The organism is Thermogemmatispora aurantia (assembly GCF_008974285.1).
GTDB lineage: Bacteria > Chloroflexota > Ktedonobacteria > Ktedonobacterales > Ktedonobacteraceae > Thermogemmatispora > Thermogemmatispora aurantia.
In genome coordinates this window covers 599410-657080 of the sequence record NZ_BKZV01000002.1, presented here as the reverse complement: position 1 = coordinate 657080, position 57671 = coordinate 599410, and the positions used below count along the sequence as shown (strand labels likewise).

At 60.7% G+C, this 57671-nt stretch carries 43 protein-coding genes and 1 other annotated feature; of the genes, 24 read left to right on the top strand and 19 right to left on the bottom strand.

The annotated features are described in order from the left end of the window. Window positions 1-51 precede the first annotated feature (51 nt). The 5 genes from KTAU_RS09380 to KTAU_RS09360 form a co-directional block, all read right to left on the bottom strand. On the bottom strand, window positions 52-1173 hold the full coding sequence (locus KTAU_RS09380; RefSeq protein WP_151728134.1) for a serine/threonine protein kinase: 1122 nt from the start codon (window positions 1171-1173) through the stop codon (window positions 52-54). A gap of 331 nt (window positions 1174-1504) precedes the next feature. After that, the gene (locus KTAU_RS09375; RefSeq protein WP_151728133.1) at window positions 1505-2968 is read right to left on the bottom strand and encodes an MFS transporter; all 1464 of its coding nucleotides are present in this window, start codon (window positions 2966-2968) and stop codon (window positions 1505-1507) included. A gap of 378 nt (window positions 2969-3346) precedes the next feature. Then, the gene (locus KTAU_RS09370; RefSeq protein ID WP_112432748.1) at window positions 3347-3595 is read right to left on the bottom strand and encodes a hypothetical protein; all 249 of its coding nucleotides are present in this window, start codon (window positions 3593-3595) and stop codon (window positions 3347-3349) included. Window positions 3596-3779: 184 nt separating this feature from the next. Beyond that, a complete protein-coding gene (locus KTAU_RS09365) occupies window positions 3780-4946 on the bottom strand; it encodes an acyl-CoA dehydrogenase family protein (protein ID WP_151728132.1) in 1167 nt (388 codons plus the stop codon). A 398-nt stretch (window positions 4947-5344) separates the two neighbouring features. After that, a complete protein-coding gene (locus KTAU_RS09360) occupies window positions 5345-7486 on the bottom strand; it encodes a PucR family transcriptional regulator (protein ID WP_151728131.1) in 2142 nt (713 codons plus the stop codon). Window positions 7487-7849: 363 nt separating this feature from the next. Between KTAU_RS09360 and KTAU_RS09355 the strand changes: the two genes are divergently transcribed. The 6 genes from KTAU_RS09355 to KTAU_RS09330 all read left to right on the top strand — a co-directional run bounded on the left by KTAU_RS09355 (window position 7850) and on the right by KTAU_RS09330 (window position 14210). Beyond that, the gene (locus KTAU_RS09355) at window positions 7850-8650 is read left to right on the top strand and encodes an ABC transporter ATP-binding protein (protein ID WP_151728130.1); all 801 of its coding nucleotides are present in this window, start codon (window positions 7850-7852) and stop codon (window positions 8648-8650) included. Beyond that, window positions 8647-9519, top strand: coding sequence for an ABC transporter ATP-binding protein (locus KTAU_RS09350; RefSeq protein WP_151728129.1), 873 nt, complete (start codon window positions 8647-8649; stop codon window positions 9517-9519). The genes KTAU_RS09355 and KTAU_RS09350 overlap by 4 nt, the downstream gene beginning before the upstream one ends. Before the next feature lie 193 nt (window positions 9520-9712). Beyond that, window positions 9713-10612, top strand: coding sequence for a branched-chain amino acid ABC transporter permease (locus tag KTAU_RS09345; RefSeq protein ID WP_170293174.1), 900 nt, complete (start codon window positions 9713-9715; stop codon window positions 10610-10612). Then, on the top strand, window positions 10609-11859 hold the full coding sequence (locus KTAU_RS09340) for a branched-chain amino acid ABC transporter permease (RefSeq protein ID WP_151728127.1): 1251 nt from the start codon (window positions 10609-10611) through the stop codon (window positions 11857-11859). Before KTAU_RS09345 ends, KTAU_RS09340 begins: the two co-directional genes overlap by 4 nt. A gap of 195 nt (window positions 11860-12054) precedes the next feature. Next, window positions 12055-13317, top strand: coding sequence for an ABC transporter substrate-binding protein (locus KTAU_RS09335; protein WP_151728126.1), 1263 nt, complete (start codon window positions 12055-12057; stop codon window positions 13315-13317). 689 nt (window positions 13318-14006) lie between these two features. Beyond that, window positions 14007-14210, top strand: coding sequence for a hypothetical protein (locus KTAU_RS09330; protein ID WP_151728125.1), 204 nt, complete (start codon window positions 14007-14009; stop codon window positions 14208-14210). Between the two features lie 132 nt (window positions 14211-14342). Here the strand turns inward: KTAU_RS09330 and KTAU_RS09325 are convergent, their stop codons facing one another. Next, a complete protein-coding gene (locus KTAU_RS09325; protein WP_151728124.1) occupies window positions 14343-15053 on the bottom strand; it encodes a metallophosphoesterase family protein in 711 nt (236 codons plus the stop codon). Between the two features lie 168 nt (window positions 15054-15221). On the opposite strand from KTAU_RS09325, the gene KTAU_RS09320 reads away from it, so the two are divergent. Further along, window positions 15222-15743: a metallophosphoesterase family protein gene (locus tag KTAU_RS09320; RefSeq protein WP_151728123.1), complete on the top strand. Its 522-nt coding sequence runs from the start codon at window positions 15222-15224 to the stop codon at window positions 15741-15743. An 82-nt stretch (window positions 15744-15825) separates the two neighbouring features. Here the strand turns inward: KTAU_RS09320 and serS are convergent, their stop codons facing one another. From serS to KTAU_RS09285, 7 genes are all read right to left on the bottom strand, one after another. Beyond that, window positions 15826-17106, bottom strand: a complete 1281-nt coding sequence (gene serS, locus KTAU_RS09315) for a serine--tRNA ligase (RefSeq protein WP_151728122.1) — start codon at window positions 17104-17106, stop codon at window positions 15826-15828. A gap of 131 nt (window positions 17107-17237) precedes the next feature. Further along, window positions 17238-17502, bottom strand: a binding site (T-box leader). A gap of 474 nt (window positions 17503-17976) precedes the next feature. Next, complete coding sequence (locus tag KTAU_RS09310) at window positions 17977-19056, bottom strand: hypothetical protein (RefSeq protein ID WP_151728121.1); 1080 nt, start codon at window positions 19054-19056, stop codon at window positions 17977-17979. Between the two features lie 310 nt (window positions 19057-19366). Continuing rightward, a complete protein-coding gene (locus KTAU_RS09305; protein WP_151728120.1) occupies window positions 19367-21085 on the bottom strand; it encodes a hypothetical protein in 1719 nt (572 codons plus the stop codon). 248 nt (window positions 21086-21333) lie between these two features. Beyond that, the gene (locus KTAU_RS09300) at window positions 21334-22470 is read right to left on the bottom strand and encodes a LamG-like jellyroll fold domain-containing protein (protein ID WP_151728119.1); all 1137 of its coding nucleotides are present in this window, start codon (window positions 22468-22470) and stop codon (window positions 21334-21336) included. A 707-nt stretch (window positions 22471-23177) separates the two neighbouring features. Continuing rightward, entirely contained in the window at window positions 23178-23489 is a 312-nt protein-coding gene (locus tag KTAU_RS09295) for an iron-sulfur cluster assembly protein (protein WP_112432780.1), read from the bottom strand. Window positions 23490-23633: 144 nt separating this feature from the next. After that, a complete protein-coding gene (locus KTAU_RS09290) occupies window positions 23634-24653 on the bottom strand; it encodes a ribokinase (protein ID WP_151728118.1) in 1020 nt (339 codons plus the stop codon). A gap of 14 nt (window positions 24654-24667) precedes the next feature. Then, entirely contained in the window at window positions 24668-27802 is a 3135-nt protein-coding gene (locus tag KTAU_RS09285; RefSeq protein ID WP_151728117.1) for an AAA domain-containing protein, read from the bottom strand. A gap of 195 nt (window positions 27803-27997) precedes the next feature. Between KTAU_RS09285 and KTAU_RS09280 the strand changes: the two genes are divergently transcribed. After that, window positions 27998-29173 (top strand): DUF711 family protein, encoded by a 1176-nt coding sequence (locus KTAU_RS09280; RefSeq protein ID WP_151728116.1) that lies wholly within the window; start codon window positions 27998-28000, stop codon window positions 29171-29173. Window positions 29174-29293: 120 nt separating this feature from the next. Here KTAU_RS09280 and KTAU_RS09275 read toward each other — a convergent pair whose 3' ends face one another. The 5 genes from KTAU_RS09275 to KTAU_RS09255 form a co-directional block, all read right to left on the bottom strand. Continuing rightward, window positions 29294-29899 carry a GAF domain-containing protein gene (locus tag KTAU_RS09275; protein ID WP_112432789.1) on the bottom strand — a complete coding sequence of 202 codons (606 nt, stop codon included), beginning with the start codon at window positions 29897-29899 and terminating at the stop codon, window positions 29294-29296. Window positions 29900-30330: 431 nt separating this feature from the next. After that, window positions 30331-30882, bottom strand: coding sequence for a universal stress protein (locus KTAU_RS09270; RefSeq protein WP_151728115.1), 552 nt, complete (start codon window positions 30880-30882; stop codon window positions 30331-30333). 352 nt (window positions 30883-31234) lie between these two features. Then, window positions 31235-31543, bottom strand: coding sequence for an ATP-dependent Clp protease adaptor ClpS (locus tag KTAU_RS09265; protein ID WP_112432793.1), 309 nt, complete (start codon window positions 31541-31543; stop codon window positions 31235-31237). A 263-nt stretch (window positions 31544-31806) separates the two neighbouring features. Beyond that, window positions 31807-32394, bottom strand: coding sequence for a hypothetical protein (locus KTAU_RS09260; protein ID WP_151728114.1), 588 nt, complete (start codon window positions 32392-32394; stop codon window positions 31807-31809). 321 nt (window positions 32395-32715) lie between these two features. After that, window positions 32716-35040 carry a hypothetical protein gene (locus KTAU_RS09255; protein WP_151728113.1) on the bottom strand — a complete coding sequence of 775 codons (2325 nt, stop codon included), beginning with the start codon at window positions 35038-35040 and terminating at the stop codon, window positions 32716-32718. A gap of 421 nt (window positions 35041-35461) precedes the next feature. Here KTAU_RS09255 and KTAU_RS09250 point away from each other — a divergent pair, with 421 nt between their 5' ends. The 6 genes from KTAU_RS09250 (at window position 35462) to KTAU_RS09225 (ending at window position 44838) form a co-directional block, all read left to right on the top strand. Continuing rightward, complete coding sequence (locus KTAU_RS09250; RefSeq protein WP_151728112.1) at window positions 35462-36334, top strand: SAM hydrolase/SAM-dependent halogenase family protein; 873 nt, start codon at window positions 35462-35464, stop codon at window positions 36332-36334. A 263-nt stretch (window positions 36335-36597) separates the two neighbouring features. After that, window positions 36598-38016 (top strand): sensor histidine kinase, encoded by a 1419-nt coding sequence (locus tag KTAU_RS09245; RefSeq protein ID WP_151728111.1) that lies wholly within the window; start codon window positions 36598-36600, stop codon window positions 38014-38016. A gap of 935 nt (window positions 38017-38951) precedes the next feature. Next, on the top strand, window positions 38952-40847 hold the full coding sequence (locus tag KTAU_RS09240; protein WP_112432803.1) for a PrkA family serine protein kinase: 1896 nt from the start codon (window positions 38952-38954) through the stop codon (window positions 40845-40847). Between the two features lie 320 nt (window positions 40848-41167). Beyond that, window positions 41168-42316: a sporulation protein YhbH gene (gene yhbH / locus KTAU_RS09235; protein WP_151728110.1), complete on the top strand. Its 1149-nt coding sequence runs from the start codon at window positions 41168-41170 to the stop codon at window positions 42314-42316. Between the two features lie 25 nt (window positions 42317-42341). Continuing rightward, window positions 42342-43805 carry a SpoVR family protein gene (locus KTAU_RS09230; RefSeq protein WP_151728109.1) on the top strand — a complete coding sequence of 488 codons (1464 nt, stop codon included), beginning with the start codon at window positions 42342-42344 and terminating at the stop codon, window positions 43803-43805. A gap of 223 nt (window positions 43806-44028) precedes the next feature. After that, window positions 44029-44838, top strand: a complete 810-nt coding sequence (locus KTAU_RS09225) for a hypothetical protein (protein WP_151728108.1) — start codon at window positions 44029-44031, stop codon at window positions 44836-44838. A 136-nt stretch (window positions 44839-44974) separates the two neighbouring features. Here the strand turns inward: KTAU_RS09225 and KTAU_RS09220 are convergent, their stop codons facing one another. Further along, complete coding sequence (locus tag KTAU_RS09220) at window positions 44975-45592, bottom strand: sulfite oxidase-like oxidoreductase (RefSeq protein WP_151728107.1); 618 nt, start codon at window positions 45590-45592, stop codon at window positions 44975-44977. Between the two features lie 462 nt (window positions 45593-46054). Here KTAU_RS09220 and KTAU_RS09215 point away from each other — a divergent pair, with 462 nt between their 5' ends. From KTAU_RS09215 to KTAU_RS09170, 10 genes are all read left to right on the top strand, one after another. Beyond that, a complete protein-coding gene (locus KTAU_RS09215) occupies window positions 46055-47998 on the top strand; it encodes a hypothetical protein (RefSeq protein WP_151728106.1) in 1944 nt (647 codons plus the stop codon). 74 nt (window positions 47999-48072) lie between these two features. Next, the gene (locus KTAU_RS09210; protein ID WP_151728105.1) at window positions 48073-48492 is read left to right on the top strand and encodes a DUF2203 domain-containing protein; all 420 of its coding nucleotides are present in this window, start codon (window positions 48073-48075) and stop codon (window positions 48490-48492) included. Between the two features lie 50 nt (window positions 48493-48542). Then, window positions 48543-49412, top strand: coding sequence for a peptide chain release factor N(5)-glutamine methyltransferase (gene prmC, locus KTAU_RS09205; RefSeq protein ID WP_151728104.1), 870 nt, complete (start codon window positions 48543-48545; stop codon window positions 49410-49412). A 305-nt stretch (window positions 49413-49717) separates the two neighbouring features. Then, window positions 49718-51133 carry a glycosyltransferase family 4 protein gene (locus KTAU_RS09200; RefSeq protein WP_170293173.1) on the top strand — a complete coding sequence of 472 codons (1416 nt, stop codon included), beginning with the start codon at window positions 49718-49720 and terminating at the stop codon, window positions 51131-51133. Between the two features lie 410 nt (window positions 51134-51543). Continuing rightward, window positions 51544-52350 carry a hypothetical protein gene (locus KTAU_RS09195; RefSeq protein ID WP_151728102.1) on the top strand — a complete coding sequence of 269 codons (807 nt, stop codon included), beginning with the start codon at window positions 51544-51546 and terminating at the stop codon, window positions 52348-52350. Window positions 52351-52470: 120 nt separating this feature from the next. After that, window positions 52471-53067, top strand: coding sequence for a MauE/DoxX family redox-associated membrane protein (locus tag KTAU_RS22355; protein ID WP_151728101.1), 597 nt, complete (start codon window positions 52471-52473; stop codon window positions 53065-53067). Further along, window positions 53060-53398, top strand: a complete 339-nt coding sequence (locus KTAU_RS09185) for a hypothetical protein (RefSeq protein WP_151728100.1) — start codon at window positions 53060-53062, stop codon at window positions 53396-53398. The genes KTAU_RS22355 and KTAU_RS09185 overlap by 8 nt, the downstream gene beginning before the upstream one ends. A 19-nt stretch (window positions 53399-53417) precedes the next feature. Next, window positions 53418-54191 carry an ABC transporter ATP-binding protein gene (locus tag KTAU_RS09180; RefSeq protein WP_151728099.1) on the top strand — a complete coding sequence of 258 codons (774 nt, stop codon included), beginning with the start codon at window positions 53418-53420 and terminating at the stop codon, window positions 54189-54191. 339 nt (window positions 54192-54530) lie between these two features. After that, a complete protein-coding gene (locus KTAU_RS09175) occupies window positions 54531-56219 on the top strand; it encodes a hypothetical protein (RefSeq protein ID WP_151728098.1) in 1689 nt (562 codons plus the stop codon). A 31-nt stretch (window positions 56220-56250) separates the two neighbouring features. Continuing rightward, the gene (locus tag KTAU_RS09170; protein WP_151728097.1) at window positions 56251-56817 is read left to right on the top strand and encodes a peroxiredoxin family protein; all 567 of its coding nucleotides are present in this window, start codon (window positions 56251-56253) and stop codon (window positions 56815-56817) included. The last annotated feature ends 854 nt before the right edge of the window (window positions 56818-57671 follow it).

Here is a 57671-nt window from a genome sequence, read left to right as displayed (position 1 = left end):
AAACAACAAAGGTTGCTCCCTCGCCGGTGGGGCGGGCAGCCTCGCTACAACTTACGGACGTAGAAGGACCAGCAGCACGCCCAGGAGCAACAGTACCCCGATGGCGGCAAAGACGCCAGCGTTGAGCAGCATGTTGCTGCGCGCCTGCTCGCGGAACTGCTCCGACGGTAGCTGCAGCGGGTTGGCTAATGTGCTGCCCGCCATCTCGTCATCTTGTCGCTCAAGGTAGCGCTCCAGCAGGGCTTCTAGATCCCGTTGCATAGCGCTGGGATGTGGATAGCGCTGGGCACGCGACAGACTGAGCTGGCGCACAAGAATCATCTCCATCTGTGGACTGACGGCAGGATTGAGACGGCGCGCCGGTGGGTGAAAGAAAACCAGACGCTCGTTGGGGTCGTAGCCGGTGACGGCGTGATGTAGCGTGGCCGCTAGACTGTAAAGGTCGGCGGAAGGATCCAGCTCGCCACGTACCTCCTCTGGGGCGTAGTAGCCTGCCGCTACCGCATCTCCTTTCTCAAGGGGGGGATCAGGTGGAAAAAGGGGAATATGGATCAGCCAGACTGTCTGCTGGGCCGCGTTGATCACAATGGTCTCCGGGTTGATTGAGCCATGCACGATCGGTGGCTGTTGCTCGGCCAGAACCGTCAGCAGGCCGCACAGTTGATAACCATAGTGCACCACTTGAGATTCGGGCAGGGCGCCCCCCTGGCGCTTGAGGAGCGTGCCCAGCGTCTCCCCTTCCGGGTGAGTCAGAACCAGGAAATAGCTGCCGCGCTCGCTAAAACCCTCCACTACCTGCGGAAAACCCTGATGCTGACCCAGGCGCTGCTGGCGCTCCATCACCTCCGCGATCACCTGATTGGCGCTGGTACGCTGGAGCAGCTCCGGCGGCATAAGCACCTCACGAATCAGGACCTGACGACGCCCCATCTCCTGGTCAATAGCCGACCAGGCCCGGCCCTGACGACGTTGGGTCTCCGGCAGCGGTACAGGACCCAGGATGCGGTATCGGCCCTTGGCCAGGCTGTCACCGCGCATTAGCAAATATTGCTGAGGTTGAGGTAATCCCAGCAGCGCTCCCGTGCTGGGCGGCGCCATTGCCACCTGGTAGCCACAGCGCGGGCAACGACCATCAAAGAACATTCCCTCGTATGCGCAACGTGGACACCGCATACGCTACCTCTCCTTTTCTGGCCTCCGAGCCAGATGAACAGCTAACAACTTCGTTTTCCTTCTCGTCTCATATACCCTGGTTCACTGAGTAAGAAACGATGGTGCGTGGTGTCTTGCAAGCAAGATAAGCTGCGCAATGAGTAAGTATGGCGCCGAACAGGCGCGTCTCAGCGTCGATATCGTCAGTCAGGCAGAGAACACAAGCGGCTCATCTTTGAGCAATCGGACCGCGTGCGACAGGCAGCTATGAGTAAAGCCCCGCTAAGCAGAGCGGGAGCCGACGGTGGTAGAGAAATGGCTCTTTCAGCGCATCCGAAAGAGAATTCCCTCCCTAGGGAGAGACCTCATCCAGGCGCTTCTGCCGGGTGGACGGACCAAACTGTGCCAGCAGGGCTGCCAGCAAGAGAAAGCTACCGATGAGCACAAAGGTACCGCCGGGTCCCAGGCGCGTCACCAGCGAAGTGACGTAGCTGACGCCGATCCCGCCACCCACATGGCCGATCCCGTCAACCAGGGCAAAGCCGCTGGCGCGGGCCCGCGTCGGGTAACTCTCCGTTGACCAGGCGTAGACCATCGGCAGCCAGATATAGCAGCCCATTCCCAGCACGATGGTGCCGAGAGCCGCCAGCCCAAAACTATTGCCGCTCAAAGCGACGGTTACCTCTCCTAGCATCGTCAGCAGGGCTGCGATCAGCAGCCAGACCTTGCGCTCCACATATTCGCCAAGCAGGTAGGCCGAGAGGGCGCAGATCGTGCTGCCAATGATGCCAAACGAGGTGATCAGGCCGGCCTCGGCAACTGGATAGTGCAGGGCCACTAGCAGGGTAGTCATGCCTGAAATATTTGAATAGACCGTGATATAGGCCAGCAGCCAGATGACCAGCAGCAGAATAGTGCGTTTGAAATAGAGCGTGTTGCTGAAGATCTCCTTGTAGCCGGTGCGCCGATCGTAGATCGGCACCTGTAACTCCGGCTCTGGCGGCGGCAGCTCACCAGCCAGGCGCTGGCGGGCGTGATCTTCCATGCGCTCGACCACGCGCTCGGCCTCGTAGATGCGGCCCTTGGTAATGAGCCAGCGTGGTGATTCTGGCAGCTGGAAGCGCAGGAGCAGGCCGATAAAGGCCAGAGAGGCACCGATGGCGTAGACGACACGCCAGCCGAAGGTAAACTGAGGACCAGCCAGGGCCATGGGCAGTCCATAGGGGAAAGGTTCCGGCGGCGTCGTCAGATAGAAGCCGAGCCAGACCCCCAGCGAACCGCCGATCGAGGACAAGATAAAGGTGAGGGCGGTGTAGCGAGCGCGTGCCCCACGGGGCGCCAACTCATTAACATAGGTATTCACCAGCGCCAGATCGGCCCCAATCCCGATGCCGGTCATGGTCCGCGCCAGCACAAAATGCGTGTAGTCGGTCACAAAGGCTGTGTAGAGGGAGCCGAGGCCGGTGATGGCCATAGTCACCACCATCATGTCGCGGCGCCCGTAGCGGTCCGCCAAAGGGCTAAAGACCAATGCCCCCAGGACATAGCCCAGGAGATTCATCAGGACAGGGAAGCCCAGATACTGGCTGGCCGTCAGCGGAAGGCAGCCAACCACAATTTGCGTGCAGGTTTGAATGAAGGAGACGTTGATGTCGCCAATATCGTAGAACGTGAAGAGCAGCCCCAGACCAATCACCAACAGCACTGTTCGAGGTAAGGCCCAGACCGGAATGCGGTCCTGCCGGGCAATGATCGCCGCCGCGATGCGCGATTTCTTCTGGCCAGGTAAGACGACCCTGCTCGTGTGAGCTGACATGCTGCACTCCTATTGCTTCTACGTCTGGGAAATCAGCTATTTTCCATTAGAAAGAGAAAAATCCTTTCTCTGATGCCCTGGCAGCCTCCCTTGTAAGGAAAAAAGAGAAAACATTGGGATGCTCGTCTCTGTGCCTATGTTATCCACTCAGGCCGCATGGCGAGAGGGCGACATATGCAGAGCCATTGTAGAGAAAAAGTGGCTGGCAGGCAATGTTTAGAAGGACAAATTGGCAGAGAGAAATTGTACTCAGCAACAATAAACAGGCGAGGCCAGCTGGCCCCGCCGTCTCTGAGCTCCCGACAGGGGGCTGCAGGTGGAGCGGGGCCAACTGCTGGCTCGTGCGGGCTGAGCATGTGGATGGAGAGGGAAATGAGCTTATCTCTGCTGAGGGCCATCGAGGTGGCGGGCGATCAAGATCATGGCCTGTTCGCCGACCAGGGCCCGCAACTGGGCGTGAATCTCTCCCATGCGCTCCATGCGTCGCGTGATAAAGCAATGGCGACTTACTCCCAGGGCCAGCCCTTGCAAACCCCGCTCTGCTGCCTCATACTCGGCCTGGATTTGGGCAAGCAGGCGGGCCACTTCGGACCCGTCTCGACTGGGCTGCTCTTCGGATGCGGACATAGCCAGCTCCTTCTCTCTTCCTACTACACTTCGCAGCAACTGACACCTCTCTGCTCTCCCACCCATCCCTAGGCGAGATCTGGCTGTCCTTGCCTGCCAGCGAAAGCCCGTCTTTCTCTCCCTTGTTTGCTCATCCCAGGAGGGAGAGCGGATGGACGATGACCGGCCTGGGAGTCGGGGCGGCTTAGAATGTCTCGCCCACCTTGACGTGGCCGCGGAGCAGGTTGCGGGCAATGATAAAGCGCTGGATCTCATCGGTGCCCTCGAAGATGCGCCAGACGCGCATCTCGCGATACCAGCGTTCGATTGGTAGCTCCTTGGTGTAGCCCATGCCGCCATGAATCTGCAGGACGCGGTCCACGACGCGATTAGCCATATTGGCGCCGTAGAGCTTGGCCACCGAGGCGGACTGGCGATTATCCATCTGCTGCTCTGCCTGCCAGGCGGCGAAGAGCGTCAGCCAGCGGGCGGCCTCGATCTCTACGTAGGAGTCGGCAATCATCCACTGGATGGCCTGACGTTCGGCGATGGGTTTACCAAAGGTCACTCGTGTTCGGGCGTACTCGATGGCCATCTCTAGCAGGCGCTCGGCGGCGCCGACAGCGCGGGCAGCGATGTGCCAGCGACCGGCCCCGATCCACTTCATCGCGAGCTGATAGCCCTTGTTTAACTCGCCCAGGATATTCTCCTCGGGGACGCGCACGTTCTCGAAATAGAGGGCTGCCGGCCCCCAGGAACCCATCGTCGGAATATAGCTAGAGCGCCAGCCCATCTCGCGGTCTACCAGGAAGCAGGTCAGGCCCTCGTGGACGCCCTTCTCGGGGTCGGTGAGGGCGAAAACCATGGCAAAATCGGCCTCGTTGCCATTGGTAATGAAGATCTTTTCGCCGTTGAGAACCCACTCGTGGCCATCCTTGACGGCCCGCATCTTGAGGTTGGAGACGTCGGAACCAGCCCCCGGCTCGGTCAGGGCGAAGCAAGAGCGTCGTTCGCCGTTAATGGTTGGAAGCAGATAGCGCTGCTTCTGCTCGTCGTTGCAGCTATAGAGAATGTTATCGGCGGAGCCGCCGAAGGTGAAGGGCACGAAGGTGCGGTAGAGTTCAATGGTGATGACCGCCGTCATGATCGGGCCAAGGTTGGCCCCGCCATACTCCTCGGGCGTGTTGATGCCCCAGAAGCCTAGTTCTCGGGCCTTCAGCTGAAGCTCGCGGAGCCTGGCGCGGTCTAAGCCGGGGCGTCCCTCTCGCTCGTTGCGCAAGACCTCGCCTTCCAGTGGCATCAGCTCCCTCTTGACGAAGGCGCGCACCGTCTCCTGGATCATCTTCTGTTCTTCTGTCAGGCGGAAATCCAAAGTTCTCCTCCTCGTTGGTTGCAGGCAGCAGCTTCTTTGCCTGCCTGCTGGGCGATGCCTGACCGACACGTGCCCGCTCTGCCTGTGAGCAACGGCAGGCTTGCCGGTAGAGGGTGGGCCTGGGCACCTCCAGGCGGAGGAACAGCCGGTCAGCGAGCCGGTCAGCGAGCCGGTCAGCGAGCGGCAGGCAGGACTGATCAGGACGCCTGGTCCGGGTACAGAGCTATTGTATGAGGAGAGCAACGGGGGAAGGCAATGTTTTGACCGACAAATTCGAGGCCGCTTCTTTGTGGCAAGAGACAGGAGGCTACGCCGTCCGGGGCGGCTCTCAGTGAGCGGAGAGCTGGCCGGGACGGCGTCAGGGCGGCGGGAGAGGGGCCTCCCTCTGCAGGTGAGGGTTAGGGGTCTGCGGAGCTGAGGCCCTCGCCCGCATGGCTGCGCTGCCAGATGAAGGCCGCCAGGGCCATCGCCGTTTGTTCCTTGGGGGTATGCTCATCGCTGCCCAGCAGATCCTGGGCGCGGTGGAGGCGATAACGGATTGTATTGACATGGACGCCGAGGCGTTCAGCCACGGCCTGAGCTGAGCCAAGCGTCTGAGCCAGGACGAAGGTCTCGGTCAAGTGGGAGCCGGTGGCGTGATCGTAGTCGAGCAAGGGCTTGAGCAGCTTGGTGGCGAAAGCTTCCAGGTCCTTGATCAGGCGCGGGTTCTCTAGCAGGCTATCCAGACCGAAGGTGTAGACATCCAGCAGATACTCGCCATAGCCCTCACGGCGAGCCTTCTGGGCCAGGGCGATGGTGTGGGTCAGGCCCATCTTCAGGTCTTCCAACGAGTGATAACGTCCGCCGTAGACAATCCATAGTGGCTGCACGCCGCAGTGTTGCAGCAAGGCATCGCGCACCTTCGATGGCGGCTGAGGAGCCTGGCCTTCCAGCAAGACGATGGCTGTATCGTCGTCGACAAAGATCAGGGGACTCTTCAGGCACTCCAGCACCACACTCTCGACGATCATGCGCTTGCGGGCCGATTTCATTGCCTGCAGGCTGTCCTGGGGCCAGGCCAGCACCCAGAACTGGCCGCGCTCCACGGGCAGGCCGAGCCGGTAGCCATCTTGCTCTACGTATTGCAGCGAATGGCCCTTGAGCAGCGAGCGAAGCCACTGCTCGCGGCGGCGGTCAAGCTGGTCTTGCACCTGCTCCAGGCGAGTGATGACCAGGTTGCAGGCCACCACCAGATCGTAGAGGAAGTCCGGCCAGTGCGGAGGCGGTAACGGCACGGCAGGGCAGAGGTAGACCGCGCCGGCCCGATCGGGGCCGGCGAGCGCCAGCGGGATCACCTGTACCTTCTCTGGCTGGCGGGCGCGCTCGGCACGCAACTGCTCCAGCTCCTCGCTGCGCGCCAGAACATAGGGCTTGCCGCTGCCATCGGTCACGATCACCGGCCCCTTGATCAATTGGCTGGCCCAGTTCTCGACGGCCTCTACGCGATTGGCGTGCAGCAGTAGCTCATACCAGGCCGTTTTGGCGTCAGGAGTACGCGCCAGGCCGGGCCAGTGAATCACAGTGGGGCGCTCGGCGGGGGGCAGCGGTTCCAGCAAGCGGGTGAGACGCTGGCCAAGGAGAAATTCCGCCAACGAGAAGGGGGCGACAGTGCGTCTCGTCGTGTAGAGGACAGCGGCCACGTGAGCGTTTCCATCGGGCACGGTCTGCGAACGCACTGGGAGGGCCATCCCTGAGCGCACCTGTTCGCGGTCGACAATATCGGAGACGCTTGGGTCGCGGTAAGGAGAGTTGCGGTAATCGCCGCGTCCCATCGGCGTTCCGTAGGCAGCGACGCGCCCGCCGATCCCACGACCCAGGCCCAGGGCGAAGCCGAAATTGCTGTGGCGGGCGCCCAGGTGGCCGGCGATCTCCACCACGTCGTTATAGGCCCGGCCCCAGAAGGTAAAATCGGCACGAGTCACGATGCGCGCCAGGCTCAAAATAGCGGCCAGGGCCTGGGCGTCGCCGTGGGCCAGGGCCTCGATGAGGGAACGATCGTGCACGGGCGAGCTAGGCGCAAAATACTGTTCCTCCTTCTCCTCCACCTCTAGCAGAGCCTCCAGGGTCTGGCGGACGCGCAGCAGCCCCTCGTTCGGTGGCAGAGTGAAAGCGCCGCCCTCGCCAGGAGTGGGCCAGAGAATCCAGAAGGCGCGTCGACCGCTCTCGGGGGAAGCGAGCTTCAAAAGGAGGGCTGGCGGCATATCGTTGAGGCCAGTGCGCAGATCGCGTTCGAGTACGCTGGCCACCATTTCGGGGGAGGGATCGAGGCGTGCTGAGAGCCAGCGGTGCATGGCGTTGCGCCGGATGCCGGCATAGTGGACCTTCCACGACCCCTTGCGCTGCGGGCAGGGCCAGATTAAGGCCGTGGCCACAGCGGGCACGCGTGTCAACAGCTCCTGGAGAGCGCGCGCAATCGCGTCCTCGCGCTGCTCTGGGCAGAGGGCTGCGCTCTTTAAGGCATGTGTCACGGGGGTCCAGGGATCTGGGCAATGCTCTTGCATAGTGGCGCCCTCGCCATTGTGGAAGCCAACAAATAGCCATCTGCCAATTTGTAGATAGAGACATTGTATACCATCGCGCTGCCTGTTTACAATAGGCTTGCATGAAACGCCAGTGGCCGCCAGGGTCGGTGCCAGCGGCAAGGAGAGGAACCTGCGGCGGTGCAGGCAGGTGAGGAGGGCAGACGAGGGGCTAACCAGAATAGGCTAGTCAGGGTAGGCTGCCCGTGCTGGCCGGGCAGGCGGGTAGAGACAAGCCTGGCTGAAGCGGGCCGTAGCGCCGACCGAGTGTCCGCGAGCGGGCCTGAGCAGGGAAGCGAGAAGGGCTAGAGAGAGTCAGCATCGCTGCCGACGGAGGAAGCGCCTATGCTAGAGCTGCAGGACGTTGCCGTCACCTATCAGAACGTCATCCCCGCATTGCGGGGTGCCTCGCTTGAGATCCCTGAAAAGGTGGTCGTCGCCCTGCTGGGCACCAACGGAGCCGGCAAGACCACCCTCCTGCGGGCCATCTCTGGCCTGCTCCCATTACATCGTGGCGCCCTGGTTGGTGGTCGCATCCTCTGGGCAGGTGAGCGCATCGATCGTCTTTCCCCCACGCGCATCGTGCAGCTGGGCATCACCCAGGTCCTGGAAGGGCGCCGCATCTTTGACGACCTGACCGTTGATGAAAACCTCCACGCTGGTGCTATCACCGTGCGCAATCCCGCCGCTATCCGTCGCGCCTATGATCGCGTCATGAGCCTCTTCCCGGTCCTTGCCGAGCGGCGCAGCAGTCGGGCGGGCTATCTCTCAGGTGGCGAACAGCAGATGCTGGCCATCGGGCGTGCCCTGATGGCTTCGCCGCGCCTGCTGCTCCTCGACGAGCCATCTCTTGGCCTGGCCCCCTTCATGGTGCAGCGCATTCGCAACATCATTGCCGAGATCAACGCCGAAGGCACCGCTGTTCTGCTTGTCGAGCAGAATGCGCAGATGGCCCTCTCGGTGGCCCACTATGGCTACGTGCTGGAAACGGGGCGCGTCGTTCTGGCCGCGCCAGCAGCGCGCCTCTTGCAAGAGGAGAACATCCGTCAGTTCTACCTGGGCCTGCGCGAAGGAGAGCGCCAGCTCGCGCTTGGGCGCCTGCGCCAGCGGCGGGAAAGGGCGGCAGAGAGGAGGTGGCTGTCATGAGTGGTCGGCCTGACCATAGCAACCTGGCCAGCGACAACCACCAGATCAACCCCAGGGAGCCGCTGCTGCGTGTTGAACAGCTCTCGGTTCGCTTTGCGGGGGTGCGCGCGCTTAGCGAGGTCTCTTTTGCCGTCTGGCCGGGCGAACTCTTTGCCGTCATCGGCCCCAACGGCGCTGGCAAAACCTCCCTGTTTAATGTGCTCTCGCGTGTCTACCAGCCCGAGGCGGGACGGGTCACCTTTGCCGGTCAGGACTTGCTGCGCCTGAAGCCCTACCAGGTGGCCAGGGCTGGGATCGCACGCACCTTCCAGAACATGGGCCAGTTCCCCACGATGACCGTCCTGGAGTACCTGCTGCTGGGCCGCCATACGCGCATGCACAGTGGCATCCTGCGCGCCGGACTGTTTATCGGCCCGACCCGCCGGGAAGAGTGGGAGAACCGCGCTTACTGTCTCCATATTCTCGACTTGCTAAACTTGAAAGAGGTGCGCGATCGGCCTCTGGGTAGCCTGCCCTATGGCCTGCAAAAGCGAGCTGATCTGGCGCGCGCGCTGGCAATGGAGCCGCAGCTGCTGCTGCTTGATGAGCCGGTGGCTGGCATGAGCCTGGAAGAGACTGAGGAGATCGCTGCCATCATTCTGGAGATCAAGGAGCAGCTCGGCCTCACCCAGATCCTCGTTGAGCACGATATGGCGCTGGTCATGGGCCTGGCTGATCGTGTGCTGGTGCTGGACTTTGGCCGCGTCATTGCCGAGGGCAGGCCGGAGGAGGTCCAGGCCAATCCAGCGGTCATCAAAGCCTACCTGGGCGAAGAATCGGAGCAGCTGCCGGCGCCCGCCGATGACTTGCCCGCCGTCTCCGAGAACTAAACTCCGCCTCGGACTGGCAGGCATGTCGGCTTACAGCTCTGCTTGCTTGCTTGTGCGTTTGCTCGTTTGCTCGTTTGCTCGTGCCGAGATGCCAGAAGTGTTCTCTGGCCCTGAGCCTACCAGGCGCCGATGGTGTTACCCATCGCTCAATCGCACTATTTGCGGCTTGCTTGTGCAGGAGGAGCTATGTGCTATGGCCTACTTCCTTCAGCTAGTCTTTGCGGGCGCAGCCCAGGGGTGTATCTACGCCCTGATCGGGCTGGGCTTTAGCATCATCTTCAAGGCGAGCCAGGTCATCAATTTTGCCCAGGGCGAGCTGCTGCTGGTCGGCACCTATGTCGTGGCCAGCGCTGTCCTAAACTGGCATCTGCCCTTTTTGCTAGCGCTGCCGCTGGGACTACTGGTCACGATTGTCATCGGCCTCCTCTTTGAGCGCCTTGTGCTGCGCAGGATGATTGGTCGTCCGCCTTTCACTATCCTCATGATTACCATTGGTCTGGACATCATTCTGCGCACGCTGGTCATTGTAGGCTGGGGTTCGCGCACCATTCCGGCGGCCACGCCTTTCGCCGTTACCAGCGGCTTCAATGTGGCCGGCGTGCATCTGGGCAGTAGCGATCTCTGGACCATTGGCGTGACGATTGTGCTCTGCGCCGCCCTCTACTATTTCTTTCGCCACACGCGCTACGGGCTGGCCATGCGGGCCACAGCGCTGGATCAAGAGGCGGCCCTGGCTATGGGGATCGATGTGCGCAATGTCTATGCCCTGGCCTGGGGACTGGCGGCGGCCATCACGACGCTTGGCGGCGTCCTGCTGGCGATCGATAGTCTGGCCATTGATCCCAACTTTGGCAATGCGGCCCTGGTGGCTTTTCCGGCCATCATTCTGGGCGGCCTCGACTCGGTCAGCGGCGCAGTTATCGGCGGAGTCATTATCGGTCTGACCAGCGTCCTGACGGCTGGCTACGAGAGCCGCCTGCCGGCGGTGGTTGGTACCGGTCTGCACGAGGTAACGCCCTATCTGATCATGATTCTCATCCTCATGATCCGTCCCTATGGTCTCTTTGGCTCAAGAAAGGTAGAGCGCATATGATCGCCACAAGGGAGCCTGGCCCTAGCCGTCTTCGTCAGGAGTTGCCGCGAGAGGCCGAGCCGCCTCGCTTGCTGGGAAGCCTGGCGCGCTGGCTCTGGCTGGGGGTTGGAGTGCTGGCCTTGCTGCTCTTCTTCTCGCTGGCCAGCGACGACTGGTTTACCATTGTCAACTACTGCCTGATTGCGGCCATTGCCACCTTGGCGCTCAACCTCCTCTCGGGCTATACTGGTCAGATCTCGCTGGGCCTGGCCTTCTTCATGGGCCTGGGAGGCTATACGGCGGCGCTCCTGGGGGGCAATCCGCCCGCGGGACCGCTTGATCCCTGGGGCCTGGGCCTGCCCGTTTTCATCTGGCTGCCGGCGGCGGGCCTGGTTGCGGCTCTAGTTGGGGCGCTGATCGGGCCGAGCGCCCTACGCCTGCGTGGCTTCTATCTGGGCATTGTGACCCTGGCTCTGGTCTTCATCGGCAATTATCTGTTCCGCAACCTGACTTTCATCACCGGGGGGCCACAGGGGCGCAATTTCCCGGTGCCGGCCTTTGGGGGCTTCTCGCTCGACCAGCAGAACAGTATCCTGGGCATCGCCCTGACCTCGGGTCAGCAATATTTCCTGCTCATCCTGGTGGTCCTCCTGCTCTCGGCACTCTTCGTCTACAATCTCAGTCGTTCACGCGTCGGTCGGGCTATGCGGGCCGTGCGGGATCACGAAGTGGGCGCTGCCATCATGGGGGTGAACCTTTTCGAGGTCAAGATGGGGGCCTTCGTGCTCTCCTCGTTCCTGGCGGGCGTGGCCGGTGCGCTCTATGTTTCCTATGCGCGCTATGTGATCCCCGACTACTGGAGCCTAAGCCTGTCGATCCAGTTTGTGGCGGCCATCATCATTGGTGGCATTGCCGATGTCTGGGGGTCGATCCTGGGGGCGGCCTTTGTCTTCGCCCTTCCCCAGGTCATCGACTACTTCTCGCTGCTACCGCCCAGCACTGGCGGTGGGGGCCTCAGCAGCGGCGATCTGAACGCGCTCCTCTATGGCTTGCTGATCATTGTCTTCCTGCTGTTTGAGCCAGGCGGAGTCATTGGTCTGGTGCGCCGTCTGCGCCCTGGCGGGCCTCGCCCTCAAAAGTTGGGAACGGGGGCGAGCGCGGGCGCGGCGGTCAAAGAAGGGAGTGAGAGCATCGAGGTAGTTGATCTTCAGCAGCGTCTCCCTGGCCCCGGCGAGGAGCGGGGGAGTGGCGGAACCGGCGCCTCCTGAGTGCGCCTGACGAGATCTGGACGGGCCTCGTCGCGTCTGCTTCCCTCTTCTTGCCTGCCACTTTGCCAGGCGGCCAGCCTGTGGTGGCCCACCTGCGCTTCCCTTCAGGTCTACAATCAGGAAGCCAGTAAAAGCGAACCAGCCGGGTTTTATGCAGTATCTTGTGCCTTTGGCTCGATAAGGGGGTAATTGTTTATGGCTACGAAACGCTTCTTGTTTGCCTGTATACTCATCCTCCTGGCCGGTCTACCGATCCTTGCAGGCTGCGCGAGTAGCAGCACGAGCAGTAGCTCGGGTGGACTCAAGGCGGGACCTGGCGTCGATCTCAATAAGAAGACGATCACGCTGGGCATCCTCTCGCCCTACTCGGGGCCAGTAGCCGGGCCGGTCGGCATCCCGATTGCCAATGGCGTCAAAGCCTTCTTCTATCACGTCAATGACCACGGTGGCATTAACGGCTTCAAAGTCCAGTTCATTGAACAAGATACGCAGTACAGCCCGCAGCTGGAGGTGCAGAAGTATAACCAGATTCGCAACCAGGTGCTGATGATCGCCGACAGCCTCGGAACGCAGCCAACCTTTGCCATTAAGGATCTGGCGGCTGCCGATCACATGCTGGTCTCGGCGGCGACGCTCTCATCGGCTCTGGCGCGCGAAAAGTATCTGATCCTCGTTGGCACACCTTACCGTCTGCAGGTAGAGAATGCTTTTGACTACATTGTCAATAAGCTCGGGGTCAAGAATCCCGCTACGGCCATCATCTACCAGAACGATGACTACGGCCAGGATGGACTGACGGGCTACCGCGAGGCGGTCAGTGTCTACCATCTGCATGACGTGGCCCAGGTCTCCTTTGCGGTCAATGATACCGATTTCACGGCCCAGGTGGCGCAGCTGAAGGCTTCCGGGGCGAAGTACGTCTTTATGACAACGCTGCCGACGGCGACAGCGACCATTATCGCCACCGCCTACAAGCTGGGCTACAATCCGCAGTGGATTCTGCAAAGCCCGGCCTTCTCGATTCAGCTCCTGGCAGTGCCGGCGCTCAAGCCGCTGATCAGCCGGGCCTGGGTCGTTTCCCAGGGAGCGGCCTGGGGCGATACGAGTGTGCCGGGGATGGCGCAGATGTTGCAGGACCAGGCCAAGTATTTCCCGAAGCAGCAGCCCGATGGCTACTTCGAGTTTGGCTATGCCGAGTCCTATGTGACTTACGCCATTCTGAAGAAGGCGATGGAAAACGGTGATCTGACGCGCGATGGCCTCTTCCGGGCCTTCGAGTCGCTGCAGTCAGTAGATATGGGAGGTCTGCTGCCGCCCGCGCACTATGGCTCGACGCCCGACCAGCGTGTGCCAACGCGCGATTCTGTGATCTATCAGGTTGATGCTACGCAGCCTGCCGGCGTTAAGCCGATCTCGCCGGATTTCACCGGGGTGGCTGCTCAGCAGTCTCATTTCTAGTCAGGCGTGCTAGCTCGCTCCTTTTCTTCCCTGTCTGCCCTGGTGTGTGGTTGCTCATGACGACCGGCTGCCTTCTGCCTGCGGCCTCGCAGGATAGAGGCAGCCGGTGAGCAACTCGGCTGAACAATGCCCCTGGATCGGGCCAGTACAGGCTGCTACCCTACCGTTCTCTCCATACTCCTCGGCTCTGTCTTCTTCCTGTGCTCTGACGGCGTGACTACTGTGTCCAACCTGGCTGGCCACTTGTGACACAGGCGTGCTCGCTGCGCCCCGCGCCAGCAGTCCCAGACCCGCTTGGCCTGCTTCCTGCTCGCTTGCCTGACCCAACCGGTCTATTCGCTTGCACTTGCAGCGATGAATGTCAACCCGGACACGTATATATTAAGTGGAAGCTATCAAGCTTCCTGCTCGGTGACCGACGCCGACTCTCTGGCCGAGCGGAGAAAAAAAGGCCCTGACTGGCTTGTCCCTTGCTGGCAGCGGTCTCGACGCTTCAGTGTACAGGGTGAGGTCAATCAGAGTCTGGTTTTATCGCTTAATTATTGAAATTTATCGAATCTTAGTCTCCTGTTGAGCATTTCCTGATGCAATGTGGGGCATACCCTCTGTTGCAGCAGGAGTGCGCCACACGTGCGGGCTCTCTGCGTCCCGGGGCTGAGTGTTCTGCGAGAGAAGAGGGTTCATTGAGCATGGCGACTACAAGTGAACTGAAAGAAATTATGCGTGAGCTTGAGCTGGTCGATATCGGCGATGCCGCCAGTTACCTCGGTGAGGAGGCGATGCCGCTGCAGGAGCTGCCCCACAACGAGCCACCGCAGTCGCTGCTTGAGCATGCTCCTGGTCATCCAGCGACCTGCACCTGTATCTTCTGTCAATTATTGCATGTCTTATAGAGCAAAATAGCTGCTCCGCTTCAGCGCTTCACCTTGACAACGGGGCGCAGGCTGTGGCGACTCCCCACCACCGCCGGCGCCCCGTTGCTCTGTATTCGGCAGCCTCTGCTCCAGGCTAGCTGCTGTAGAATCTCAGTAGTGGGCTTCCAGCAGGATCTTGATGCGCCGCTCGGGATGGGGCATGCCGCTGGTGCGGATTTGTGCGACGACGGCTTCCATGTCGTAGGGTACGCGACGAATCTCGCCCTCCCAGTCGCTGCCTTGCCAGCTGAGAATACCGTAAGCGGCGCGCCGATCTCCATCGCGTGGCAGGCCGCAGCTGGCTACATCCAAGAGCAACAGTCGCCGCCAGCGTCGCTGATAAGCGATATGCAGGTGGCCGAAGGCCAGGGCGCCGATCTGTTCATCCAGGCCACCGAGCAAGCGCTCCAGTTCCTGATCGGAGGCGTTAGGAGGGATGGCGTCCTCCAGATTGTGCGGGTTGGCGTGCACAACCAGGGCATCGCTGCCATTGGGATTGGTCACGCGGTACGAGAAAGGCAGGTTGCGCAGGTAGGCGATGCCTTCCGGCCCGATCTGCTCACGCGTCCAGGCAACAGTACTCTGTTTTTTGCGCCCTTTCTCGGGGGCGGCGCTCACCACCTCCTCATCGACGTTGCCTTTGATGACCGGGCAGCCGAGTTGCTGGACAATAGTGAGCACCTCGCGCGGGCGGGGGCCATTCAAGCAGAGATCGCCGGCGATGACCAGCTGATCAATCGCCGGTTGACGACGCAGGTCTTCCAGCACGGCCTCCAGGGCCACCTGATTCCCATGAATATCGGAGATAATGGCGATGCGCATAGTGAATCTGCTATCCTCTCCTTAGAGCGAGCGACAAGAGCAGGCGATTCGTTACCTGCCGGGCCAGGCAGCTGCCGGGTTGGCTGCCACCTGCTGGCTTCTTGCCTGGCACGGCTCCCGCTCGTCATGGACCGACCGGCCTGTCTGCTGCAACGGAGGTAAGAGCCGATGGAACACATCATCGGTGTCCTGTCGGATACCCATATTCCGCGCTTCAAGGCCCTGCCCGAGGCCATCTGGCGTCATTTTGCCGATGTTGAGCTGATCATTCATGCGGGCGACCTCTCGGTGCTCTCCGTCATCAACGAGCTAGAGGCCATCGCGCCCGTCGTAGCCGTGCAGGGCAACGTCGAGAGTGACGAAGTGCGGAGGGCGCTGCCCCTCAAACGCGAGCTGGTGATCGGCGGCTGTCGCATTGGGGTCGTTCATATCCTCAGCCCAGACAGCGCGCGCCGGCGGCGCAATGAGGAGGAGGCGCTCCTGGAAGCGGCCCGCCGCGAGTTTCCGCAGGCGCGCTGCGTCATCTTCGGCCACACCCACGTTCCCTATCTGCGTCAACAAGATAGGCTGCTGCTCTTCAATCCCGGCAGCGCTACCGATCGGCGCAGTCAGCCAATCTGCACACTGGGCCGCCTCTACATTGAAGACGCCAGCGGCAGCCCGCGCGGGGAAATCATCCCTCTCACCTAGTCGGCCTTCCAGCCTGGCGCCAATGGCGGAGCTGGCGCGCGCCGCGGGGCGGGCCAGGCCAACGGGCGCCGCGTGGCGACGATCAGCGGCGTGCTCGCAGCACTTCCTGTCCTCCCAGATAGGGGCGCAGGGCTTCTGGAATGCGTACCGAGCCATCGGGCTGCTGGTGGTTCTCTAGCAGCGGGATCAGAATGCGCGGTGAGGCGATGGCCGTGTTATTAAGCGTGTGCACGAACTTCACCTTGCCATCGCGATCACGATAGCGGATATTGACGCGCCGTGCCTGCCAGTCGTGGAAGTACGAGCAAGAATGTGTTTCCCGATAGCGGCCCTCGCTGGGAACCCAGCATTCCAGATCGTACATGCCGACCTTGCCATCACCCATGTCGCCGGTGCAGACGTTAACCACGCGATAGGGGATCTCCAGAGCCTGAACCAGCTCCTCGGCGTTGCGAATCAGCTGCTCGTGCCAGCGCACCGACTCCTCGTGTGAGGCTTCGCAGATCACATACTGCTCAACCTTGTTGAACTGATGGACGCGGAAGACGCCGCGCGTATCCTTGCCGTAGGTGCCGGCCTCTTTGCGGAAGCAGGGGCAGAAGCCGACAAAGGTCAGGGGCAGCTCCTCGTAGCTAAGAATCTCGTCCTTGAACATGCCCGTAATCGAGACCTCGGCGGTCCCCACGAGGAAAGTATCCTCGCCCTCCAGGGCATAGACCTGGTCCCGTCCGCGCGGAAACTGGCCGTTGCCAATAAAGCAGAACTCGCGCGCCATCGCTGGTACGATCAGGGGCGTGAAGCCCTTAGCGGCGATGCGATCGAAAGCGAAGTGCAGGAGGGCCATTTCAAGGCGGGCGGCGTCGCCCTTGAGCACATAGCTGCGCGAGCCGGCGATTTTGGCCGCACGCTCCATGTCGACCAGGTCCAGCTTCTGCATCAGCGTGTAGTGGTCTAGCAGCGGAAAATCGAACTGCGGCTTCTCTCCCCAATAGCGCACCGGGACATTATCCTCCTCACTAGTGCCGACCGGGGCCGAGGGATCAGGAATCTGGGGTACCAGATAGAGAAGCTGCTGACGCTGCTCGGTAAGAGCCTCCAGCTGCGGCTCTAGCTCCTTGAGGCGCGCCGCCAGCTGTTTGCCCTCGGCGATGAGCGACTCGCGCAGCTCCTTATCTTTGCCTGCCTGTCCGATGCGTTTCGAGAGCTGGTTTTGTTCGGCTCGCAGTGTCTCGACCTGGTGTTGCAGCTCTAAGACCTGGCGATCAAGGGCCAGAAACTGGTCGACATCAAAATCGCTCTGCTTGAGGCGTACAGCCTCCTTGACAAGCTCGGGATGATTGCGAATAAAGCCGAGATCCAGCACGAAAATCCCTCCTTCTGCTCTTCTCGTCCTCAAACTTGGGTCCTGGGCCTTGGTCTGTAGCAGGTCGCGCGCCTGACAACTGACCGCCTATCACGGTCCTGCAGCAATAAAAAAAGCGTTATCGTCCACTGTGCAAGGACGACAACGCTGATGGCTGCGTTGATCGTGGTGCCACCTTTGTTCGGATGCTCTGCTGCCGGCCAGCCAGAGGGCAAGAGCCCCCAGAAACTGGCTGCGTAGAGCCATCCCTCATTTGGCCTGTTAACGGAGGCCACCGCAAACGCTCTTCGCGTGAGCTCCCAGGTGGATTCCCTCACCCCCGGCACTGCGTTGCACCAAACCGCAGCTCTCTAGCGCTCGCAGGCATGAGGTACTTGTCCTGTTCTTCGCCTTTACTCAATGGTTGTGTTATTGCTCGTTGCTGCTCCGCTTCTGGTACGATAGGATAGCAGAGGCGCAGGCGCTCTGTCAACCAGGCTGGGACTGGGGGAGTCGGATTGACGAGGTCAACGGTCCCTGGCTTGAGCCAGGGGCTGGCCCGCAGCTGTATTGGCCCGGGCTGCAGGGCTGGTTGACAGCAGCCCACTGCCCCGTAGGACAGGAGAGCGGAATTGACCTGTTTGCTCCCCCGCCTCCTCTGCACAATGAGGCACAGCCGTTGCTGGACACCAACAGGCCAGTGCCTTCAGTCTCAAGAGCAGGATACCATAGGAGAGCCGGCTGTCTCAACCCCAGGGTGAGGGTGAGCAGGAAGCCGCCTTCCTCCCCTGGATGAATCCAGGGGTCCCCGGCGCCATATCTTTATGGACAAAGCGCTCCGACCTGGTTGCCATCGCCTGTCTGACTCCAGACCACAGCACTGGCTGCTCACTAGTGAAGGACCCAGACCTGGGCATTACTGAACTGAGCGACACAGGGCAGCTGATCATCGATGGCGGCCACGCCGATCGCCCCCGCTGAGAGCGTATGGTCATGAACGCTCCCCACAGCCTGCTCATTGACATAGAGCACGATGGTATCTTGGCTGGCCAGTACACCCAGAATATTCGTCTGCGTCAGGCCGCTGCTGATCGCTGGGCTGAAGCCGGTCAGCAGAGTTTGGGCCGTTTGGCCCTGGTAGAGATCGAGGGCGAACGAGCCATTGATGCTCACGCGGAAAAGATAGTAGCTCTGACCATCGGCGCTGGCGCGGAAGAGCAGGCCAGCCTCCTGGCCACTGGTGATCGTCAGCTGGACCTCGTAGACAAACTGGCTGAAGTTGGTGCTATGGGCAAGGCAGGGCTGTAACAGCCCCGCGTGGCCGGCCCTCGCCTCGTAGGCGCCGTTGTTGAAGAAGCAGCCGGTCCCGGCATCGCTGAAACCCTGGTCCCAGCTGTGGGACTCGTCAGGAGTGCTCAGATCGTCGCTAAAATCTGGGTGACCCTGGGTAATCTGGCTGAGGCGCTCGTCGTAGGTGGTGGCCGTTGCCGTGAGCTGGCTGGTCTGAGCCGTCGCCAGACTCTGGGCCGTGGCGGTCGCATAAATAGCTGCCTGCTGAGTTGCCAGACTCTGGGCCGTGCCGGCGGCCTGGGCGCTGGCGCTGGCCAGGACATGGCGTGTGGCCAGGGCGCGCGCTGTGGCCTGGGCTTGCAGCACAGTCGTGGCTTGTCCTGTGGTCAGTATCACCAACAGAACCGTGCTCGCCAGTAGCAGCAAGGCGGCAAGCGAGCCATAGAGCCACCACTGGCCGCGTGAGAGTCCAGCAGGCCGCTGCCGGAAAGAGACTGGCTCGGCAGCAGGCACTTTCACGAGTGCTGTTGTCTCAGCCTGCTCTTTCACCTCTGCCGGCCTTTCTGCAGACTCTTCACTGCCATCCGTCGTCATTGGCTCCTTCCTGTGAACCGGCAGCTGCTCCGGCTCTAGACCGTTGACGCTTGACCGCGGGTGGCTCGATTGCTGCTTTCCGGGCATAGATAGCGCTCCCTCGCTTGACAGTAAGCTTCTCTCCTTGTGCTCCTCTTTGCTACTATAGCATGGACGCTGCTTGCAAGACTAGCCTCGGTTAAGCCTGGCAGGGCGGCCATGGGTTGGGGTCGAAGCTCTGCCGTACCTCGAAAAGAAACGGCCAGGCGGGAGAGAAGAGAGAGGGAGGGCTGGCAGTCTCGGAGACGGCAGGACAAAGCGTCCCCCATCCCCGTGTTGACCAGCGTCCCTGCACTTGGGTCTGCGGCCCTGATCTGATCTCTTTGGCTGGCCTGCTTCTTCCCACCTTAAGGGCTTCCTACAGCTGCCAGATTCTTACGTTCTGAAAGGCCGCATCGGCGGAAATGTTGCCAGAGTTCAGGGCAATGAGGGCAACCATGCCGCTCGTCAGCGTGTTATCGTGGACCGTAGAGAGGTAGTGCTGATTCACGAACAGCATGAGCGTATCTTCCTGGGCGATGACGGTCAATGTATTGCTCTCGCCGAGATTGGCGTTAATGGCAGTGCTGACACCCTCGGAGAGATAGCTCACATTGCCGTTGCTGACCTTGCTCAGCAGGTAGGCGCCGCTGGGGCTGATCGTGAAGCTATAGAAGCTGCGCGTGCCCTCGTTGAGGCGGAAGACGAGGCCCCCCATTGTCTGGAGACCGCTCTTGTCGCCCTTGACCATCGTCATATCGACCTGGAAGGCCAGATTATGGTACGTCAGGGCGTTAGCCGCGCAGGCCCAGGCCGGCGTGCTGCTTGTAGTCAGGATGTGCAAGGCACCATTGCTGAACTGACAGCCACTGCCGTCGTTATTGCGTGTATCATCCCAATTGCTGGCACTCTGGCTGGCCAGCGAGTCATTCACCTGGGGTGTTTGCGCCGTGATATAGCTATAGAACGCCGAGGGATTGCTCTGCAGCGCAGTCACCGTTGCTGTGGCATTAGCTCGGGCGACGGCTGTGGCCGTCTGATGGTTGAAGGCCAGGGCCGTCGCACTCTGGGCCGTGGCCGTGGCGGCGGCGTGCTCCTGTCCTGGGCGGATGACCCCGAGGTAGACGACGCTTCCCAGCAAGATCATGACACAGATCAACAGGATGGCCAGAATGAGCAGCAGCGTAGATCTCCCTCCTCTGGTCTGACCTGGCGCTGGGACCCCTGGGGCTACTGGCTGTGGATACAGCGGCCAGCTGGCTTGCCCCTGTTGGGGGAAGACGGCGCCACCCTCTCTGGCAGTGCCCGCCCCTGGCGTCAGGCCAGGCGAGAAGAATGCAGAAGGATAGCCGGGCTGGGCGGGACCGACGGGGCGGGAAGATCCTGGCTGCGGAGCTACCGCAGGCGGATAGCCTGGTGGCGTTGAGGGGCCGCTCTGGCTGATCTGACTGGGGGGCTGAGGCGGCGAACCTGCGGCTGGTGGCTGCGCGGGCAGCGTCCCCGACATCTGAAACTGAGCTGGTGGCTGCGCAGGCGCAGGCGAGGCTGGAAAGGCGCCACTCAGACCGGGGTAGGAAGGAGTGCTGGCTCCGGCTCCAGCAGGCGGCATCCAACCATAGCTAGTGGCCGCCTCCTGCGGAGGCTGCACCGGCGTTAAACTGCTGGGGCTGGGAGCTGGCGAAGACGTCGGAGCTGGCGCTGGTCCACTGGATGGCCCACCCGCCGGTGGCGCGCCCGCTTCGGCATCGGCCTGAGGGCGCTCGCTCTCCATGCCTGGCGTCTGAGCCTCTCTCGGCTGAGCGGACGCTCCCCCCTCGGAGCTGGCTGGCGGTGTCTGCGGTTGCTGCCAGCGTGAAGGCGCACGCAGCGTAGGCTCGCTATAAGGCGCGCGCAACGTGCGCTCACTGTCCTCAACGCCGCTCGCTTTGCTGCTCTCGGGGCGGGACTGAATCAGCGTATCGTCCGGGCTGCCGAACGTACTCGGCGGCGGGGTCTGCTCCTTCTCTGGCTCCAGCACATTGTAAGGAGTAGGAGCGCCGCAGGAGGGACAGATCCGTGCCCCAGCGGGCAACTCGGCCTTGCAAATCTGGCATTGCATAGGTAAGAAGATCCTCCTCAAGGGCTGGACGTAGTGACTCCCTAAAGCATCTTCAGCATAACATGCTTTTCAATCTATGCCAAGAGATCTCATCATTGCTTGTCAGAAGCGAGCCGAGGGCGGCAGTATCAGAGAACGAAAGCCGAACCCGGCCCTAGGCTGCTATCTCTGGCGCTGGTCTGGGGCAGCCCTGTCCCTGTGGCCTGCCCTGTTCCTGGTCCTGCAGCAGGCAGGGTAGGCAGAGGCGATTAGCGCGACCAGACCTGGAGCTGAGAAAAGGCGGCATCGGTCACATGACCAAGATCAATGGCGAAGACACCAATCTGCCCTGCGCTAAAGTTCGTATCCTGAGCGCTTCCCACGTATTGCTTATTTATATAGAGAAGTATCGATGATCCGTGGGCGATCACCGTCAGCAAGTTGTCCTGGCCAGTTGCTGTATGGATGGCTGGCGTTGGGCCGCCGACCAGAGCATTGGCCTGTGTACCATCGGAGAGCATGAGGCTATAGTTTCCGTCACTGCCAACGAAAAAGAGGTAGCCGGTGCCGCTATCGGCATTCGCGCGGAAGACCAGGCCGCCGCCATCGCCTCGCGCCAGTCGCATATGGACCTGCAGCGTGAAGTTAGCGAAGTTTGTGGCCAAAGCCAGGCAGGGGATGAAAACATGGTCGCTGGCAACGATCGAATGCAGGCTAGACCCGGAGAAGGAACAGCCCTCGCGCAGGTTGCTGTCCAGTGTCCACTGGTTGCCGTTCTGCCCGGTCAAAGGATCGACCAGGGTTGGTGTCCCCTGGGTGGCTGCTGTATAGGTAGCCTGCTCGGCAGTGGAGGTAGCCGCAGCGACGGCGGTCGCCTGGGCAGCTGCGGTAGCCGTGACGTGAGCCTGGGCGATGGCGGTCGCTGTAGCATGGGCCTGGGCCTGAGCGGTACCCTGGGTCAGGGCCGTCAAAGCGGCGCTAACCGTGGCCGTGGCCTCTGCGTGCAACTGGGCCGGATGATAAATGCCACCGTAGATGAGCAGGCCAAGCCCCGTCAGGAACAGAAAGAGCATCAAGATGAAGCCGAGCCGCAGCGAGCGCGACAGAACAGAACTGCTCTTTGTTGAGAACTCGCTGCGCTGAAAATGGGAGGGGCGCTGTGGCCCCTGTGGCGTCGGCGTCGCGGCCAGCGAGCCAGGCAGAACGGTGGCACCTGGCTCGTCCCAGCTACCTCCGCTGGCTCTGGGCGCGGCTGGCACGGTCTCCGAAGATAAGGATGGGAGACCATCAGCTTGCCCACTCGCCCCAGACTGATCCTGCCCCACCCGTAGCGCTGCTCCGCAGACAGGGCACGTGGTATAATCCGCTGGCACCGCGGCGTAGCAAAACTCACAGTGCCTGACCATGAGATCTCTCAAACCTCCTGCTCTCTCAATATTCAGCATCCTCGTGCGGCGGGTTGTGCCCTCTGCAACCGCGCCCTCAGCTCGCGCGGAAGGCTCCTGATCTGCATTGGGAGAGGCTCTAGCTTCTCTGCTCGCTCGCACTGGGTAGCGCTGTCCATTCCCTCGACAGATTCTTTCGCTTCAAGCAAGCCGTTTGCGGAAGATCAAGACTAAAATGCTCTACTCAGCCTCGCACCTTCGCTCTCAGGTCCTATCAGTGAGCGCCGCGCCAGCTCTTCACATCAGGCTTGGGCTGTGACGCCTTTGCCCTCCTTCCAGGCCAAGGCTGGCGATGCAGCGTGGGGAGTGGAAGAAGACGCTTGAGATATCTCTTCCAGAGTGGAAGTTGCTGCTCCTCATCCTTTCATAATATAGAGATAAATGTATTGATCGATGGCACTCAGTATAACACACTGCTTTGGCGAAGGGAAGAGTAAAAAGGGAAAAAAATAACACGTGACAGACCGCAGCCGGTGAGCAGCGGGCCAATGTCGCGGCAGAAAGCGGACAGAGGCGGTGAAGCGCCACCGGGGGACGGTCACGTGTCAGGACAAGCCCTGGCTGCGGTAAGGATAGGGACGCGGGTCGTCACGTCAGCGGCAAGCGGGCATGATTACAACGTGCAGACTGGTCCCGCGACTGCCAGGAGCGACTCCGCGCTGGCCAGGCTAGATCAAACCCAGCTCCCACTTCGCATCTTCGCTCATGCGGTCGGGTGTCCAGGGGGGATCAAAGGTCATCTCCACATCGCATGACTTGACATTCTCGACCTGGCTGACGCGCATCTCGACCTCGGACATCACGTCGCCGACCAATGGGCAGCCCAGTGATGTCAGCGTCATCTTAATATGCACATGGCCTGTTTCCTGATTGATATCAATCCCATAGACCAGGCCGAGATCGTAGATATTGACAGGAATCTCTGGGTCGTAGCATTCCCGCAGGGCCTCGATCACTTCGGCCTCATTGATCTGGGGCATAGTCTGCTGCTCCTTCCCTGCTGATAGCCCAATATTCCAAGTAGCATAGTAGGGATTACTCCACATAAATATAGCGCAAGGCGCCAGCCTTGTCAAAAAAGGCCGACGAGCCGAGCTGAGCCAGGGCAGGCCCCAACCTCGAAGCTAAGCCTGAGATGAGTCGCCAGCCAGGAAGGCCATCACCTCAGCCCGACTCGGCAGCCCGGATTGAGCGCCGAAGCGCGTCACCTTCAGGGCGCTGGCGTAGACCGCAAAGCGCAGTGCCTGGGCGGGACTCTGACCCTCCAGCAGCGCGACCGTCAAAGCGCCCACGAAGCAATCGCCGGCAGCCGTCGTATCGGTCACCTGGACGCGCGGAGCCGGCTCGTAGAGGGAGAGCGGGCCTGTGCCTGGTTGGTCCCCGCGAGTGACCAACAGTGCTCCTGCCGCTCCCAGAGTGACCGCTACCGTCGCCACCCCATGCTCATGCAGGCGCAGAGCCAGCGCGCGCGCCTGAGTCAGAACATCCTTCGCTGCTGGCTCCCTGGACTCAGCGCTGGTCATGGTAGAATCGGGCGGCGTCCCCAGGGCTGTTACCAGCGCCTGGGCCTCGTGCTCGTTAACGATCAGCAGCTCGACCTGGCGCAGCAGATCTGGACTTAAGAGCTGTGCTGGAGCGGCGTTCAGCACTACCGGCACAGCCGCCGCCCGGGCTGCCTTGATGAGGTGCTCGACCGTTGCCAGCGGGATTTCCAGCTGTAAGACCACAGCTGAGGCCTGTGCCAGGGCCTCTTCGATGCGTGTCAGGTGTTCGGCGTCGCGCCCGAGACAGCCATTGGCGCCCGCTGCCACAATGATGGCATTATCCTGCTCTACCAGGAAAATAAAGGCCGTGCCGCTGGCCTCCTCCTCATCAATGGCCACCAGTTCTGTAGAGACGCCCGCCGCCTGCAGAGCGACCAGCAGTTGCTGCCCAAAGGGGTCGTGGCCCACCCGACCAGCCATCGTCACGGCACCCCCTAAACGGGCCATGGCCACTGCCTGGTTGGCGCCTTTCCCCCCGGGCACCAGCTTCAACGAGCCGGCGCCCAGCAGCGTCTCGCCGAGCACCGGCAGGCGCGGTACCTGCACCACCTGGTCCATATTCAGGCTGCCAACCACTAAAATGCGCTTCTGCTCCTCCATCGTTTCGCTCGCTCCTATTCCGTTGAAATAAAGGCCTCCAGCTCGCGGCAGTAGCTCAGAAGATCGCCCAGGATCGGCAGCCCCTCCAGTGCGGCAGCATGCCCGACCAGGATGAGTTTGCGCTGGGCGCGGGTCAGGGCCACGTTGAGGCGGTGGGCATCGGTGAGAAACTCGTAGAGCAGGCTGCCCGGCGGGGGTGGCTGCGTCGTAGCGAACGAGATAATAATCACCGCGCGCTCGCCGCCCTGGAAGCGATCGACCGTATCGATTGTCAGAGCCGGATGAGGGGCGCCGTACTGTTTCCAGACTAGATGACGGCGGAGATTCGCCACCTGAGCGCGATAGGGCGCGATGATTCCGATCTGTGATGGACCAACCCCGCGCCCAAGCAAAGCCGTCACCAGCTCACGTACCAGGCGGGCCTCAGCCTGACTAACGCGGGCCTCGCTCTCGGGCGTGGTCACGTTGAGGAAGACGACAGGCTGGCCAGGGTGCAGCGCACGCAGGATCGCCGCGCGCTCGCCCAGACGCGGCGTTACAGGGCCGCCGAAGCTGAGCTGACGCCGCGCCACCGACGGATGGGCGCGCAGCTCTCCCCCATAGAAGCAGCGCGAAGGGAAGGCGGCGATCTGCTCATGCATCCGATACTGAGTTGTCAGGGCCACGCAGGCGCTCTCACTTCCCGGGTGCGCGGCCCGATATTCCTCATCGCAGCGCTTCAGCAGGCTAAACAGTGACTCGCGCAACCCTCCCTCCGCCGCCTCACGACTGAGCACCAGCGGCGGCAACTGCTTTTCATCGCCCACCAGAATAAAGCGTCGCGCAAAGCGCAAGGCTCCAAGCAGAGCTGGAACCGTCAACTGGCCGGCCTCGTCGATCAGAGCCACATCGAAGCGCAACAGCGAGCCAGCCCCGTCCTCCTGTGCTCCCTCGGGCGCATAGCGCTCAGAAGACCAGGTAGCTGTTGTCGAGGCCACCACGGGCAGCGTCCGGAGGGTGGCCCGCAGCTCGGCGGTTGCCAGGCCGGGCTTCGCCTCCCCTGCGTCCCCCTGCGCTGATAGCGACTCTGACTTCGACGAGAGCGGTGCCAGGTGCTTCAAGAGATGCTCTTGAACGCCCTCGGCCACGCTACGCTCATGGCCCAGACGCAAGTAATCGTGGAAACCTTCCGCCTCCAGGCGCAGCAACATATTATCGACTGCCTGGTTCGTAAAGGCTGCCAGCAAGACCCGCTCGCCGCGCTGGCAAAGGCGTTTGACAATCTCCGCAATGACCGCCGTCTTCCCTGTGCCTGGCGGACCGTGGATCAGCAGATAATCCTGCATCTGGAGCGCGCGCTCTACCGCTAGATTCTGCTCGCGATTGAAGTCCTCTCGTGGAACCACCGGCTCGCGACTGAAGCGCGGACGGCGCAGGCCGTAGACCAGCTCACGCAAGCGCGGCTCCACGTGCAACCAGCGCCAGAGATTCTGCAGCGTGCGCAGATGGACCACATCCGTAGCGTGGCGCTCGATCAAAGTTGGATGGGCGATCAGCTCAGGTGTCCAGACAGCCACCTCGCGTGCGCCGATCTCCAAGATGGTCCCTGTGACCACCTCACCGTCCAGGGGATGGCCGTCACAGAGCAGGATCTCATCGCCGCTGCGCAGCTCCGATCGGTTCTCACAGCGGAAGCGCTGCACCCACTCGCCTTGCTCAGTAGGCTGTGGTGGCTCCAGAGGGGTCAGCCCGGCGATCGCCATCCCACGCGCCACGTGCTCAGCGACCGGTGCCTGCCAGAGCAGGGCCTGCTCCTGCTCACTGGTCCGTCCCTCGATCTGGAGCAAGTGATAGTAGCGAGCAAAGAAAGCTCGATCGCTCTCCGTGAGCGAGGTGACCAGCGGAGGCGGCGCGGGTGTGTCTGAGTCTGCCGTTGGCCCTTCCGTGGTAGCGAGCGCTGGCGGCTCCCAAGCCAGCAGCCAGGAGACGAGACGGCACTCCTCCAACAGCGCGCACTTTCTGCAGCGCGCCGGCCCTGGTGGCGCGCACGGCTCCCCAGTGACGTGGCTGATTGCCAGCAGATTGCGCTGCTCATTCACCTGCTGCAGCTCGCGGACTGAGAAGGGAATCCCAAAAGCCTGGGCCTCGCCAGGTGTGCCGCTATAGAGCAGGGTCGCCAGCGCCTTCTGCGTGCGAGCCTGGCGGCGGACAGTCAAGAGCGCGTGATAGCCGTGCACCTGCCAGCGGTGATTGCGGCGAGGCAGAGGACCCGAGGCGCCGCCCGTCTTCAGTTCCAGCAAGCGCCGCCGCTCTCCCTGCTGCCAGAGCAGATCTAAACGCCCCTTCAGACCAAGCTCTGGCGCCAGTAAAAACGTTTCGGCGCGCACCAGATGATCGCTGCTCTCCTCGCTGCCCGCGGTGCCCTCCGCTGGTAAAGGGACATCCCAGAGCGTACTGCGCTGCTGCTCGAACCAGTTCGCCAGGCTCTCCAAATGGGGCGCCACCTCGGCCTCCAACTGCTCTGCCCCAATGTTCAAGAGCGCCAGCTCAAGGCGGTTGCGCTCCAAAGCCTGGCGCAATTGCTGACGTAGCAGCGCCAGAGCCTGACCGCGTTCCTCCGTCAGCGCGCCGCGGTCATGGGCTTTCAACAGCTCCTTAAAGCAAGCATGGACCAGCGTCCCGCGCAGCGTTTCCAGCGTTGCCTCACTGGGGAGCAGGCGTTGAAGCAGATACTGGCGAGGACAGTATTCGGCGTAAAGCAAGTCCGTGATATTGAGCAGTGTGTCTGGCTCGATCACAACCAACGTCCAGGAATCAGCACGATAGGAGAGCAGAGGGCGCCCATGCTGCTCGGTGCGCTGGGCCGGCTTAGGCAGGTGATAGACGCGCAGCCGCAACCCGCGCACGCTGCGCCCGCGGGCCCGCAGCTCCTGCACCAGGCGCCGATAGTCGCGGGTCAACTGCAGAGAGACAAGTCCCTCAGCACTTTTTAAGAGCAGACCGGGCAGGCGTTCACTGGAGCGCTCTCCTGCCGCTGAGCCGGCTGCTTGTTCCCAGGCGGCGAGGAGGAAGCCCTCAAGTCGAGGAACAGCACAGAGACGAGGCGATGAAGCAAGTGAGCACAAAAAGCAGGAGCCAGCCTGCTGCGCGGTCTCTGGAGTCGTAGACATAGCGCCTGGCTGTCACCTCTCTCCCTGGGAGCTTGCCGTCGGAGGCGGCGCGGCCCCTTGCACGCGGCCCGGTGGCCCTCCCTCTGCTAGCTCATGGCCTGACGCGGGCTGGCATGCTGGCGGCCTGCATCCAAATAGCGTATCCTGGAGATATTGTATACGGATAGCAACGAGGGAGGAAAGGAGTCAGCAACAATGGTCCCCATTCGCACCATCACCCTGGGCGTAGCCGAGCCGCATCCGCTGACAGCTGCGATTGTCCGGCGCCTGGCCCAGCAACTGCGGGCCATTGCCGCCCGTCTGCAAGAGGTAGGCTATGAGGTGCAGACACTGCGTCTTGCCACCCGTCCCCTGCTCAGCGACCTGGCCACCTGGCCGGCCAGGGAGATCGAGCGCTACGGGCGTGAGCTACAGCAGATGCTGACCGAAGTCGAAATTGCCTTCTGTTCGCTTGGTCCTGCTCTCGTCGTCCAGCCGACCTTTCCACTTGAGCGCCTGGCCCTGCTCGCCGATCTGCTCATTGCTGGTCCGGCGCTCAGTGCCAGTGCCCTGTTGGCCAGCAGCGCCCAGGGTTTGCGTCAGGAAGCGGCCCCTGCCATAGCCCGTCTTATGCTCCGTCTAGCCCGAGAGACCCCTGAAGGCGATGGCAACTTCCGCTTTGCCATGCTTGCCTGTGTCGAGCCGGGCTGTCCCTTCTTTCCCGCTGCCTACCATCGTGGTCCGGCCAGCCTCGGCCTTGGCCTCCAGAGCGCGCCTCTCCTCGGCCAGGCCCTCAGCGCTGCTGCGGCAGAGGGGGGCCGTCCTCTGGCTCCGGACGCCATCAGCGCCATCGTTCGTCGCACGCTCGAAGAGCAACTGGGGCCACTGGCTGACCTGGCGCGTGCGCTCAGCGACGAGCACCAGCTTCACTACCACGGCCTCGACCTCTCGCCTGCCCCCCTCGGGGAAGAGAGCATCGTACCCGCCCTGGAGGCCTGTGGCTATGGCCTCATCGGTGATCCGGGCACTCTGACCGTCGCTGCCGCCATTACCCGCGGCCTCCAAAGCACCACGCTGCCCACCTGTGGCTACTGTGGCCTCATGCTGCCCGTATTAGAGGACGCCCTCTTGGGGAGACGTTGGGAAGAGGGGCGCCTGCACGTCCATCAGCTGCTGCTCTACTCCGCTGTCTGCGGCACAGGACTGGACACCATTCCTCTGCCGGGTGACAGCTCCGAGCAGACCATTGCCGGCCTCCTCCTCGACGTCGCCGCCCTGGCCATGCGCCTGCGCAAGCCACTGGCGGCGCGGCTCTTCCCTGTACCTGGCAGACGAGCAGGAGAACGCACAACCTTCACCTCGCCCTATCTCACCAACACGCTCATTCGGTGAAGCGAAGGAAGGTCAGCCTAACAAAGACCAGGTCAAGCCAGGATAGAGGTAAGCGAGAAGCAAGAGACGGGCAGGCGCAAAGTTGAGAATGGGGGCAGAGGTGGGTGCCACCGTGCCGGCTTACGCCTGGCGACTGAGGCTGCTCCCCCAGAGAGCATCCATCACGCCATCGTAAGAACTCTTCAGATTCTCGTACAGTCTGGCGTTCTCAATGGCGAGGGCGGCCAGACTGGCGAGAACGGTCAGGAACTGCACATCATCCTCGTGGAAGGTTGTCGGTTCGGCGGTATAGACACGCAAGACGCCGATGACCTCGCCGCGCACCTCCAGCGGTACACAGAGCAGCGAGACCAGGCCCTCGCGGCGCGCGGCCTCCTGATACTGAAAACGGGAGTCGACGCGCACATCAGGGATAAAGACCGGCTGGCCACTTTGCAGCACTTCATGATCGATAGGGCTGTGAGAGACATCGACCGGGCCTTTGCCGAGATAGTCGCTGCTCAGCCCGTAGGAGGCGCTGATCTCAAGCTGGCCTGTGCGCTTGTTAAAGAGACGCAGCACACAGGCTTTCACCTGCATCGCCTCGGCGATGCTTTTGGCCACGCTGTGGAGCACCTCATCCAATTCAAGGCTGGAAGAGAAGGTCAGCGCGGCCTGATGAAGGGCAGTATAGTAGTCCTTATGGGAGCGTGGCGGTGGCCCTGCATTCTGTGGACTGGTCGTCATGGCGAGACTCCTCCCAGGATTGAGCTAGTGATAGCCGGTTGAGTCAATAAAAAGAAGAATTCTGCTCACCCTAATTATAGCATATCAGCATGCTGACTGTGATGAGCAAAAGGCCGGCCACTCGCTGGCGAGCGAGCAGGCAGGAAAAGAGAAAAAAACAGCCTGCACCGACCGCAAGCGCTCACCATGTGTGAAGGACAGAAGGCACCCACAGGGCCGGGCGGCGCAACGCAGTGGCGGGAGAAGCAAAGCCCCCGGCGGCGGCGCAGGTCTCACGCGCCGGGACGAAGGCCTCTCACGGCTCGACCAGACTTAGCAGAGCCTGGCGCATGGCGTGTAGCGTATAGCGTGCGCCTCACCCGTATTCGGCGTATTTTGAAGCAGTCATAGGCGGCTAGCGTAATGCATGCAGTATGGATACGAATCTATCGTTATGCCTTCGAGACGCTGACATCGCTATTGCTGGTTGCGGCGGTCGCGGGCGTACTGGCGGCAGCCGTGCCATTGGGGTCTTGGATCACCCAGACCCGGCAGGGGGCATTGAGCAGCACGTATGGGATCGTCTTGCCCAGATTATTCTGGGAGCGGTGGCTACGCACCAATCCTAGCATAATCAGAGCGCAGCCGTGATCGCGGGCCTCGTCCACAATCGCCGGGCCGGCATCGCGGGCCTGGACGATCTCGGCGACAGCGTCGCAGCCTGCCTCTTCGGCAATGGCAATGGCCTCGGAGAGCAGCTTATTGGCGGCATTTGACTTCTCTGTGAGGACAGCCTTGAGGGGGAGGGTACGAGGAACTTCAATGATGTGGACCAGGTGAACCTTGCGTTTGGCGCGCTTGGCCATCAGACAAGCCAGCCTGACCAGTTCCGTATCCAGTTTCTTCCCCTCGACAATAACCGCGATATCGCCGGTGGCTCCGACCCCGGGCGCCTTGGTGGTCTCGGCCTCCTCCTTCGTTCTTGAGCGCCATAGGTGAACCATAGTGTCTCCCCTCTTCTCGATCTCGAATCTGACAAAACAGCATCATCTTCGTTCGGATCTCATGCAGGCTCTGCGCCTTGCACCTCTGCATACGCATAAAAGAGCCTGCTCGCTGCATCCCTGCAGACCCTTCTACAGATTCTAAGTGGAAGAGACTGGCAGCGTCAATGGTAGTGAGCGCTGTCCAGCAAGCCTGCTGCCAGTCCTTACTCTGTGTTATTGAACAGCGATCGTGATCAGCCAATGAACGCACGAACGAACGAACCACCAGTCGGCCAGCCCGGTCAGCTAGTCAGCCAGCAAGTTGGGTCAGGAAGCTTCCCGCTATGGGGGCCTGGGACCCGGCCAGAGGCTAATCCGGCTCGATCGTCGCCGTCAGACCGTAGCTGAGCAGGCGCTCCTGGTAATACTCGGCCATCTCCTTGGGACAGACCACAACCACGGCACTCCCTGTCACATGTGCTGTTAGCATGATGCGCTCGGCCTCCGGCAGCGTCAGGCTATTGACAGCATGCAGCAGGGCAGCGACCACATAATCCATCGTATTCTCATCGTCGTTGAAGAGAATGACCTTATACGGTGGAAAGAGCGCGTCGCGCAGGCGCGCGAGCTTCTCCAGATCAACCTGCAGTCTCGCTGGTGGCACAGTGTTCCCCTTCATACGCTCTTTCTCCCGCCTGAGCGACCTCTGGGCTTCTGCCAGGGCCGCCGGCGCTTGCCGATACTTTGCTGTAAATCTATTCTAATTCTAATCGAGAAACCAAGATATTACCAGTGTTTGCCCAGCAGAGTGGTAAGACCCTCACCTGCCTCATTATTGCTATGACGTTGTTCGATAAGGAGACTACAGCGAGCGCTGCGCCATTGCTGGCAAGCGAAAAAAAGCGGGAGCAGAGCGCTCCATTGCGCCCGGCTCGCCGCTTCTCACTCCCGGCGGCCCACACTCCGATCGATGCGGCCTCCGTTATTGAGCAAGATGGCCCGCGCACGGGACTTGCGGCTGATGTTCTCTGGCTCGAGCAGACGCAGAGCAATCACCGTTCGAGCCTCGCGTGTGGAAGCTGATGCTTGAGGGAGGCGCGACAGATCCTGCCCGATAGCGCCGCGCACCCGGCTCCCGCGGACAAAGGCTATCACCACGCCGCAGATCAGGCCCACCACCACCCCGATCAGTGTAATCAGCCCGTGCTCAGAAGCGGGAAAAGCGAAGCCCAGCGCAAAGGCCAGCAAGCCTACCACCAGGCCCGCCACCAGTGCCAGCACCAGCAGCAGGGCCGGCGAGGGGCCGCTGCGTGTCGTCTGCAAGAAGAAAGTGCTGCGATCCTGGCGTGGGCCGTGATCGCGGAACTCCCCTCCTTTGACTGCCCCGGCACTCAGGCGATAGATCTCCTCATCCTTGAAACCCTCCCGGCGCAGCTTCCCCTCTGCCGCGCTTGCTTTCTCCTCATCGCTAAAAACAGCGAGGAGATCGTAGTCGGCAAACTGTTGCTGTTGTTGCTGTTGTTGTGGCATGAGAATGGCTCCTGCTAAGGGTGAAAATGCGCTCTCTTAGCACCAGACATTATAGCCAATCTGCGTGCCGGGAGGTAGCAAGGCGAGCGACCGCCTCTCCATCTCTTCTCTGCTTGCCCGCTGTGGGGAGAGAGCTACCAGGACGAGGCAGAAGGGGCAGGCGGGGTCAACTCAGACGGACGGACAGCTATAAATAACTAATAAGGAAGGCCCGCGGTGGCGGGCCAGACCTTTTCCTGTTTGGTTTTGTGCACTTGTTGGTTGAGCAGATCAGCCTCACGCCTGCTGAATGGAACCGGCCAGGAGCAGGAAGAACCTCACTCAGGACGACCAGCTGGCGCGCACTTCGCGCAGCTGCTCTGGAGTCAGAATGCGGAACAGGATGAGCAAATTCTCAAGATCGTATTCCAGACCCATCGAATGCAGCTCCTGGCGGATGCGGCCTAGCGAGCGGATCTGCGCTGTATTGAGCAGGCCATAGCTCACCAGGCTAGCCGCTAGCAGCTGATCGGGGGTCAGCAACTTGAACATGAGTAAAATCTCCCCCAACTGATAATTGAGATCGACCCCTCGGAGCATGCGTTGAACGTTCTGCGCTACTTCCAGGCGCTCGGGTGGTACCAGATGGCCTTCCAGCAGGACGCTGCCGAGCGAGCGTGTGGCCCGCCCATTGAGAACCGGCGGCGACTGCTGCTGTTGCCGCTGTGGTGGCGGCTCCATTGGCGGCAGGCTTTGCACAATATCAAGCAAGGTCGTATCGGACGTGATCGACTCACGCTCAAACGCGGGGCGGCGCGCTGACTCGACCGGAGCCGCCTCAGCATGGATCATCTCCTTCTTCGTCTCCTCATCAGCCGTGGCTGCCAGGTCGTCGCTGGGCAGGGGCTGACCGGAGGCCGTGGGCGCCTCCCGTTCGACTCGCTCCACGGCGCCAGTGCTGCTCATCTGGCCAGAAGGGAGGTGCTCAGCTCGATCTGCGTTGGCGCCGTTGTAGACCGGACGCCGTTCCACCGCTGGCTGCTCAGCGGTGTAAGCTCGCGGCTGGGCAGTATGAGTTGCTGGCTGGCTCGGGGCTGGGGCCGAGGCCGGGGCAGGAGCTGAGGATGGAGCTGCCATACGCAGCGACGACAGCTCGCCGATGGTCGGGCTAGCGCTCGCCAGGGCCTGTAAATGGCTGCGAGCCGTGGCATGCGACTCCGAGCGCGAGGGACGATAATCAGGCTCCTGATCCGATTGCAGTCCCTGGATGGGGGCCGCTCGCAGCGAGGCTGTGCTCAGCGGCGAAGGAGAGGCCGAAGCTGCTGGAGACGGAGCCGCCGCTGCTCCACCAGGAGAGGCTGATGCCTCGCCCGGCTCTGGCCCGTGCTCCCCGGGCGCAGAAGCCGCGGTGCGCTCGCGCAACAGGCGCGTTAGCTGAGCCAGGCTCGACTCGCCTTTCTCCTCGGGCGGCGCATACTGCGTATAGGCCTGGCTGGGCTGATAAGGACTCTCCTGCAAGAGCGGCTGATAAGCTGGCACAGGCTGTGAAGCCTGTGGGGCCGAAGCAAAAGGCGAAGGACTGGCCTGAGTCATAGCGGGCATCGGTGGCATCTGCAACGATGCCTCCTGGGGAGTAAGCCCCGCCTGCGGTTGCTGCAACGGCCCCGAAGTCTGCGCGCGCGGCGCCTGATAGAAAGCCTCAGCCGCTCCCTGGATGAACGGCTCCAGCGGCTGAGATCGCTGCTGGGCATAGAACTCCAGCGGCGCCGACTGGGCTGCCGCGGTATAGTATGCCTGGTTGGGCGAAGGCGCGGCGTGTGAGGCAGGCGAGAACTGGCCAACCTGGTTCAGCAGCGGCTGGCGGCTGCCTGCATTGCCTATCGGCGAGACAGCAGGTATGTGAGCTGAGGAAGGGGAGGCGGAGGCCCCGAACCCCTCGGGACTCTGAAAACTGCCTGCTCCGAAGGCGGCCCCCCAGGCAGCTTCCTGCGCAGAAGCAGGGGCCGGCGAAAAGCTGCGACTGCCCGGGTAGATTACCGCACGGATCTTGTCAGTAAAGGTCGGCGCCGGAGGAGCGGAAGGGGCAGGCTGCACACTGGCCGTATAGGCCGACGGCGCCGGCGATGACTGCCGCTGAAGCTCGCTGATCTGGCTCTGGCCCGGAGAAAAGACCGCCGGGTGAGGAAGCGTCTGCTGCAGACTTGTCAGAGTAGGAGAGGGCGACGCCTGCGTTGGCACATCGGCCAGACGCACCTGGGGATGCGAGGCCGTGGTCGGCAACGGCACCTGAGCCCGGACAGCCTCGACCAGGCGCATGATGCCGAGCATACCATCGACCTCCACATCGACAGTTTGCCGATGCTCCTCGGGATCATACGGGCCGTAGCCGGCCAGGTTGGTGCAGCGATAGGTCAGCACCAGCACACCGCGCCCACGTCGCTGAGCGTCTAGTGCCACCCAGAACTCACGGCGCCCTGCCGCCGCCTGGGCCAGGTTGACCAAGACCAGCCGCACCTGATGGCGTGCAATCGCGTCAAAGACTTCCACTGCCGTGCGAGCTATATGGCACTCATAGCCTGCCAGCTGCAGCTCGCTACTGAGCAAGGCGGCAAGTTGCTGATCGCGTTCAAAAATAAGGATATGCGAGCCACCGGTACTGACGTTCATCGGCTCATGCAGAGCGCATCCCCCTGACTGCAGAGGTGGGGAAGAAGCGCCGCCTCCTTTTCCATCGAGTTTCGACTGTCTGTAATAATCGTGTGCGAATAAATCAAATAGGGAATGTTTCACTGCAAAGCTGCGTTTTGGCCGGGAATACCCAGACCACCCGCTCGTAGCGCAGAGAGAACAGGCTCAAGAAAAGCTGAAATTGCCTGGACTATTCTTCTATTCTACCTGTATTCTCGTCAGGACCGCTCTATATCGTGGCTAGTATAGCATACAATGGCTAAGGAAGGGTAGCCGCCAGTACCATTGAGCGATTCTGCGGCCCTGCCCTCTTGACAGCGCACCGGTGAATGACTACACAGAAAGGAGAAAACGCCCGGCCTTCACTGCAAAGCCGAGCGAAGCGAAGAGAGAAGCTATTATGGTGCAAAAAGAAAAACAGCCTGGAGCGGCCAGCGCCAGGGGTCAGGCTGCCGTTCGTTCATCTATTCCGGTGATTGCCCTCATGACCGACTTTGGCCTGCGCGATGGCTTTGTGGGCATCATGAAGGGAGTCATCGCCGGCATCGTGCCACAGGCCCAACTGATCGACATCAGCCATGAGATCGCGGCCCAGAACGTCGCTACTGGGGCCTGGTTGCTTTCAACGGCCTATCGCTATTTCCCAGCGGGCAGCGTTTTCCTCTGTGTCGTTGATCCAGGGGTTGGCAGCCAGCGGCGGGCCATTGCGCTGGAGGCCGGCGACTGGTTCTTTGTCGGACCAGACAATGGTCTCTTCAGCTATGTGCTGACTGAGCAGCCGCTGCGCCAGGTTGTGGCTCTGGAGAATCCGGCCTATCGTCTGCCGGCAGTTAGCACGACCTTCCACGGGCGGGACATCTTTGCGCCGGCGGCGGCCCATCTGGCGCGTGGGGTGCCGCTGTCTGACTTCGGCCCCACGCTCGATCCTGACTCGCTGCAGCGCCTCGATCTCAGCCAGCCGCGGCGCGAAAGAGGGCGCATCGAGGCCAGAGTCATCTATATTGACCACTTTGGCAACCTGGTGACGAGCATTCCCCTGACCCTCGTGCCCGACCTCTTCACTGCCTCGCGTGTGCGCCTGCTCATACCCGGGCGTCACCTGACCATCGAACGGCGGCAGCCCTTCTTTGCCGGTGAAGCTGGCGAAGGCGAGCCTTTCGTCTACAGCGACAGTGCCGGCTATGTGGGGGTGGCCATTCGCAACGGCAACGCCGCCGCCACGCTGGGTGTCTCCGTAGGGGAAGCCGTGACTTTAGTCATAGGGGAAGCCTAGTTCTTTCGGCACTGGCGCCAGCCAGAGCCAGCGACTATACTGATCGCTGTAGACAGGGACTGACAACGCGAACAGAGAACGCGGGTCGACCCATCCTGTCGCGCCGCTGCGGCCATCCGATCCGGGTGCGTGGTCAAGACGGATGGGTCGACAGCCCCATTCAGCTCTACCGCTACCGGCAACGTGTGGAGTGGCAAAGCTCCAGTCACATCGTGTAGTGATCCTCAGCAGGCAGGCTCTAGAGAGGAGGGCAGCCGAAGGCCATGACTGCTGTCAAGAAGAGCGAGAAGCACATGGCGGCTGCCAGCGAAGCTGAGCAGCGATTTTACCGTCGCTTGCGCCTGTTTGGTCTGCAATGGTTCCTCTTTTACATCGCCTCCCTCGTGATTGCTGACTATGTGGTGCTAAACGCTTCTCCCAGTTACTTTCATGACTGGCGGGCTGTGACCATTATCCTGCTCTCGTTACTCTTGCTCCTCGTACAGGGTTTCCACTTTGGGCGTATGTGGCTACGGCGAGAGCGTCGCTGGCCCCCAGCGCGTCCCTATGCCCTGATCCTCTGGGCCTGCTGCTATCTCATCTGTCTGGCGCTGGCCTGCATTGACCGTGGCCTGGCCTGGGACTACTGGCTTGTCTTTGGTCTCTGCTTCTCCATCTTTGAGCTGCCTTTCCTCGCCTGGCCGCTACTCTGCTCCCTCCTGACCTTCCTGCTGCTCAGCGGGGTCTTCCACTGGCCTCTGGGGCTGAATGATCTGGGTGTGCTGGGGGGACTGCTTCTCTCGCTCAGCTCTGCGGTTATCTCGGCCCTTACCATTGCCCGCCTCTTCAGAGAACAGGAACGCAATGCGCGCCTTTTACAGGAATTGGCCCAGGCCCATAGTGAACTGGAGGAGGCCCATCAGCGTCTGGCGCTCTCGGCGGCTCAGGAACAGGAGCTGGCCGTCCTGCGCGAGCGCACGCGCCTGGCGCGCGAAATGCATGATACTCTTGGTCATGCCCTTACCCTGGTCAGCGTCAAGCTAGAGGTACTGCGTCGCCTTGTCGGTCGGGACCCGGAGCGCTGTGAGCGGGAGATTGTCGAGACGCTGCAAGTCACGCGCGAGGCCATGAGCGGGCTGCGGGCCTCCATCGCGAATCTACGCTCACCTGTGCTGCTGCAAGGCTCCCTGCGGCAAGCGATTACCTCCATTGCCCAGCGCCGGGCGGCGCGCTGCGGCTGGAGCCTGGAGCTAGACCTTCCCCCCGAGTTGGAGCATCTGCCCGGTGACCGGCAAGAGGCCCTGTTCAAAATCATTGAGACCCTGCTCAAAATCATTCAAGAGGCCCTCACCAACATCGAGAAGCATGCCCAGGCCACACGGGTCTGGCTGCGGTTGCGCACAGAAGCTGGCCGGCTTCAGCTCACCATTGCCGACAACGGCGTTGGTCTGCCGCTGGAGGTGCAGGCCCAGCTCGCGGCCTGCAGCCGAGACGAGGCTCCCGTTGCCGGCGACGGCCTTTTCGTTCCGCTCACGGACGCCGGTTCGGGGCCGGGCCATTACGGCCTGATCGGCATGCGCGAGCGCGTACACGAGCTAGGAGGCGAGCTTCGTCTCTGTCAGCCCGCCGGCGGAGGCTGTCAGCTTGACCTCACTATCCCTCTCATCGAAGCCCCACGCGATGTCATGCGCGACCCCTTCTGAGAGGAGAACGGGTGTCCAGGTAGTAACCAGCGTAGCCTCCCGGCGGCAGCGTGCTCCGGTGGCGCTGGTACTGACCTGGGCAGGCCTCTTGGGTGGTGGCGACCGCGCAACCTGTTGCCTCGCCCTGTGCCGCGCGCAGGCCGCAGCGGCTAGCCAGCGCTGTGCTTCTGTCTGGCCGACTGGAACGACTTACCGCTTTCTCCTTCGACAAAAAGAAAGGATCTACACGGACCAGCTCAGAAGGGTGAGGGTCGGTCAGCAGGAGGCTGGGCTGGCGACCAGATAATGACCCAGATGGGGGATGGTGAAAAGCGGCGGTCGCCACTTGACAGGGGCCGGTCTGTACTGTATGCTACGATTACCGTTACTGTTTACTCTAGAACACGTCCGAATCGAGCAGCATATGCCATTCGACCAGGCAAGGTATCCCCTGCGAGGGGAACAGGTGGAACCTCTCGGGAGGGGCGCAGGGGCGAGGAGAAGGAGGGGAGAGAACAGGAAGCAGGGAAAGCACTTGCTCCGCGCGGCCCGAGGGCCAGACGCGCAGCGGCCCATCTTCTCTGCAGCTTGGCAAGCCGCGAGAGGGTATTGAGGGCGAGAGGAGATGCGGAAGGAGAGCGAGCAGAAGATGCAGGCAGCCGATACAATCATATCGCATGTTGCAACGTAGAAAGGGCTGGTTCTCTAGCTTGGCATGCAGATCGAGCAGAAAACCAGCCCTTTGATATCATAGTTTACCTGTTTTTCGCGCCGGAAGGAGCAGCAGTCATTGTAGTCATAGCAGGCATAGAAGGAAAGGAACCTCGGCAAAGGCGTACACCCGGTGTAACAGTCAGTAAGCGTTCTTCCCGTCCCGCCGGCGCTGGTCTGAGGCGAAGCGTCCCGCCTGCAGAATCAGCCGGCAGCCTAGCAGACAGAAGAAGAAAGGGTAACCTATGGACCTGGTGAAGCGGTTAGAGGAATATCGGGACCGAGAGCGAGCACTTGCGTGGGAGGGGACGTTCGCCCAATACTTTGAGATCGCGTGTAAGAGGCCGAAAGTCGCCCGCCTCTCGCATGAGCGCATTTACGACATGATCATGGAGGCGGGGGTCGAGACTACGCGCAACGGCGAACTGCGATACAACTTCTTCAGCCAGGAGATTTTCGGCATCGAGAAGGCGCTGCAGCAGATCGTCGACTACTTCCATTCGGCAGCCCAGCGCCTGGAGGTGCGCAAGCGCATCCTGCTGCTGATGGGGCCGGTTGGAGGCGGCAAGTCGACCATTGTGCAGTTGCTCAAGCGGGGCCTGGAAGCCTACACGCGCACCGAGGCCGGCGCCGTCTACGCGATCAAAGGTTGCCCGATGCATGAGGAGCCTTTGCATCTCATCCCCCAGGAGCTGCGCCCCGATATCGAGAAGGAGTTCGGCCTCTACATCGAGGGCGATTTGTGCCCGCGCTGCCGTTACATGCTCGACAACGAGTATCACGGGCGCATCGAAGATGTCCCCGTCCAGCGCATCGCCTTCAGCGAGAAGTATCGCATCGGCATTGGCACCTTTACCCCGTCGGACCCCAAGAGCCAGGACATCAGCGAGCTAGTTGGTGGCATTGACCTCTCGACTATCGGTGAGGTCGGTGTCGAGAGTGATCCCCGCGCCTACCGCTTCGACGGCGAGCTGAACGTTGCCAACCGCGGCCTGATGGAATTCATCGAGATGCTCAAAGTTGATGAGAAGTTCCTGTATGTGCTGCTCACCCTCAGCCAGGAGCAGAACATCAAGACAGGCCGCTTCAGCATGATCTATGCCGACGAGGTGGTGGTCAGCCATACCAACGAGCATGAGTATCAGGCTTTCGTCGGCAACAAGAAGTCTGAGGCGCTGCAGGACCGCATCATTCTGGTCAGGGTGCCTTACAACCTGCGCGTCTCCGACGAGATCAAGATCTACGAGAAGCTCCTCAAGCAGAGTGCCCTGCACAACGTCCATATTGCCCCGTACACGCTGCGCATTGCCAGCATCTTCGCCGTACTGACGCGGCTGGAGCCGTCGAAAAAGGCTGGTATGAGCCTGATGAAGAAGCTGCGCCTCTACGACGGTGAGGATATCGAGGACTTCAAGCAGAAGGATGTTCGTGAGCTGCAAGAGGAGGCCCAGCGCGAGGGCATGGACGGCATTTCGCCGCGCTATGTCATTAACCGCCTCTCGAATGCTCTGGTGCGCCAGAATGTGACCTGCATCAATCCGATTGATGCACTGCGCGCTCTGCGCGATGGTCTCGATCAGCATACGAGCATTACACGTGAGGAGCGCGAGCGTTACCTCAACTTCATCAGTGAGGCGCGCAAGGAGTACGACGAGCTGGCCAAGAAGGAGGTACAGCGCGCCTTTGTCTACTCTTATGAGGAGGCGGCGCGCACGCTGCTCAACAACTACCTGGACAACGTCGAGGCCTATTGCAACAAGACGAAGCTGCGCGATCCTATCACCGATGAGGAGATCGATCCCGATGAGCAGCTGATGCGTTCGATCGAGGAGCAGATCGGCATCACGGAGAACGCCAAGCGGGCCTTCCGTGAGGAGATTCTGATCCGCATCTCGTCGCTGGCGCGCAAAGGGCTGACCTTTGACTATACCAGCCACGAGCGCCTGAAGGAGGCCATCGAGAAGAAGCTCTTCGCCGATCTGCGCGATGTCGTCAAGATTACAACCTCGACGCGCACGCCCGATAAGGAGCAGCGGCGCAAGATCAATGAGGTAGTCGAGCGTTTGGTAACGGAGCATGGCTACTGCTATGTCTGCGCCAATGAGATCTTGCGCTACGTCGGGAGCCTGTTGAATCGCTAAGAAACGGTCTTCCAGGGGGTGAACCAGCCGAGCCGCCGAACTCCGCAGGCCCTGGCGTGGCCGTAACCTGCCGCAGCGCCGAGCTGCCGATCGCGCCGCGCCGCTCTTCTGCCCGCCTCTTGTGGGCCGGTCGCCTGATCCTGCCAGGCTGACCAGACCAGGTACGACGAGAGCAGAGGTCGGTCTGGACCAGGGCGTGTGATGGGGAGGCGGGCCAGGCCAGGCCGGCAGGTAAGGCAGGGCCGGGCGGCCTGCCAGGCCAGTGGTTCATCCCCTGTTCTCTTTTCGCTTCCGCTTCCAGCCAGGAAGGAGTGTGCGCTATGTCCGTCTCACAACACGATTGGTCACTGCACCGTAAGGGGCAGATTGACCAGGAGCGCCACAAGGAGAAGATTCGCGAGGCCATTAAAAAGAATCTGCAGGAGATTGTCAGCGAAGAGAGCATCATTCTCTCCGATGGCAAGAAGACAGTGCGCGTGCCGATCCGTTCGCTGGAGGAGTACCGCTTCCGCTATGATCCTGGACGCCAGGCTCATGCTGGCCAGGGCGATGGGAAGAGCCGCGTCGGCGATGTGATCGCTCAGGAGCCGCGGGCGGGTCGCGGCAAGAAGGGCGAGGCTGGGAAAGATCCCGGCTACGACTACTACGAGGCCGAGATCAGCATGGAGGAGCTGTCGGAGCTGATCTTCGAGGACCTGGAGCTGCCCAATCTGGAGCAGAAACGCCAGCAGGAGCTGCAGACCGACGCGGTCCGCTTTACTGATATCCGCAAGCATGGCCCGCTGACCAATCTCGATAAGAAGCGCACCATCCTGGAGAATATGAAGCGCAACGCCACCAAGGGCGAGCCGCGTTTTAAGGACATCAAGAACGAGGATCTGCGCTTCAAGGTCTGGGAGCCAACCATTCGTTACGAGTCGAACGCCGTCGTGATCGCCATGATGGATGTCTCCGGCTCGATGGGCGAGTTCGAGAAGTATATCGCCAGGAGCTTCTACTTCTGGATGGTACGCTTCCTGCGCACAAAGTATAATAACGTACACATCGTCTTTATCAGTCACCACACCGAGGCCAAGGAGGTGACGGAGGAGGAGTTTTTCCACAAGGGCGAGAGCGGCGGCACCCAGGTTTCGTCGGCCTATGAGCTGGCGCTACAAATCATCAAGGAGCGCTTTAATCCCCACGACTGGAATATCTACCCCTTCCATTTCTCGGATGGCGACAACCTTCCCTGGGATAATGATCGCTGCGTGCAGCTGGTGCAGCAGCTCATCGAGCTGTGCAATATCTTCGGCTACGGCGAGATCCGCGAGGGCCACTATCGCTCTCCCAGTACGCTGATGTCGGCCTATAGCCGCATCACGGACAAGAAGTTTGTGGCGGTGACGATCTCCGACAAGAAGGAAGTCTATCCGGCGCTGCGCAAGTTCTTCGCGCGCCGCGGCGATGCTGTGCCTGCTGGCAGATAAGTGCAACTGCAAGGGAGAGATGCCTATGGCGGATAGCGATCTGGAGCGCCTGCGTGATCGCATCGGCTATGCCTGGGAGATTGCCCATGAGTTCGGGCTGGACCCCTTCCCGACTCATTTCGAACTGGTCCCGGCGACCATTATGTATGAGTTTGCTTCCTACAGCCTGCCGGGCCGCTTCAGCCACTGGACTCACGGAAAGGCTTATTACCGACAGAAGATGCTCTATGATTTGGGGCTGAGCAAGATCTATGAGATGGTGGTCAACACGAATCCGAGCTACGCCTTTCTGATGGAGATGAACGATCTGCTCCAGAATACCTTTGTGGCGGCGCATGTCTTCGGGCATACCGATTTCTTTAAGAATAATGTCTACTTCCAGCATACGTCGCGTCGCATGATCGAGCGCGCCAGCCTCAATGCCGAGCGCATCGCCAAGTATGAGTTCGATCATGGCAAGCTGGAGGTGGAGCACTTTCTCGACGCCGTGCTCTCAATCCAGGAGCATGTTGACTACCATCTCTTCTTGAAGGGAGAGGATGAGGCGGAGGAAGAGGAGCAGCTCAGGCGCGGCGAGGTGTCACGCACACGGCCCTCAACGGAGTACGACGATCTCTGGGAGCTGGATCACGAGGAGAAGGAGCGTCGCGCCGAGGAGGAGCGCGAGCGTCGCCGTGGTCGTCCTCCGAAGTTCCCCGAGAAGCCTCAGAAGGATCTCTTGCTCTTTTTGATCCGTCATTCGCCTATTCTGGAGCCGTGGCAGCGCGATGTGATTGAGATTGTGCGCCAGGAGTTCCTGTACTTTGTGCCGCAGATGCAGACAAAGGTCATGAATGAGGGCTGGGCCTCTATCTGGCATTCGCGCATCATGCGTGAGATGGCCGATCGTGGCATGCTCTCCGATGCCGAGGCGGTCGAGTTCGCGCGCATGCACGCGAGCGTGCTCTCGCCTTCGCGCACATCGCTCAATCCCTACTACCTGGGTTACAAGATTTTTGAGGATATTGAGCGCCGTTGGGATAACCCGACCAGGGAGGAGCAGGAGCGCCTCGGGCGCAAGCCAGGCATGGGCCGCCAGAAGATCTTTGAGGTCCGTGAGCTGGATAACGATGTGTCGTTCTTGCGCAACTATCTGACAAAGGAGCTGGTCGAGGAGCTGGATCTCTACCTGTATAAAAAGGAAGGCGATGAGTGGGTGATTGTAGAAAAGAACTGGGAGAAGGTGCGCGACGGCATCGTAGCCAGCATGACTAACTTCGGCTTCCCCTATATCGTGGTCGACGATGGCGACTATCGCGGCAACCGTGAGCTGTATCTGCGCCATCTGCATGAGGGCCAGGACCTCGATATGGTCTATGCTGAGAAGACGCTGCAGTATGTTCATCAGCTCTGGGGGCGACCGGTCCATCTGGAGACAGTCTACGATGGCAAGCGTATTCTGCTCTCCTACGATGGTGAGCGCAATAGCAAGACGACGCTTGAGCGCTGATGGCTGGCTCAGACCCCGATGGACTGGACTGGCGCGGTAGCTGGCTGCTTCTGCCTGGCCGCCGCGCCGCTTGTCTTTTTGGGTGATCTGCTCTAAGATATGGCCTTGGGTTACCTATTCCTGCATTTCCTCCAGGTACTTGAGGGGTAAAAACGGACCACTGGCGGACGCTCCTCTTTGTCGCTCCTGGTCGAGATCGGTGATATCTTCCAGGGAGGAGTGTATGCCGTTTACCGCAAACATGTTCATCGCTCGGGATGCCGGGCTGTGGCAGTTGATTGGCATCTACTATGAACCGCAGCAGGAGGATGCGCCAGCCTTCGCCGAGGGACTCCGGCAGGTGATCGATCGTGCCCGCTGGAGCGCGGTGAGCAATGAGATGCTCTATAGGGAGGGGTTGCCCAAGGGGATCTCTCTGCGCATTGTGCATCGAGAGGAGGATCGACTGACCCCTGCTCAGGAGGAGGTGCTGCGGGAGAAAGGCTTCGTTCAGAGTGCTGGGGGCTGGTCCCAGCTCTTTCCCCTCAGCTGGGAGCTGGATGAGGGCTATCGGGCGCTCCAGGAGGAGCTGGAGCGGCGAGTCGATGGTCGCGATCCCCGCCTTCCTCACGATGAGCACACCAGCGTCGCAGTGCACAATATGAACGTCCTCATGGAGGCTGCGCGTACTGCGCTCGGCCTCGATCTGGATGGCTCCTTTGAGAGTGTGAAGAAGCTGGATGAGCTGCTCCTGATGGAGGAGGTAGAGCCGGAATGGCGCTTTCGGGTCCTCTCGCCGGCGACGCTGATCGCCTGTGGTGACTATACGGCTGAGGTGGCTGTGCGCACCTTTCCTGAACTGCACTGGAGCGACGATGAGGCGGATGAGCCTCATCCGCTGGCATTTGAGGGAAGCCTCACGCCAGAGAGTGGCAGTGGAGGGAAGATGAACCCACGCGGTAAGGCCAGAAAGCGCTGTCTTTACGGAGCGGGCGACTCGCTCTATAGTTTGATCGCAGTCGTGATTGACTTGCTGCGCCGGAACCGTTCCTAGTTTCAGATCTGTGTCGGCGCGCCGGTGCTTCCTCCTCCCTCGCTTCTGGCGATTCGGGCCAGAACAGGACGAGGCGAGGGCGACCGGCGCGCCGTCTTCTGGCTGTTCCTGTTACTGCTACCAGGCAGCTACTGCTCTACCAGTAGCGCTCTTCCGCCCACGGATCACCGCGGTTGTGGTAGCCGCGCATTTCCCAGAAGCCCGGGCGGTCCTCGGCCATGAACTCCAGCCCGTCGAGCCACTTCGCGCTCTTGTAGAAGTAGAGCTTGGGAACGACCAGGCGCACCGGGCCCCCGTGGTCCGGCTCCAGGTCCTTGCCATCGTGCTTGATGGCGATCAGCACGTCGTCGTCGTCAAGGCTGGAGAGCGGCATATTGGTCGTGTAACCGGTCCAGGAATGGGCCATGACGTATCTGGCGCTCGGCAGCGGGCGGGCCCGCTTGAGAATCTCGCGGATGTGGACGCCCTCCCAGGTGTTATCGAAACGGCTCCAGGTGGTGACGCAATGGATATCGGTTGTAATGGTCACCCGTGGCAGCGCGAGGAACTCTTCCCAGCTTAATTCAAAAGGCTGTTCGACCTCACCGCTGATCTTGAGTCGCCAGTCGGGCGGGAAGCTCGGCGTGCGCTCGTAGCTTAGCACTGGCCATTTCCTGGTCAGGTACTGGCCGGGTGGCAGCCGGTCCGGTCCCGGGCCCTCTTTAGCGTTGGGATTGGTCGCTCTTTCAGGTGCCTGTCGTTTAAACAGACTCATGCTGCTGGACTCCTTATACCTGGTGATTTTCCAGGTGAGCAATAGCTGGCAAAGGTCAGGCAGACAAGGCGCTGGGAGCTGGTCAACGTTGTGCGTCTCGGCTCCCAGGCGTGCCCGGTTAATTGCTTATGCCCTTCCTTTTCTCTTTGGTTATGTTACAACACTCATAACAGTCTCGCCCAGGGGAAAATTCCCTTCGCTGCCAGAGAGCAGCTCAGGAGGACTGCGGCTGGGCGGGTGTTGTGCTTTAGCCGACCAGGCACTACAATAGAGGGGCGGCTGTGCAAGCGAGGGAGCTGGCCAGAGAGAACCAGGCCGTGGGAGCCTGGAAAAGGAGCGTGGTGGGTCGGGAGAGAGACGGCCAGTGCAGGGTCGAGGCCTGATCAGCTTTTTCGCTTCACAAATGAGCAGAAGATAACCATATGGGTTGCCTGCTGGCGGCGAGGCAGGAGGGAGCGAGCGATGATTACGGTACTTCTGGCAATTGACGGGACGCTGATTGTCATGGCGATACTGACGGCGGGGCGCCTGGGATTTGGCCGGCGGGAGCCGTTTGAGGTTCGGCGCTTTCTGCGCTGGTTTGGCGGATATTTCCTCTTCAATCTCCTCTTTTGCTTTCTACTGGTCTACTTTAATCTTCCAGCTTTGACCGGACCACTGGGAGGCTGGCAATGGGTGCTCTGGCCGCTGGCCATCAGCAGCCTGGCGAATCTCTTTTCGCTGGTGCGTCCGATTTTCGGGGCCAGAGAGGAGGTCTTGACAGGCGCCGGGAGACGTAGTGCGGCGCGCAGGCCAGGAGCCAGGCAGGAGGAGAGCGCCGGACAGAGTCAGGCTATCTCGCGAGGGAGCGTGGCGGCTGGCCTTTTCGGGCTGGTGGTCGTAGGGATTGTGGGTCTGGTGGTTTCGGGACTGATCGTTGTCTTTACGACCTGGTTTGACAGCAATGCCAAGGCCCTGGCGGCCATTCCCCAGATTAAAGCGGCCAACTCGCCGACGCTGCCGCCCACCGACCCCAACCATATTGTGCTTGTCAGTCCGGGGGTGGCGGCTTATGAGGGGCAGCAGGTGCTGGGGGCCACTGGCCAGAATCTGGGATCGACCTACAATCTCGACCCTAACAGCTACACACTGCAGTCCATTGATCATCACCTCTACTATGTGGCCCCGCTCAGCTACAACAATATCTTTGTCAATCTCTCCAACGCTCATACCCCTGGCTTCGTGGTTGTCGATGCTGAAAATCCCGAGGCGACGCCACGGCTGATGACTGGGGGAGATAAGACTCTGGCCTATCTACCGGGGGCCTTGCTCAATCAGGACCTGCTGCGTCACGTTTATCTGAGCGGCTACACCTATGGGCGTCTGGTTGATCCAACGCTGGAGCTGGATGACCAGTATCATCCCTACTGGACCATCTCGTTGATGCAGCCTTCGCGCGGCTATACCGGCGACGTGCTCAGCGAAGTTCTGCTGGTTGACGCCCATACTGGCCAGATCACGCGCTATCGCCCCCAGGATGTTCCGAGCTGGGTGGATCGTGTGATGCCGGCGGCGACCGTCACGCAGTACCTGCAGTGGTGGGGCCTCTACCATGCCGCCCCCTGGTTCAATCCTTCGGGCGCCAATCAGCAGGTGCCGGCCAGCGAACCCCAGTTGCTCTATAACAGCGTTGATCAGCCAGTCTGGTTGGTGCCGATGACCTCCTCCTCTCTCAATGATAATTCCAGCACGGGCATCGTCCTCTTTGATACCCATGCCAATCGAGGCACCTTCTACCCGCTGACGGGGATTGGCATCGGGAGCAATGTCGAGAATACTATTCAGTCGACGCGAGCCAACCTGCGCAGCTACGATGTTGATAGCGTACAGCTCTATCAGCTCTATGGAGAACCGACCTGGGTCGCTATCTTTGTCCAACATGTCAGCAGCGGCAGCATCTTTCAGGCTGTGGGCATTGTGGATGCACGCAATCTCAATGGCAGTAATGTCCAATACGATACGACGCTGAGCGGTGCCTTGCAGGCTTATCAGCAATGGCTGACGCAGCAGGCGTCTGCCACTAACCGCCCGACCAGCGGCACCGTCAAAGCTGTGGTGGGTAAAGTGGTGCGCATCGCCTCGGTGCAGGAAGGGTCGAATACGGTCTTTTATCTGCAGCTTGCCGGTCAGCCGTATATATTCACAGCCAACCTCTCGCTTTCGCCGAAATTGCCGCTGGTGCAGCCTGGGGACGTGGTCAAAGGCGACTATTATGATAGCGGTGGGCAGGTGATGGTCTTTAAGACCTTCGACGATTTGAGCATTCAGCTTGCTGGACCAACGGAGACCCCATCTCCGACGGCTTCCCCGCCGGTGACTCCGACGCCGCCCCCCGTGAGCACGAGCACCCCCTCCGCTGGTCACTAGCCGCGACATTTGGTGAGAGAGCGGCAGGACAGGCAGCCGGAGTGGCAGTAGCACTATAGAGAAGGAGGGTTGGGATGCCTCATTATTTTACGCGTGAGGAGGCCGAGGCCCTACTACCTGTTATCTCGCCGATCCTGCGCCATATTCAGGAGCAGCGGCGCAGGCTCAGGGAGGGAGAGGAACGTGCTCATGCGATTCGTCTGCGTATCATGAAGAACGGTCACAATATTAATGAGACTATGATGGAGATTCAGCGTGAGCAGGTTCTCTATCTGCGGCGGCTACAGGAGGCGCTGGAGAAGTTAAACGAGTTGGGCTGTGAGTTGAAAGATCCCGATATGGGTCTCGTTGACTTTTTGAGCCTGCGCGAGGGGCGGGAAGTCTATCTGTGCTGGCATCTAGGAGAAGAGCGCATCAAGTATTGGCACCCACTCGATACAGGCTTTCAGGGGCGTCGCCCGCTGGATGAGGAGGAGAGGGAGAACGGCGCCTGAAGCAGGCTCTTGAGTCGGGACAAGACGGAACGACTCGGGGAGGAAGGTTGATGACTGTCAAAGAGGCTCTGGAGTGGGGGCGGCGTCTGCTCCAAACGACAGGGCGCTCCGCTCGGGAGGCTGGACGCGATGTGCAGGTGTTGCTTGGCCATGTCCTGGGTGTCGAGCGCTCGGCTCTCTATGCCCACCCTGAACGGGAGCTGACAGAAGCAGAGCTGCTGCGCTTGACGGCCTTGCTAGAGCGGCGTCAACGCGGTGAGCCAGTTGCCTATTTGCTTGGTCACAAGGAGTTTTTTGGACTGGACCTGCTCGTCGATCGGCGCGTGCTCATTCCACGCCCAGAGACGGAGCTCCTCGTAGAGGCGGTCCTTGCTGAGGCTCGGAACCGCTTGAGCCGGGGAGAGGTACCGATCGTTGCCGATATTGGCACTGGCTCTGGAGCTATAGCCGTGGCTCTGGCGGTGAACGAGCCACATCTGCCTTACCTGTATGCCTGCGACAGCTCGGCGGCGGCGCTGGAGGTTGCGCGGCTCAACTGTCAGCGGCATGGAGTCAGCCAGCGCGTGCGTCTGCTGCAGGGCGACCTGGCAGCGCCGTTGCCCGAGCCGGTTGATCTGCTGGTGGCCAATCTTCCCTATGTGGGCACCGAAGAGCGAGAGCTACTGGCCCCGGACGTGCGCGACTTCGAGCCAGCGGAGGCTCTCTTCGCCGGTCCCCGTGGCTTAACGCTCCTGGAGCGTCTCCTGCGACAGCTTCACGAGCGTCCCGTGCTTAAAGATCGGGCGAAGGTCTTTCTGGAGATCGGCTATCAGCAACGTGAGGCGCTAGAGGCGCTTGCACGTCAGCTCTGGCCTACGCTGCAGCTCACTTGTCAGCGAGATTATGCGGGTCAGGAGCGTCTCCTCATTCTGGCCTTCTGAGGCGTCTTCTCTGCTGCAGACTGGCCGAACCGAGAGCTGGCGGGGGAAGATGACTGCTCTAACGGTGAGGAGGGGAGAGCATGTCGCCTATCCTCTCTTCCCCTTGCTCCCCCCATTCTGGACTAGTATAAATCGGCGAACTCATTGCGTTCCTTTTGAAGGAGTCCGTATAATCGGACTACCGTCGTGCTTCTGGGTGGTCCCCTACCACGATGGAAGTGGCAAAGATGGCCGGCCAGAGCGACGGAGAGGCAGACGAAGAACACGGTGGGGAGCAGCGACAGGCTCCTCACAGGAGACGGTACATGGTCCAGGCCGGTGACTTGCAGTTGACTATGGCGGCGCTTCTGCCTGTGGCTTCCTGGCTTCCTCCACTGGCGCTGCCGTTGCTCGGAGGCATTGCTGCTTTTGTTCTGACCTATCTGCTGACCTTTGCTGTGCGGGCGCTCTGTCTCCGCATGGGTTGGCTCGACTATCCTTCTGAGCGCCGTGTGCATACGGTCCCTGTCCCTCGTTTGGGGGGCGTGGCTATTTTCCTCTCGTTTGTGGTGGCTTCGCTCCTCTTCTATACACCAGCGCGCAATATTCCTACTTCTCTGTATGTGGAAAGCACGGTTTACTGGCTCTTCCTGCTGGCTTCACTGCTCCTGGTGACGGTCCACCTCATCGATGATCTGATTGGTTTGAAACCTCTGATTAAGTTGCTGGCGCAAACGGTAGCGGCGGCGATTCTTCTGGCGCCCTGGGGAGGGCGCTTTCATGGGATCTTTCTCTTCTCCTTCAATAATCCTTTTGCCCCTGGCTTGGTCTATCTGGGAGTGCATGACAATGCGATCACGCTAGCGGCGATCCCTGCCCTTTGCTTTACCTGGTTCTGGATGGTGGGCATGATGAATACGGTCAATCTGATCGATGGGGTCGATGGGTTGGCCGCTGGAGTGGTAGGGATCACCGGTCTGTTCACCGCTTTGATTAGCTGGGTCTTCCATCAGGAGAGCATCGCGGTACTGGCGGCGATCTTCACGGGCGCGGTGCTGGGCTTTCTGCCCCATAACTGGAATCCGGCGCGTATCTTTATGGGCGATACAGGATCGATGTTTCTGGGCCTGGGACTGGCTGTGATGTCGACGATTGGCGGGGCCAAGCTGGCCCTGGCCTTGATGCTGCTCGGGGTGCCGATCCTCGATGTGGCGGTGGTGGCGATCAATCGCGTGCGGCACGGTCAGCGCCCCTGGCACTATGACAAGACGCATCTGCATCATCGGTTGATGGCCGCCGGGTTGACGGTGAAGCAGATCTGTTATCTGTTTTATGGGGTAACATTGGCCTTCGGCGTGCTGGCGGCTAGTCTCTCAATTTTGTCGCTCGATATCGCCAATCGACAGAATGCGCATCTCTTCAAGTTTATCAGTATCCTGCTGGTGGTGGTGATTATGGTGGCCCTAATCGTGTGGATCGATTACCGCCAGCGCCAGCGGGGGGGACGCCTGCACCTCGGCGACCCCTCTCCCTCGCCGTCTGGTAACGCTGAAGGCCCTGCAGCGCCGACAGCGACCCAGGAGCCGGTGCTGCCTGCGGAGCACCTGACCTCGTCGCCTGCTCCAACAAAGAACCAGCCCAGCGGCAATGGTTGGACGCAGCCAGCCCCCAATGGCGAGAATGCTGCCCGTCTGGAGCCAGGCGAGCTGCGACTGCAGACCGGTATGGATCAGCTGCATTAGTGGCCTTGAGCCAGCCAGGCTCAAGGCCACCGCCTATGCCTCGGTACGTTTTTTTGAGACTTGGTTAATCTTATCGGCATAATTGTTGAAGAATTCCCAATTCCCTCGGTTCCACCATCACCAGGGCTTGTGATAAAGAAGACTCTGCTCGCGCGGATTGCTGAAGTAGGTGGGGGAGGCTGATCTATGCCCCATGAGGTAGTGCAGGCGATGCCAGACACGCTATAGCGGATTTCTCTGTGGACCTCACAAGCAAAAGGACTAGCCAAAAGACTCAAGCCTGTGCTGGCCTAAGAAGGCGGAGGAGGTTATCCTCGGATTGGAGGTAGGAGAGGAGGCTTGCACCTTCAGCGACAGAGTAAGGGTCTCCTCTCCTGCCGAAGAGAATTTCCACTAATAGGAGGGAACCGATGGCTCTTCAGAAGCTCGCAGCTGCTAAGTTGCTAAGCCGTCGCCGCGCCATGAAAGGTGCGCTCGCTGGCGTCTTAGCGGCAACGCCGTTACTAGGGCAGGTGCCGGGCGTGAGTGCTGCTTCTTTAGGGATGGATCAGCCAGGCGTAAAGGTGCTTGCTCTGACAGGGAAGCTGCTTAGGCTAGAAGAGCAGCGCTTGCGATCAACGCCAGGTTTTACTCAGGTAGAGGAATTTTTGCAGCAAAGAGGATTGATGCTTTCTGATCCTTTGCTGGAAGGCTATTATCTCTATCGTCAGACGGGGCAGCACTGGGAGCAGGAAACGATTCTATCGCTCAGCTATATACAACCAGCGGGATCGCAGCAAGACGTAACAGTCACGTACAGTCGTAAGGATCAGAAATACAGTCTAGACATTGTGCTGGCTGATCGGCAACGGCAGGTAGGAGAGGGCTACATTGTTAGCAGTAACGGCCAGATTGAGCTGGCGGCACGCCTGCATGCTCAGGGAAACAAGCAGATTTTGCAAGTAGCTCAGCAATACGAGCAAGGCCTCCTATCACCTGCTGTTGATCCTGCCTCAAGTGTTCAGTGTAACCTCTGTCGAGCCGTTTGTAGTGGAGTTGTGGGGACAGGATGCTCTATCCTGGGGGCGGTCTTTACCTGTGGTGAAATCTGTTTACCCCTGGGAGAGAATCCGCTTTGCTTCTCACTATGCGCCGTAGCCTACCGCCTTGTCTGCAGTATTGCTGGCACTTTTGATTGCGTCCAGCTCGTCTGTGTCAACGCTTTCCATGTTTGCTGATCAGAGAAGCCACTTCCTTTTCCAGGCTGGGCCAACTGAGGGTCACCTGATGACGCCTGCGAGATCGCTCTCTCAGGTGATCCTCTTTTTTAGTTAGAGAGGGTAAACTCTCTTGGCCGCATGCAGCGCTTAATCCGCGAGATGATCGGAGGCTTCTATTCTATGGTCATACTGGTGACAGCCGCTCGGCTCATTGGAGGCCTTGTTTTTTTGTGGGCTGGAGGAAGTAAGCTCGGTAGTCTGAAGAGCTTTACTCGGATAGTCCTCGAATTTGATCTGCTACCTCCTTATGCCGCCAGGATATTGGCCTATGTGCTGCCTGAGCTTGAGCTAATAACAGGCCTGCTCTTGCTGGTGGGGGTGATGGTGCCTTTCGCTTCTGTGGTGGCGCTGGCTATGCTGAGCTGCTTCTCCATCGCGCTCAGATCTGTCTCACGACGGCGCAAAGTCCTCACGTGTGGCTGTTTTGGCTGGCGGGGGCGACCTGTAACCTATAAGGAGGCCTTGCTGCGCAACAGTTTGCTGGCGATCCTGGTTCTTCTCAGCGGCTGCTTCAGCGCTCTGCGGCCTCCTTCCCCATTACTACACCCTCCAACCGCTCAAGACATAGTGGCTTTCCTCTTGGCGGGAAGCGCCATTGAACTCTATTACATCACAAAGGTTTTATGGAAGATAATTGAGGAGATGAAAGCCTGGCAGGGAAGATCTTATGAGTAAAGCTGAGCAGTTTCTGGCGGTACTTCTCTTTGGGGCTGTGGTCCTCGATGGTATCGCTGTTTTTGCTCTGGCGCTGCTGGCAAGCTTCTCATTGGCTCTGGCGCTGCTTATATTAGCGTGTTTGTTCGGGATCACTGGGGGGCTAGCGCTGAGCTATGGCTATGTGCGCTGCCACAAGCTGAAAGAGAGGGAGCAGCTGAGCGGGGGAGGGCAGCCATCGGAGAAAAGCGGTATCAGTACGAGTCCTCCCAGTCACTTTCTCATCTTGGGCTGGGGCATGCTTGTAGCGGCACTGGTGCTATTTGGTCTCAGGCTGTTCTGGTTGCACTAGGCGGGAAGAGAGCTGCAGGATGGTGCAGAGCGAGGGTGAGCGGCCCCTGTTGGAGGTTGAAAGGCTCAGTAAAGCCTATGGATATCTCCAGGCGGTGGATCAGATCAGTTTTCGGCTCTGGCCTGGGGAACTGGTGGCTCTGCTTGGCGAGAATGGGGCGGGCAAGACGACAACGTTGCAGATGCTGGCTGGCGTGCTGACCCCGGATGGAGGAAGAATTTGCCTGCGCGGGCAGAGTCTGACTGCGGCTGAGTTGAAGAGGCTAGTAGGGTATATGCCTGAGATGCCCGCTCTCTACCCTGGCTTGACCGGCCAGGAGTTTCTTGAATTTGTGGGTGGGCTGCGTGGCTTCCCTCGTGCCTTCTGCCGCGAACGTGCCAGCGAGCTACTCGTGCGCTTTGGCCTGGAGGAGGTGGCCCAGCGGCGCATCCGCGGCTACTCGCAGGGGATGAAACGCCGGCTGGTGCTCTGTGCCACGCTCCTGCACCAGCCACCCCTGCTCTTGCTCGACGAGCCATTGAATGGCATCGATCCTTCGGGGGTCATACTGGTCAAGCGTGAGCTGGCCGCCTTAAGCGCGCGGGGGCATGCCCTGCTTATCGCAACGCATCTGCTGGATGTGGCTGAGCGTCTCTGCGGGAGGGCGATCATTCTGGCGCAGGGTCGCATCGTGGCCGATGGGAGCCTCGATGAGCTGCGTGCCCGGACCGGAGAGGCGACCCTGGAGCAGATTTTCGCCAGGCTGGCTCAGGTCGCCTCGGCTGCAGTGGAGAGGGAGGAAGAACGGCGATAGTCAACGACCCCTGGCTCAGGCCAGAGGCTTGCCCGCAGCCTCATCGGCCCGGGCTTCGGAGCCATTTTGACAGCAGCCCACTGCCCCACAGGACAGAAGAGCACTGTGGCCGGGTTGACCCGCTCTTCCCCGTTGCACGGTGAGGCGAAGCTGTTGCTGACCTTCCGGTCAGTGCCTTTGGTCTCGGGAGGAGGAGACCACAGGAGAGCCGAAGAGGTCAACCCTATGGTGAGAGAAAGGAGAGGCCGTCTTCCTCCCCTGGAGGAATCCAGGGGTCCCCGACGGCACATTTCTATGGGCGAGGAGGGTCAGACAGGAGTTCGATGGAAGACCAGGCTCTTGCGCGATCGTTGGAAGAACCAGCTGGCTGCCCTGGTCCGCCTGGAAGGCTGGCTTCTGCGAGAGAGCTGGCTGGAAGCTCCCTGGTGGCGTCGAATAGGGTCCCTGTTGGGCCTGTTGCTTCTGCTATGGCCAGGTGCTTCTGTGCTGAGCGCGGTCCTGATCCTGGCGCCGACCCTGATCACCGAGAACCTGCCAGCGGCGATAACGATGGCGAGTTGCCTGCTGGTGATCTTCCAGGTGCTGCGTGCACCAGGGGTGCTCTGGGAGGGCGCTGAGCTGATCTGGTATCTACTGGCTCCTTTGCCTCGTTCCTTGTTGTTGCTCCGCTCGATCTATCATCTGCTCAGAGATATGGTAGTGGCAATGATCATCCTGTTGCTGCTGCCATCGCTGGCGGTCTGGCTGACGCATGGCTCGGGGGTCCTGATCGGGCAGCTCTGGCTGACGGGCGCTTATCTGCTGCTATTGTGCTCGTTCCTGGCCCCTACGGGCTTACTTCTTCTGACCTGGTGTCTGGGGGTCAGGAGGGCAAGGAGCGCTGTGGCCGCGGCAGCGCTGCTGCTCTGCCTTCCCGCGCTGCTGGTTATCGGGCTTTGGCTGGCGGCAGTGGCTCAAGGAGGAAGGGGCTGGTTGGGGGCCTGGCGTGACATGGTGCAAGTGCCGGCAGCGCTGCTGCTCAGGGCAGAAGGAGATCTTTTAACTCTGCCTGCCGGACGGCTGACAGGGGCCGATGGCCTTGTCTTGCTGGGGGGGCTGTTGCTGTTGCTGGCCCTGGGAACCGGCTATCTCTGGCTGGGAAGCTGGCTCTATCAGGACATCTGGGAGGGCTTACAGACGCAGCGCGAAAGGCGGAACCGGCGGTCTGAGACAGCGGTAGAAAGGCATCTTCTCTGGGAAGTGGCCTGGCGTTTGCCGGGCCTGCCACCTTCCTGGGCGGCCTTACTTGGCTACTGCTGGCGCGAGGGAATGTGGAGCTGGACAGACCTGCCGACGATTGTGATCGATGTGACTATCTCTGTAGGAATCGTGGCCAGCACCCTGTTATCACCGGGGGGGCTGCAGCTCTATCGTGATTTCTGGCCTGTTTTGGGCGTCCTCAACCTGCTCATGGGGAGCCTGCCCATGTTGCTGGTGCTGAGCAGAGGATTGATAAAGCGGCTGCTGTTGCCCCGTTGGCTATGGGGTAGCCTGTCTATCAGCGCTGGTAGTCTCTTTGGGGCCTTGTGGCTGGCCATGCTGCTGCCGTCACTCGTACTCTGGCTTGGCCTCTCCCTCATCGGCGGGTGGCTGCTGGAAGCTTCTCCCCTGGCAATTGTCATCTGCCTGCTGATGCTGGGCCTGGGTGTAGCGGCTGCCGCAGCTCTATCGTTGATGGACGGAATTGTGGAGATGGCTGACGGAGAACGACCATCGCTCCCTGTTCTCCTGCCGACGGCCATCCTCGGGGTGCTCTTGCTGCTCAGCGTGACCCTGATTACCGCCTTGCTCTTCATCCCGACCTTGCCAGCGCAACTTCAGCGGGATGTGGGCCTTCCCTCTCTCTCATCCCGTGTGAGCATCTGGACTGGCACGCTGGCCGCCTGTCTGATCGCTGGTATTACCGCACTGGCTTGCTGGCTGGGACGCCGGCGGTTGGCCCGCCTCCTGGGGCAGGAGGGGCGTAATACGAGCCGATATTCTGAATGAGGTGTCAGAGGACGAAAGGACGGCACTGCTTATGTGGATAGCACTCATTGGTCTCTGGATACTGATGATCAGCCTTGCTCTCTACACGATTGTGCTCGGAAGGGGTTTTCTCTCACTCCAGCAAGCGTTACGTGATCTGAAGGCGGAGTTTCATGGGCGCATTGAAAAAGTAGTAGGCAATCCTGTCCCGGCTTTTTCTGCTCTCACCATTGACGGTCAGCAGCGCTTGACCGAAGAATTTTTGCATCATCGTCCTGCCCTGCTCGTCTTTCTTTCTCCTGCCTGCCCTCACTGTCATCGTGTCATGAGTCAGCTCGCTGAGCTTGTCCATCGTTGGCGAGAACAAGGTGGAGTGATTGTAGGGGTAAGCAATGGCGACCCCAGTGAAATGCTGAAGTTAGCACGCAAGATGGAAGCCGACTTTCCCATCCTGGCCCAAGAGGGGTGGGAGCTGACCCAACTTTTCAAGGTTTCCTCAACACCGTGGGGCTTTGCTATTGCCCCTTCTGGTCTGGTGACAGCTGCAGGCCCTCTGGGCACTTCGGAGCAACTGGATGCGCTTATGAAAGCCGCCGAGGTAAACGAGCCACTACCTTGAAGCCGCTTTTGTTCGCTTGACGCTCAGAGGAGGTGCCTGGAAGGCTCTGTCTTGAACAACTGGTGATCATGAAAGAAGTGTTGATCTCGGCACTGAGCATTGGGCCGCTGCTGGCCCTCGTAATCCTCGCTGGGGAGATCCGGTGAGTATGGCGAGCGGGCCGAACGGGGCGAGCCTTTAGCAGCAAGGGCTGGAGGGGTTACCCGCTGCAGCTGCTGAGCTAGTTGAAGCTGGAGGTCCCAGCGGAGCAGTTAAGTCCCGGGCTTCTAGCGACGAGAGGCAGGTCCTAACAGGCTCAATGATGCACTATGCGGGCAGGCCGACGAGCAAGCAGGGAAGACTCCATCCCTGGTTGAGGAAGCTTCCCTTCCTATCTGCCCCTGGTGATCCTTCACGAGACAGAGATGTGGCTGGTCTTCCCAGCGAGGGGGAGGCTGGCGGCCCTGCATGAAGTGAGGAGAGGATTAGAGAAGAAGACTAGCAAGGAGACTAGTAAAGGCGCTGGCTCTCTAGATGAGTACCTGGTATTCTTGCCTTAGATGCATCTTTCAATGGTTGTGGGATGAGAACGCCTCTTGTGAAGGGATTCGTACTATGAGATTGGCGAGCTGTAGTTACTCTTGTAGAGGAGAAGTCAGCCGTGCTTCGCATAATTTTGCCTCTTGTTTGCTTCCTGGTGCTGTTCGTCAGCGATGTGATCCTCTGGTTACGAGTGTGGCGTTTGCCACCTGGTCCGGAACGTGTGGGGCAGCTGATTGGAGCGATAGGCGTATTCGTCGCTGTACTGGCAGCTAGCTTTTTTGTTTTCTTGACGCTCCAAGGAGGTTCCTGAGATGCCGTGTCCGGAGCAGGTA

Coding starts and splice junctions, on each gene's coding strand:
- KTAU_RS09380 (WP_151728134.1), bottom strand. CDS start 1,173: ATGCGGTGTCCACGTTGCGCATACGAGGGAATGTTCTTTGATGGTCGT.
- KTAU_RS09375 (WP_151728133.1), bottom strand. CDS start 2,968: ATGTCAGCTCACACGAGCAGGGTCGTCTTACCTGGCCAGAAGAAATCG.
- KTAU_RS09370 (WP_112432748.1), bottom strand. CDS start 3,595: ATGTCCGCATCCGAAGAGCAGCCCAGTCGAGACGGGTCCGAAGTGGCC.
- KTAU_RS09360 (WP_151728131.1), bottom strand. CDS start 7,486: ATGCAAGAGCATTGCCCAGATCCCTGGACCCCCGTGACACATGCCTTA.
- KTAU_RS09355 (WP_151728130.1), top strand. CDS start 7,850: ATGCTAGAGCTGCAGGACGTTGCCGTCACCTATCAGAACGTCATCCCC.
- KTAU_RS09350 (WP_151728129.1), top strand. CDS start 8,647: ATGAGTGGTCGGCCTGACCATAGCAACCTGGCCAGCGACAACCACCAG.
- KTAU_RS09345 (WP_170293174.1), top strand. CDS start 9,713: ATGGCCTACTTCCTTCAGCTAGTCTTTGCGGGCGCAGCCCAGGGGTGT.
- KTAU_RS09340 (WP_151728127.1), top strand. CDS start 10,609: ATGATCGCCACAAGGGAGCCTGGCCCTAGCCGTCTTCGTCAGGAGTTG.
- KTAU_RS09335 (WP_151728126.1), top strand. CDS start 12,055: ATGGCTACGAAACGCTTCTTGTTTGCCTGTATACTCATCCTCCTGGCC.
- KTAU_RS09330 (WP_151728125.1), top strand. CDS start 14,007: ATGGCGACTACAAGTGAACTGAAAGAAATTATGCGTGAGCTTGAGCTG.
- KTAU_RS09325 (WP_151728124.1), bottom strand. CDS start 15,053: ATGCGCATCGCCATTATCTCCGATATTCATGGGAATCAGGTGGCCCTG.
- KTAU_RS09320 (WP_151728123.1), top strand. CDS start 15,222: ATGGAACACATCATCGGTGTCCTGTCGGATACCCATATTCCGCGCTTC.
- KTAU_RS09310 (WP_151728121.1), bottom strand. CDS start 19,056: ATGCCCGGAAAGCAGCAATCGAGCCACCCGCGGTCAAGCGTCAACGGT.
- KTAU_RS09305 (WP_151728120.1), bottom strand. CDS start 21,085: ATGCAATGCCAGATTTGCAAGGCCGAGTTGCCCGCTGGGGCACGGATC.
- KTAU_RS09300 (WP_151728119.1), bottom strand. CDS start 22,470: ATGGTCAGGCACTGTGAGTTTTGCTACGCCGCGGTGCCAGCGGATTAT.
- KTAU_RS09295 (WP_112432780.1), bottom strand. CDS start 23,489: ATGCCCCAGATCAATGAGGCCGAAGTGATCGAGGCCCTGCGGGAATGC.
- KTAU_RS09290 (WP_151728118.1), bottom strand. CDS start 24,653: ATGGAGGAGCAGAAGCGCATTTTAGTGGTTGGCAGCCTGAATATGGAC.
- KTAU_RS09285 (WP_151728117.1), bottom strand. CDS start 27,802: ATGTCTACGACTCCAGAGACCGCGCAGCAGGCTGGCTCCTGCTTTTTG.
- KTAU_RS09280 (WP_151728116.1), top strand. CDS start 27,998: ATGGTCCCCATTCGCACCATCACCCTGGGCGTAGCCGAGCCGCATCCG.
- KTAU_RS09275 (WP_112432789.1), bottom strand. CDS start 29,899: ATGACGACCAGTCCACAGAATGCAGGGCCACCGCCACGCTCCCATAAG.
- KTAU_RS09270 (WP_151728115.1), bottom strand. CDS start 30,882: ATGGTTCACCTATGGCGCTCAAGAACGAAGGAGGAGGCCGAGACCACC.
- KTAU_RS09265 (WP_112432793.1), bottom strand. CDS start 31,543: ATGAAGGGGAACACTGTGCCACCAGCGAGACTGCAGGTTGATCTGGAG.
- KTAU_RS09260 (WP_151728114.1), bottom strand. CDS start 32,394: ATGCCACAACAACAGCAACAACAGCAACAGTTTGCCGACTACGATCTC.
- KTAU_RS09255 (WP_151728113.1), bottom strand. CDS start 35,040: ATGAACGTCAGTACCGGTGGCTCGCATATCCTTATTTTTGAACGCGAT.
- KTAU_RS09250 (WP_151728112.1), top strand. CDS start 35,462: ATGGTGCAAAAAGAAAAACAGCCTGGAGCGGCCAGCGCCAGGGGTCAG.
- KTAU_RS09245 (WP_151728111.1), top strand. CDS start 36,598: ATGACTGCTGTCAAGAAGAGCGAGAAGCACATGGCGGCTGCCAGCGAA.
- KTAU_RS09240 (WP_112432803.1), top strand. CDS start 38,952: ATGGACCTGGTGAAGCGGTTAGAGGAATATCGGGACCGAGAGCGAGCA.
- yhbH (WP_151728110.1), top strand. CDS start 41,168: ATGTCCGTCTCACAACACGATTGGTCACTGCACCGTAAGGGGCAGATT.
- KTAU_RS09230 (WP_151728109.1), top strand. CDS start 42,342: ATGGCGGATAGCGATCTGGAGCGCCTGCGTGATCGCATCGGCTATGCC.
- KTAU_RS09225 (WP_151728108.1), top strand. CDS start 44,029: ATGCCGTTTACCGCAAACATGTTCATCGCTCGGGATGCCGGGCTGTGG.
- KTAU_RS09220 (WP_151728107.1), bottom strand. CDS start 45,592: ATGAGTCTGTTTAAACGACAGGCACCTGAAAGAGCGACCAATCCCAAC.
- KTAU_RS09215 (WP_151728106.1), top strand. CDS start 46,055: ATGATTACGGTACTTCTGGCAATTGACGGGACGCTGATTGTCATGGCG.
- KTAU_RS09210 (WP_151728105.1), top strand. CDS start 48,073: ATGCCTCATTATTTTACGCGTGAGGAGGCCGAGGCCCTACTACCTGTT.
- prmC (WP_151728104.1), top strand. CDS start 48,543: ATGACTGTCAAAGAGGCTCTGGAGTGGGGGCGGCGTCTGCTCCAAACG.
- KTAU_RS09200 (WP_170293173.1), top strand. CDS start 49,718: ATGGTCCAGGCCGGTGACTTGCAGTTGACTATGGCGGCGCTTCTGCCT.
- KTAU_RS09195 (WP_151728102.1), top strand. CDS start 51,544: ATGGCTCTTCAGAAGCTCGCAGCTGCTAAGTTGCTAAGCCGTCGCCGC.
- KTAU_RS22355 (WP_151728101.1), top strand. CDS start 52,471: ATGCAGCGCTTAATCCGCGAGATGATCGGAGGCTTCTATTCTATGGTC.
- KTAU_RS09185 (WP_151728100.1), top strand. CDS start 53,060: ATGAGTAAAGCTGAGCAGTTTCTGGCGGTACTTCTCTTTGGGGCTGTG.
- KTAU_RS09180 (WP_151728099.1), top strand. CDS start 53,418: ATGGTGCAGAGCGAGGGTGAGCGGCCCCTGTTGGAGGTTGAAAGGCTC.
- KTAU_RS09170 (WP_151728097.1), top strand. CDS start 56,251: ATGTGGATAGCACTCATTGGTCTCTGGATACTGATGATCAGCCTTGCT.